At 39.2% G+C, this 57,671-nt stretch carries 58 protein-coding genes and 2 pseudogenes (1 of these 60 only partly in view); 32 read left to right on the top strand and 28 right to left on the bottom strand.

What is annotated here, in order from left to right; translation table 11 throughout:
• The first annotated feature begins 153 nt into the window (after window positions 1–153).
• The 4 genes from SCALIN_RS18515 (at window position 154) to SCALIN_RS22410 (ending at window position 2,413) form a co-directional block, all read left to right on the top strand.
• On the top strand, window positions 154–804 hold the full coding sequence (locus tag SCALIN_RS18515) for a hypothetical protein (protein WP_096895935.1): 651 nt from the start codon (window positions 154–156) through the stop codon (window positions 802–804).
• Between the two features lie 273 nt (window positions 805–1,077).
• Window positions 1,078–1,704 carry a CIA30 family protein gene (locus tag SCALIN_RS18510; protein ID WP_162532407.1) on the top strand — a complete coding sequence of 209 codons (627 nt, stop codon included), beginning with the start codon at window positions 1,078–1,080 and terminating at the stop codon, window positions 1,702–1,704.
• Window positions 1,705–1,712: 8 nt separating this feature from the next.
• Window positions 1,713–2,225: a lipocalin family protein gene (locus SCALIN_RS18505; RefSeq protein WP_096895933.1), complete on the top strand. Its 513-nt coding sequence runs from the start codon at window positions 1,713–1,715 to the stop codon at window positions 2,223–2,225.
• Window positions 2,226–2,251: 26 nt separating this feature from the next.
• On the top strand, window positions 2,252–2,413 hold the full coding sequence (locus SCALIN_RS22410) for a hypothetical protein (protein ID WP_162532133.1): 162 nt from the start codon (window positions 2,252–2,254) through the stop codon (window positions 2,411–2,413).
• A 110-nt stretch (window positions 2,414–2,523) separates the two neighbouring features.
• On the opposite strand, the gene SCALIN_RS18500 is transcribed toward SCALIN_RS22410, so the two are convergent.
• The 3 genes from SCALIN_RS18500 to SCALIN_RS18490 all read right to left on the bottom strand — a co-directional run bounded on the left by SCALIN_RS18500 (window position 2,524) and on the right by SCALIN_RS18490 (window position 4,545).
• On the bottom strand, window positions 2,524–3,642 hold the full coding sequence (locus SCALIN_RS18500) for an IS91 family transposase (RefSeq protein ID WP_096892569.1): 1,119 nt from the start codon (window positions 3,640–3,642) through the stop codon (window positions 2,524–2,526).
• Entirely contained in the window at window positions 3,639–3,806 is a 168-nt protein-coding gene (locus SCALIN_RS24165; RefSeq protein WP_420885447.1) for a hypothetical protein, read from the bottom strand. The genes SCALIN_RS18500 and SCALIN_RS24165 overlap by 4 nt, the downstream gene beginning before the upstream one ends.
• Window positions 3,807–3,873: 67 nt before the next feature.
• Window positions 3,874–4,545 carry a tyrosine-type recombinase/integrase gene (locus SCALIN_RS18490; protein WP_096895932.1) on the bottom strand — a complete coding sequence of 224 codons (672 nt, stop codon included), beginning with the start codon at window positions 4,543–4,545 and terminating at the stop codon, window positions 3,874–3,876.
• 275 nt (window positions 4,546–4,820) lie between these two features.
• Between SCALIN_RS18490 and SCALIN_RS18485 the strand changes: the two genes are divergently transcribed.
• The 11 genes from SCALIN_RS18485 to SCALIN_RS18440 all read left to right on the top strand — a co-directional run bounded on the left by SCALIN_RS18485 (window position 4,821) and on the right by SCALIN_RS18440 (window position 17,195).
• A complete protein-coding gene (locus SCALIN_RS18485) occupies window positions 4,821–5,315 on the top strand; it encodes a DNA adenine methylase (RefSeq protein ID WP_203415564.1) in 495 nt (164 codons plus the stop codon).
• Entirely contained in the window at window positions 5,312–5,485 is a 174-nt protein-coding gene (locus SCALIN_RS22880; RefSeq protein WP_203415563.1) for a hypothetical protein, read from the top strand. Before SCALIN_RS18485 ends, SCALIN_RS22880 begins: the two co-directional genes overlap by 4 nt.
• Window positions 5,486–5,610: 125 nt before the next feature.
• On the top strand, window positions 5,611–6,924 hold the full coding sequence (locus SCALIN_RS18480; protein WP_096894570.1) for an ISKra4 family transposase: 1,314 nt from the start codon (window positions 5,611–5,613) through the stop codon (window positions 6,922–6,924).
• A gap of 440 nt (window positions 6,925–7,364) precedes the next feature.
• Window positions 7,365–9,545: an MGH1-like glycoside hydrolase domain-containing protein gene (locus SCALIN_RS18475; protein ID WP_096895931.1), complete on the top strand. Its 2,181-nt coding sequence runs from the start codon at window positions 7,365–7,367 to the stop codon at window positions 9,543–9,545.
• A gap of 218 nt (window positions 9,546–9,763) precedes the next feature.
• On the top strand, window positions 9,764–10,231 hold the full coding sequence (locus SCALIN_RS18470; RefSeq protein ID WP_203415562.1) for a superoxide dismutase, Ni: 468 nt from the start codon (window positions 9,764–9,766) through the stop codon (window positions 10,229–10,231).
• Window positions 10,232–10,481: 250 nt separating this feature from the next.
• A complete protein-coding gene (gene katG, locus SCALIN_RS18465; RefSeq protein ID WP_096895949.1) occupies window positions 10,482–12,677 on the top strand; it encodes a catalase/peroxidase HPI in 2,196 nt (731 codons plus the stop codon).
• A 146-nt stretch (window positions 12,678–12,823) separates the two neighbouring features.
• The gene (locus SCALIN_RS18460; RefSeq protein ID WP_096895929.1) at window positions 12,824–13,162 is read left to right on the top strand and encodes a P-II family nitrogen regulator; all 339 of its coding nucleotides are present in this window, start codon (window positions 12,824–12,826) and stop codon (window positions 13,160–13,162) included.
• A 209-nt stretch (window positions 13,163–13,371) separates the two neighbouring features.
• Window positions 13,372–14,952 carry an FMN-binding glutamate synthase family protein gene (locus SCALIN_RS18455; RefSeq protein ID WP_096895928.1) on the top strand — a complete coding sequence of 527 codons (1,581 nt, stop codon included), beginning with the start codon at window positions 13,372–13,374 and terminating at the stop codon, window positions 14,950–14,952.
• Between the two features lie 240 nt (window positions 14,953–15,192).
• Window positions 15,193–15,783, top strand: coding sequence for a peroxiredoxin-like family protein (locus tag SCALIN_RS18450; protein WP_162532406.1), 591 nt, complete (start codon window positions 15,193–15,195; stop codon window positions 15,781–15,783).
• 3 nt (window positions 15,784–15,786) lie between these two features.
• Window positions 15,787–16,392 (top strand): Crp/Fnr family transcriptional regulator, encoded by a 606-nt coding sequence (locus tag SCALIN_RS18445; protein ID WP_096895926.1) that lies wholly within the window; start codon window positions 15,787–15,789, stop codon window positions 16,390–16,392.
• A 53-nt stretch (window positions 16,393–16,445) separates the two neighbouring features.
• Window positions 16,446–17,195: a hypothetical protein gene (locus tag SCALIN_RS18440; RefSeq protein ID WP_096895925.1), complete on the top strand. Its 750-nt coding sequence runs from the start codon at window positions 16,446–16,448 to the stop codon at window positions 17,193–17,195.
• A 37-nt stretch (window positions 17,196–17,232) separates the two neighbouring features.
• On the opposite strand, the gene SCALIN_RS18435 is transcribed toward SCALIN_RS18440, so the two are convergent.
• A complete protein-coding gene (locus SCALIN_RS18435) occupies window positions 17,233–17,973 on the bottom strand; it encodes a formylglycine-generating enzyme family protein (protein WP_096895924.1) in 741 nt (246 codons plus the stop codon).
• 441 nt (window positions 17,974–18,414) lie between these two features.
• On the opposite strand from SCALIN_RS18435, the gene SCALIN_RS18430 reads away from it, so the two are divergent.
• From SCALIN_RS18430 to SCALIN_RS18410, 5 genes are all read left to right on the top strand, one after another.
• Entirely contained in the window at window positions 18,415–18,855 is a 441-nt protein-coding gene (locus tag SCALIN_RS18430) for a cupin domain-containing protein (RefSeq protein ID WP_162532405.1), read from the top strand.
• A gap of 659 nt (window positions 18,856–19,514) precedes the next feature.
• Window positions 19,515–20,732, top strand: a complete 1,218-nt coding sequence (locus SCALIN_RS18425; protein WP_096895922.1) for an efflux RND transporter periplasmic adaptor subunit — start codon at window positions 19,515–19,517, stop codon at window positions 20,730–20,732.
• Window positions 20,733–21,422, top strand: coding sequence for an ABC transporter ATP-binding protein (locus tag SCALIN_RS18420; protein WP_096895921.1), 690 nt, complete (start codon window positions 20,733–20,735; stop codon window positions 21,420–21,422). It abuts the gene before it with no gap.
• On the top strand, window positions 21,412–22,566 hold the full coding sequence (locus tag SCALIN_RS18415; protein ID WP_096895920.1) for an ABC transporter permease: 1,155 nt from the start codon (window positions 21,412–21,414) through the stop codon (window positions 22,564–22,566). The genes SCALIN_RS18420 and SCALIN_RS18415 overlap by 11 nt, the downstream gene beginning before the upstream one ends.
• Window positions 22,567–23,733: an ABC transporter permease gene (locus tag SCALIN_RS18410; RefSeq protein WP_096895919.1), complete on the top strand. Its 1,167-nt coding sequence runs from the start codon at window positions 22,567–22,569 to the stop codon at window positions 23,731–23,733.
• A gap of 107 nt (window positions 23,734–23,840) precedes the next feature.
• On the opposite strand, the gene SCALIN_RS18405 is transcribed toward SCALIN_RS18410, so the two are convergent.
• Complete coding sequence (locus SCALIN_RS18405; protein ID WP_162532404.1) at window positions 23,841–24,368, bottom strand: pentapeptide repeat-containing protein; 528 nt, start codon at window positions 24,366–24,368, stop codon at window positions 23,841–23,843.
• A gap of 315 nt (window positions 24,369–24,683) precedes the next feature.
• Here SCALIN_RS18405 and SCALIN_RS18400 point away from each other — a divergent pair, with 315 nt between their 5' ends.
• A complete protein-coding gene (locus SCALIN_RS18400) occupies window positions 24,684–25,640 on the top strand; it encodes an NAD(P)H-binding protein (RefSeq protein ID WP_096895917.1) in 957 nt (318 codons plus the stop codon).
• 281 nt (window positions 25,641–25,921) lie between these two features.
• Here the strand turns inward: SCALIN_RS18400 and SCALIN_RS18395 are convergent, their stop codons facing one another.
• The gene (locus SCALIN_RS18395) at window positions 25,922–27,316 is read right to left on the bottom strand and encodes an IS1380 family transposase (RefSeq protein WP_096894900.1); all 1,395 of its coding nucleotides are present in this window, start codon (window positions 27,314–27,316) and stop codon (window positions 25,922–25,924) included.
• 159 nt (window positions 27,317–27,475) lie between these two features.
• Here SCALIN_RS18395 and SCALIN_RS18390 point away from each other — a divergent pair, with 159 nt between their 5' ends.
• Both SCALIN_RS18390 and SCALIN_RS18385 read left to right on the top strand, forming a co-directional pair.
• On the top strand, window positions 27,476–27,979 hold the full coding sequence (locus tag SCALIN_RS18390) for a hypothetical protein (RefSeq protein WP_096895916.1): 504 nt from the start codon (window positions 27,476–27,478) through the stop codon (window positions 27,977–27,979).
• Window positions 27,980–28,144: 165 nt separating this feature from the next.
• Window positions 28,145–30,493, top strand: coding sequence for a pentapeptide repeat-containing protein (locus SCALIN_RS18385; protein ID WP_096895915.1), 2,349 nt, complete (start codon window positions 28,145–28,147; stop codon window positions 30,491–30,493).
• A 17-nt stretch (window positions 30,494–30,510) separates the two neighbouring features.
• Here SCALIN_RS18385 and SCALIN_RS18380 read toward each other — a convergent pair whose 3' ends face one another.
• Window positions 30,511–31,740 carry an NAD(P)/FAD-dependent oxidoreductase gene (locus SCALIN_RS18380; RefSeq protein ID WP_096895914.1) on the bottom strand — a complete coding sequence of 410 codons (1,230 nt, stop codon included), beginning with the start codon at window positions 31,738–31,740 and terminating at the stop codon, window positions 30,511–30,513.
• 35 nt (window positions 31,741–31,775) lie between these two features.
• Window positions 31,776–31,991, bottom strand: coding sequence for a hypothetical protein (locus tag SCALIN_RS18375; RefSeq protein WP_096895913.1), 216 nt, complete (start codon window positions 31,989–31,991; stop codon window positions 31,776–31,778).
• A 170-nt stretch (window positions 31,992–32,161) separates the two neighbouring features.
• Here SCALIN_RS18375 and SCALIN_RS18370 point away from each other — a divergent pair, with 170 nt between their 5' ends.
• The 3 genes from SCALIN_RS18370 to SCALIN_RS18360 all read left to right on the top strand — a co-directional run bounded on the left by SCALIN_RS18370 (window position 32,162) and on the right by SCALIN_RS18360 (window position 35,772).
• On the top strand, window positions 32,162–33,442 hold the full coding sequence (locus SCALIN_RS18370; protein ID WP_096895912.1) for a ChaN family lipoprotein: 1,281 nt from the start codon (window positions 32,162–32,164) through the stop codon (window positions 33,440–33,442).
• Between the two features lie 48 nt (window positions 33,443–33,490).
• On the top strand, window positions 33,491–34,681 hold the full coding sequence (gene hmpA, locus SCALIN_RS18365; RefSeq protein ID WP_096895911.1) for an NO-inducible flavohemoprotein: 1,191 nt from the start codon (window positions 33,491–33,493) through the stop codon (window positions 34,679–34,681).
• Between the two features lie 203 nt (window positions 34,682–34,884).
• The gene (locus tag SCALIN_RS18360; protein WP_096895910.1) at window positions 34,885–35,772 is read left to right on the top strand and encodes a TIGR01777 family oxidoreductase; all 888 of its coding nucleotides are present in this window, start codon (window positions 34,885–34,887) and stop codon (window positions 35,770–35,772) included.
• Between the two features lie 182 nt (window positions 35,773–35,954).
• On the opposite strand, the gene SCALIN_RS18350 is transcribed toward SCALIN_RS18360, so the two are convergent.
• Window positions 35,955–37,013 (bottom strand): glycosyltransferase family 32 protein, encoded by a 1,059-nt coding sequence (locus SCALIN_RS18350; RefSeq protein ID WP_096895908.1) that lies wholly within the window; start codon window positions 37,011–37,013, stop codon window positions 35,955–35,957.
• Between the two features lie 236 nt (window positions 37,014–37,249).
• On the opposite strand from SCALIN_RS18350, the gene SCALIN_RS18345 reads away from it, so the two are divergent.
• Window positions 37,250–37,444 carry a hypothetical protein gene (locus SCALIN_RS18345; protein ID WP_096895907.1) on the top strand — a complete coding sequence of 65 codons (195 nt, stop codon included), beginning with the start codon at window positions 37,250–37,252 and terminating at the stop codon, window positions 37,442–37,444.
• Between the two features lie 452 nt (window positions 37,445–37,896).
• A pseudogene (locus SCALIN_RS24160) lies at window positions 37,897–38,052 on the top strand (type II toxin-antitoxin system HicB family antitoxin); the annotation flags it as partial.
• Between the two features lie 250 nt (window positions 38,053–38,302).
• Here SCALIN_RS24160 and SCALIN_RS18340 read toward each other — a convergent pair.
• The 16 genes and pseudogenes from SCALIN_RS18340 to SCALIN_RS18270 all read right to left on the bottom strand — a co-directional run bounded on the left by SCALIN_RS18340 (window position 38,303) and on the right by SCALIN_RS18270 (window position 50,823).
• Window positions 38,303–38,944 carry a hypothetical protein gene (locus tag SCALIN_RS18340; protein ID WP_133112035.1) on the bottom strand — a complete coding sequence of 214 codons (642 nt, stop codon included), beginning with the start codon at window positions 38,942–38,944 and terminating at the stop codon, window positions 38,303–38,305.
• An 86-nt stretch (window positions 38,945–39,030) separates the two neighbouring features.
• Window positions 39,031–39,294, bottom strand: coding sequence for a ZIP family metal transporter (locus SCALIN_RS24155; RefSeq protein WP_096895905.1), 264 nt, complete (start codon window positions 39,292–39,294; stop codon window positions 39,031–39,033).
• A gap of 956 nt (window positions 39,295–40,250) precedes the next feature.
• Window positions 40,251–40,562: a diguanylate cyclase gene (locus tag SCALIN_RS18330; protein ID WP_162532402.1), complete on the bottom strand. Its 312-nt coding sequence runs from the start codon at window positions 40,560–40,562 to the stop codon at window positions 40,251–40,253.
• A 234-nt stretch (window positions 40,563–40,796) separates the two neighbouring features.
• Window positions 40,797–40,940, bottom strand: coding sequence for a hypothetical protein (locus SCALIN_RS22405; RefSeq protein ID WP_162532401.1), 144 nt, complete (start codon window positions 40,938–40,940; stop codon window positions 40,797–40,799).
• Window positions 40,941–41,152: 212 nt separating this feature from the next.
• Entirely contained in the window at window positions 41,153–41,719 is a 567-nt protein-coding gene (hflC, locus tag SCALIN_RS18325) for a protease modulator HflC (RefSeq protein ID WP_230406656.1), read from the bottom strand.
• Between the two features lie 25 nt (window positions 41,720–41,744).
• Window positions 41,745–42,107: an SPFH domain-containing protein gene (locus tag SCALIN_RS18320; RefSeq protein ID WP_096895902.1), complete on the bottom strand. Its 363-nt coding sequence runs from the start codon at window positions 42,105–42,107 to the stop codon at window positions 41,745–41,747.
• Window positions 42,104–43,099, bottom strand: coding sequence for an FtsH protease activity modulator HflK (gene hflK / locus SCALIN_RS18315; RefSeq protein ID WP_096893338.1), 996 nt, complete (start codon window positions 43,097–43,099; stop codon window positions 42,104–42,106). The genes SCALIN_RS18320 and hflK overlap by 4 nt, the downstream gene beginning before the upstream one ends.
• A 108-nt stretch (window positions 43,100–43,207) precedes the next feature.
• A complete protein-coding gene (locus SCALIN_RS18310) occupies window positions 43,208–43,540 on the bottom strand; it encodes a hypothetical protein (protein WP_096895901.1) in 333 nt (110 codons plus the stop codon).
• Between the two features lie 269 nt (window positions 43,541–43,809).
• Window positions 43,810–45,825 carry a glycoside hydrolase family 15 protein gene (locus SCALIN_RS18305; protein WP_096895900.1) on the bottom strand — a complete coding sequence of 672 codons (2,016 nt, stop codon included), beginning with the start codon at window positions 45,823–45,825 and terminating at the stop codon, window positions 43,810–43,812.
• 4 nt (window positions 45,826–45,829) lie between these two features.
• Window positions 45,830–47,092, bottom strand: coding sequence for a glycosyltransferase (locus tag SCALIN_RS18300; protein ID WP_096895899.1), 1,263 nt, complete (start codon window positions 47,090–47,092; stop codon window positions 45,830–45,832).
• Between the two features lie 261 nt (window positions 47,093–47,353).
• Window positions 47,354–47,542: a hypothetical protein gene (locus tag SCALIN_RS18295; RefSeq protein ID WP_096895898.1), complete on the bottom strand. Its 189-nt coding sequence runs from the start codon at window positions 47,540–47,542 to the stop codon at window positions 47,354–47,356.
• A gap of 23 nt (window positions 47,543–47,565) precedes the next feature.
• Window positions 47,566–47,811, bottom strand: a complete 246-nt coding sequence (acpP, locus tag SCALIN_RS18290) for an acyl carrier protein (RefSeq protein ID WP_096895897.1) — start codon at window positions 47,809–47,811, stop codon at window positions 47,566–47,568.
• A gap of 1 nt (window position 47,812) precedes the next feature.
• On the bottom strand, window positions 47,813–48,571 hold the full coding sequence (locus SCALIN_RS18285; RefSeq protein ID WP_096895896.1) for a formylglycine-generating enzyme family protein: 759 nt from the start codon (window positions 48,569–48,571) through the stop codon (window positions 47,813–47,815).
• An 87-nt stretch (window positions 48,572–48,658) separates the two neighbouring features.
• Window positions 48,659–48,859 carry a cold-shock protein gene (locus SCALIN_RS18280; RefSeq protein ID WP_096895948.1) on the bottom strand — a complete coding sequence of 67 codons (201 nt, stop codon included), beginning with the start codon at window positions 48,857–48,859 and terminating at the stop codon, window positions 48,659–48,661.
• Between the two features lie 1,041 nt (window positions 48,860–49,900).
• Window positions 49,901–50,146 (bottom strand): annotated as a pseudogene (locus tag SCALIN_RS24150) (hypothetical protein); the annotation flags it as partial.
• A gap of 332 nt (window positions 50,147–50,478) precedes the next feature.
• Window positions 50,479–50,823, bottom strand: a complete 345-nt coding sequence (locus SCALIN_RS18270; protein ID WP_162532400.1) for an RNA-directed DNA polymerase — start codon at window positions 50,821–50,823, stop codon at window positions 50,479–50,481.
• Between SCALIN_RS18270 and SCALIN_RS18265 the strand changes: the two genes are divergently transcribed.
• The 4 genes from SCALIN_RS18265 to SCALIN_RS18245 all read left to right on the top strand — a co-directional run bounded on the left by SCALIN_RS18265 (window position 50,803) and on the right by SCALIN_RS18245 (window position 54,469).
• Window positions 50,803–51,609, top strand: coding sequence for a hypothetical protein (locus SCALIN_RS18265; RefSeq protein ID WP_096895893.1), 807 nt, complete (start codon window positions 50,803–50,805; stop codon window positions 51,607–51,609). The two genes, SCALIN_RS18270 and SCALIN_RS18265, sit on opposite strands and share 21 nt — an antisense overlap.
• A gap of 23 nt (window positions 51,610–51,632) precedes the next feature.
• Window positions 51,633–51,968: a hypothetical protein gene (locus SCALIN_RS18260; RefSeq protein ID WP_096895892.1), complete on the top strand. Its 336-nt coding sequence runs from the start codon at window positions 51,633–51,635 to the stop codon at window positions 51,966–51,968.
• 393 nt (window positions 51,969–52,361) lie between these two features.
• The gene (locus tag SCALIN_RS18250) at window positions 52,362–53,561 is read left to right on the top strand and encodes a type II secretion system protein GspD (RefSeq protein ID WP_096895890.1); all 1,200 of its coding nucleotides are present in this window, start codon (window positions 52,362–52,364) and stop codon (window positions 53,559–53,561) included.
• Between the two features lie 26 nt (window positions 53,562–53,587).
• Window positions 53,588–54,469 (top strand): zonular occludens toxin domain-containing protein, encoded by an 882-nt coding sequence (locus tag SCALIN_RS18245; protein WP_096895889.1) that lies wholly within the window; start codon window positions 53,588–53,590, stop codon window positions 54,467–54,469.
• A gap of 62 nt (window positions 54,470–54,531) precedes the next feature.
• Here SCALIN_RS18245 and SCALIN_RS18240 read toward each other — a convergent pair whose 3' ends face one another.
• The 3 genes from SCALIN_RS18240 to SCALIN_RS18230 all read right to left on the bottom strand — a co-directional run.
• Window positions 54,532–55,635, bottom strand: a complete 1,104-nt coding sequence (locus SCALIN_RS18240) for a tetratricopeptide repeat protein (RefSeq protein ID WP_133112031.1) — start codon at window positions 55,633–55,635, stop codon at window positions 54,532–54,534.
• Between the two features lie 4 nt (window positions 55,636–55,639).
• On the bottom strand, window positions 55,640–57,199 hold the full coding sequence (gene tnpC, locus SCALIN_RS18235) for an IS66 family transposase (RefSeq protein ID WP_096893127.1): 1,560 nt from the start codon (window positions 57,197–57,199) through the stop codon (window positions 55,640–55,642).
• A 74-nt stretch (window positions 57,200–57,273) separates the two neighbouring features.
• Window positions 57,274–57,671 carry the 3' portion of a hypothetical protein gene (locus SCALIN_RS18230; RefSeq protein ID WP_096895887.1) on the bottom strand. Its footprint extends 7 nt past the window's final position, so 398 of the gene's 405 nt are visible here — the last part of the coding sequence; the start codon falls outside the window, past its right edge; its stop codon occupies window positions 57,274–57,276.

The raw sequence follows: 57,671 nt of genomic DNA, 5'->3' as shown, positions 1-57,671 counted from the left end.
TCATTTTAGAATTTGGAAACTATTGAAAACTGAACTCATTATATCAATTACACAAACTTAGTTCCGTTTTGTTTACGTCTTAGAGAATGAATCTCATTCCTGAATAATCAAATAGCATATTAACCTTTTATATAAATCATGGAGGCTGAAATTATGAATTTTTCTCATAAAAATAAACGTCCCGTCATAGCGTCTTTTAAAAAAATACTGATTCTTTCAGCTCTGGCAACTTTTCTGTTTGGCTGCAGCACAACAGCATTAAACATTAAGCAATCCTCTGACTTAAATGGAAAGAAGATACTCACAGGACGTTTTGTGTTCCTTCATAACGACATACCTTTAGGAAATAGTGAAGGGTTTACCATCTTTTTTAAAGAAAGGTCAGATAAAAAACTCAGAGCTTTTAAACTTGATGAAAATGGATTTGTATACATACCACTAGATCAAGGTCAATATTACATTTCATCGATTGAATTTCGCCATTCCCTAGGAAATTTTGGTTTTCCTGTACATCAGAGTTCCGGAATTAATATTGATGCTTCTGATACAGTAGTAAATTTTGGGACAATGAAGATAAACCTTAAGCAAAACGAGGCTTCCAAAGTTGCATATTTAACAACCTATGCCTATCCTTATGCAGGCAAATTCATTCCCTTATCACAAAAACCTGAGTTGAGGATAACACAAATTCCTGAATGGAATGTTATTCAAAAATATATTTTATCTAAACTGGACATATCACCTGAATCAATCAGAGACGAAGTTATAAATTTTAGCGAAGAGACAGAAACTTCTTTCAAATAAGGAGCGATATCACCTATATTTGCTGGCTAGGGAGAAATTTAAAAAAGACTGGTTTACATACCATGAATCCAAAATTATTGTCAATTTACTTGTCAAGACACAGGGAGTATAATCAGAGTGCAGCTTTTCAAGCAAAAAAGAAACTGAAAACGATTGACCCTCACAAATATTCATCTTATGGTTATAACATCTTTACGGGAATCATTTCATTATTCTATTCGTGCCATTGACACGCTTTATATAATTATTATCAGAATAATAGAGTATTCAACTATGAAAAGAGTTATGTTTTATTTTTCACTAATTGTAATAATACTCTTATCTTTTAAACCAGAAACCTTGGCAAAAGAAGCATACAAAAGCATGGATAATCAGGAATGTCTCATATTTGACTTCAATAATTCAGATGAAACTGAAGATTGGCGGATTCTAAACGATGGAGTTATGGGTGGGCTCTCACAAAGCCAAATCGATTATAGCGACAGCAACACAGCCATTTTTAAAGGAACCGTTTCTCTTGAGAATAACGGTGGCTTTGCATCAACGCGAACAATACCTCGTCCATATGATTTGGATGGCTACAATGGGATTCTGCTTCGAGTAAAAGGAGATGGGAGAATATACCAATTACGGTTACGAACAAGTGACCGCCTCGATGGAGTATCTTATCGATATCCGTTCGCAACAGAAGCTGATACCTGGATGAAAGTATCCATTCCATTTCATGAGTGTGTACCGGTTTTCAGAGGGCGTATTCTTGAAGACGTAGAACCTATTCGTCCTGAAGAAATTCAACAGATTGGTTTCCTGATATCCAATAAACAAGCAGGTGAATTTCAACTTGAGATTGATTGGATTAAAGCATATACACAGAAGCAAGATAATTTCAACTTTCCTTGAGAACAGTGATGAAAAAAATATCAATGGCATTGGTTTTATTCTTGATGGGGTGTGTTGGGATACCTGAAAATGTGCAGCCCGTTGATAATTTCAAGTTAGAAAAATATCTGGGTAAATGGTACGAAATTGCAAGACTGGACCATTCATTTGAACGAGGCCTGGTCAGAATAACAGCAGATTACAGTTTGCGGGATGACGGTGGTGTCAGAGTATTAAACCGCGGTTATTCTGCTGAAGAAAACAGATGGAAGGAAGCTGAAGGGAAGGCCTATTTTGTAAAAGGGTCTGATCAGGGTTATCTGAAGGTTTCTTTCTTTGGCCCCTTTTATGGTTCTTATATCGTGTTTGAACTTGACCATGAGAATTATCAATATTCACTTGTATCCGGTCCCAACAAATCCTATTTCTGGCTTCTGGCGAGAAGCCCAAAAATCAAAGAAGAGACAAAAGATCGCCTTTTAACAAAAGCTGCAGCATTGGGTTTTGATACGAATAAACTAATATATGTAGAACATGAGTAGTTGTCTAACGAATAAGGTTAGATTGTGTGAGGGACGAACCACAATCTGAACCGTTTGTTGGACAAGCCCGTTGTTTGGGTGCTAAACATTGTATAAGAAAATATCTTATGAAGATTGCTTCTCTTTTTTACCGCAGAAGCTATGAAGCCAAAGAAGTGGATTTTTCAATTGCTGTCGTCATGCTTTAGGAGCTACAGAACATGGTTTTTCGGCCATTTTACCTCAAATTTGGGCAAACGGGGGCCATCTCGACCCGATAATGCCGTTTTTGCAAATCTTAGATGCATAGCGGATTCGATTACATAACCAGAACAGCCTCCTCTTTTGTTAACTTGTAGGGGAAAGACCTGGATTTGTGTGATGGAGGTATCATCGTTTTTATGATCTTCATTATTCCTCCACAGCATTTGCACGTAAGCTTTGGACGCTCTCTGAACCAGGCTGACGACTTATTCGGGTTGATACCGGTAAGGTACTGAAGCAATGCAATCAAGCGTTTGCTATTAGGGTGGAGGAAACCAAAGTTCCGTGTTCGCCTGAAACCTTTGGGTAGAACATGCTGGAGAATCAACCTGAGAAACTGCGGGCCGGGAAGTGTTCTTGTGAGCATTTTTTTGCTCTTACTATCCTGGTAACGAAAGGTCACCTGACCATCTTTGCACGTAATAATATCTTTCTCTTGAATGACCCCTTTGTAGAGATAACGACCAAGATAGACCAGTGCCTTTTCACCGTTGCCGACAAATTTGCAATCGACGACCCATGTTTTGGGATAATTAACTGGAAGCGTAAGAGCCGCTTTGTTCACGGCATCGAGCATTTTTGCTCGAAACACTTTAGCCAGCGCTTTGTGATTGAAAAGGTACCGCGTCTTTCCTTCGCTTTTTTTGAAGCTCCAAAGCTTTTTCTTCTGATTGATGGCCCCGGCTGGCATTACCAGATGGATATGCGGGTGGTAATCGAGAGAGCGAGAGTGGGTGTGCAAAACAGTGATGGCTCCAGCGTTTCCTTGTAATACGCTGTCATTTTGGACAAAGGTTTTTACGGTTTCCCAACAACACTGTATCATTATCGAGTAAAGCAAGCGTTGATGCTGCCATGCTAATGATCGAAGCTCTTTGGGTATAGTAAAGGTGAGCATAAAATAGTCAGCAGGCACTTCTTTTTTCAGTTGACGCTCCAACCACTGCTGACACTCATGACTCTGACAATGAGGACAATTGCGGTTACCGCAGGAGTGCGGTACAAAAACCTGTTTTTCACAGTCATTACATTGGACCAGCATGACGCGGCTTTGCGTAGTGCGACAATCCTTCATGGCTGCCAGGGCTTTGAATTGACTTGGCAGGATCGAACCATGATAAAGAGTGATAAAGTCAGCAATGAAGGTCTCAATTATAGAGGAGAGAGATATCATATAACATTCCCCCATTCTATGGAAAAACCATTCATCAAATCATTAATTAATTGCAAGGCATTACGATTTGTATGAGAGGTCAGGTGGGTATATTTGGCAGTGGTTAAAATACTGTGGTGGCCGAGGATTTTTTGTACTTCAAGCAGATCAACACCCGCCTCAATCAGATGGGTTGCGTATCTGTGTCGCAGACTGTGTGGTGTAATTTTTTTTTAATTCCACACTCCCGGGCTACCTTACGCAGAGTGGCCTGAACGCCATTTCTATTCGAGGTGTTTTTGCCAGGTGGGCTGATTTCAAGCCCCCATGACGGCCTGGAAATATAAAGAGTGGAGTGCGATGAACAAGCCCAAAACGGCGTATGACATTCAGGGTTACCTTTGCCAGGGGTACGAAACGGTCTTTATTGCCTTTGCTATCGCGGATATGCACCCGCATTCGCTGAGAATCTACCTCGCTAACCTCAAGACGTAGTCCTTCACCCAGGCGGAAACCAAGACTGTGAAGAACCTCGTAGAAGGCCCGGTAACTGAGTTTTCTCGTCACCTGGAAAAGTTGGTGGGCTTCATTAATGGTGACAATATCGGGCAAACGTTGCGTTTTGGGTGGTTTAATAAGATTTACTTGCTCCCAACGCTTATGAAGCACATGAGTGTAGAAAAACTTTAGTCCGTAGAGGTCTAATTTGACTGCGCTCCATGAATGGGTATTGAGGAGATTGGAAAAATAGTCAAGTAGTTGCTGTTCAGATAGATCGTGTATCTGATTGTCAAAATAATCACCGATCCGTCGGATGGCACGTGAATAAGCCTCGATTGTTTTTGGCCGGAGTCCTTTCAAGCGTAGGTGCTTTAGATGCGTTTGGTAATTTTTGTTGAAATCGGATTGAGATAATGTTTTCATAGACCTGTAACCTCCTATTTGTTAATAGATTCACCCTCCCGTTGAGGGTGTGAGGTTACATTATATAATAAATTTCCGATTTTGTTCTCCGCGATAGCGGCTTCGTCCAACAATTTGCTCCACTTGTTAGCAGAACCTTTTTATTTAAAACAACATATTAATCTTAGGAATTATTTATGAAAGCGTTATTACTTGTAGCTGGGAGTATTCTCATTATTTTGTAAAATATAAAAAAACATCTTGACATCCTCTTTCTTTTCAGCGATACTGCTTTTATGAATTATCCAGGAGGCAAAGGAGGAGTATTCCAAAAGTTAATCAATCTTATGCCACCCCATGATGTCTACATAGAGACACATTTGGGCGGTGGCGCAGTTATGCGGAACAAACGTCCTGCCAGAAGTAATATTGGGATAGAATTAGACCAGGATGTTGTTGAAATGTGGACGAATGTTAAACCACCAGGTTTTGAATTGGTCCATGATGACGCAATTAATTATCTGAATGATTATCCTTTCACTGGCAACGAGCTGATATATTGTGACCCACCGTACATTCGTGAGACAAGAAGGAAGAGTGGTCGGCTCTATAAATATGAATATAGCCATAAAGTCCACACGGTACTTTTGGAATTATTGAAATCACTTCCTTGCATGGTGATGATATCCGGTTATGAGTCGCTTTTATACAGAGAGTCTCGAAGGGATGGCATACACATAGTTATCAGGCGGCCTGTCACCATGGTGTGGCGACAGAGTGGCTATGGATGAACTATAATATTCCGGTGGAAGTACATGAATATCGTTATCTTGGCAATAACTTTCGTGAACGAGAACGGATAAAGAGAAAAACACAAAGGTGGACGGCGAGACTTCAATCAATGCCAATATTAGAGCGCCAGGCGTTACTCTCTGCGATGGATATAGTCAGGGAACAATAGAAATATTTTAAGAGGAGATATTTTTGGGTTTTGCGGCGAGAAAAGCAGAGTCATCAGAGAACTGGAGAACTTTATTTTATGACTTTTTGGACAAGCGACTTGACAAGATTGAGCGAGAGTACCCAATGGAAGATTTAGGAGAAATCTCAAAAGCTGTTTTTCAGGAAAGATCCGAAATATTGGGTCAGATGATCCTTGGATTGATAAAGAGGAAGTTCGGTCATTTATTGAATCAGCAAAATTGTGACTGCCCCGATTGCGGCAAAAGCATGCAAAGGCACGACAAATTATCCAGGACAATCCAGACCCTTGCGGGTCAATTTGAATTGGAGAGACCTTATTTTTATTGCAGAGCGTGCAGTTTTGGAAATTATCCATTAGATGAAGCCCTTGGGTTGTCTCGATCCTCGAAACAGTATGATATACAGGATGTTGAAGCCTGGTTGTCTAGCGAAACCGCTTATGAGACGGCCAGCGAGACCTACGAGAGGATAACTGGTGTAAAGCTAAGCGAACATCATATGCATGAGGCCACGAATACCATAGGTCAGGAAGTGGGGATTTTAGATATCTGTCCGTCTAAAGAAGAGATTCACAAAAAGATAGAAAACATCTCAAAGAATAAGTTTCGTCGTCCCATTATGATGCTCGCCCTGGATGGAGCCCACGGCCCGATGCGTCCAGAGCCCAGCCCTCACCGCCGCAAAGAGAAAAGAGGAAAAGGAGAATGGAAAGAGATTAAAGGTTTTAGGCTTTATCTCATCGATGGTACAAGCATTAATCATTTAATCAGCTGGCATCAGGTCTGCGAAGATCACGAATTAGCTCAAGATCTAGTGAAGATCAAGGAGGCAGGTCTTATCCCCGAAGCGGAGATACGCTTGGGAATCATAGGAGACGGAGCTCACTGGATTTGGAACCGTTGCAAAGAGATATTTCCCTCAGCAAAAGAAATCCTCGACTACTACCATTGCTCAGAGTATGTACATGGTGTGGGTAACGCACATTATGGAAAAGAGACAAGAGAGTCTCGCCAGTGGTGCGAGGCGACTTTGACAAGAATACATTTTGGCGACCACGAAGATGTGCTTGGCGGTCTTGGAAAGATGAAAGCGCAAACTCAAGAGGTTCAGGATAAAATTGATAAGTTTTATACCTACCTTACAAATCATTGCGAAAAGATGCATTACGATACCACCAAGCGAGGAGGGTATCACATTGGTAGCGGTGCGATTGAAAGCGCTAATAAATTCATTAGCCATACAAGGCTTAAACGATCAGGAGCTTGGTGGTATGCCCAAAATGCTAATAACATGCTCAAGATCAGATGTGCGAAATATAACGGTACGTACGATAAAATTATCGAAAAATACAAAAAAGACGACCAAGAAAGAATTAAAAACAAAAAATCTAGGAAAAGTCTCCGACTCGTTAAATAAATTTACAAAAAAATGGGAATACTCCCCTTGTAGCTCATCGCATCACTTAACACATTCAAACAATCATTATATGTAAATCATCAATTTTTAATTTTCATGGTTTGAGGAACCAAATTAATTAAAACATTGTTATATATTATGTCAGGTGCGCAAGACCTGCAAGCGACCTTTTAACGGTTTATGTTATGAGAGGGAAGTTTGTACGGTGTAAATGAGCCTTTCGGACCTGTTTTTATAAAGCGGGTGCGTACGGTCTGCATCTACCTTAAGCCTCCTCATGAAGGTGGGTGTTGCAAAAAACTTTGCGTACCTGCTTTTTATTATTAGTTTGGAAAAAAATTAAAATCTGGAATGATTGTGAAAAGCAAATCAGTGAAGGTTTTAGTCTATCTACAAACTAATAACAAAAGGGTAAAGAAAAAAAACCAGGGGCTGACCATATGTCACGCATATTTTTTGATTATATTGAGAAGGCTAAAAAAATTCTCGATGATAACTGGTTGGGTTCATCAACAAAGCCCTCACCTTTCCTTTACCCGCACCAGTGGAACTGGGATTCCGCCTTTATTGCCATCGGCAGGTCACACTATGATACTGAACGGGCTATTCAGGAAGTAGAAACACTATTCAAGGCGCAATGGTCCAATGGCATGGTTCCTCAGATCGTTTTCAATCGAGAGGCCCTCGGTCATTACTTTCCTGAACCCGATTTCTGGTTAACAGAATTATCTCCCCATGCTCCTGAGACACATCTCACCTCTGGAATTACCATGCCGCCTGTGCATGCTATTGCCGCTGAAAAAATATACATGAACGCGAGGAAACTCCAGCTGGTCCTTCCATTCCTGAAACGCATCTACCCCAGGCTATTGAAGCTTCATGAGTATCTGTATCGGGAGAGAGATCCGAAAAATGAAGGGCTTGTTTATATCCGGCATCCATGGGAATCAGGGATCGACAATTCACCGACGTGGGACGTACCTCTCAAGCGAATAACAGTAGACAAAACACTGCTCCCCTCTTATGAACGAAAAGACCTAAAACACGGTGTCGATCCAAAGATGCGTCCCAGTGATGATGACTATGACCGCTACGTATATCTGGTTGATCTTTTTCGTAAAAACGAATACGACGAAGCCCGCATCAGCACAGACTGTCCCTTTCTTATTCAGGACCCATTATTTAACTCAATCCTCTGTCGTGCGAATGAATCGCTTGTTCATATTGCTGAATTGATCGGTGAGGATACGGAAACACCAAAGAAGTGGACTGAAAAAACAGCTGGAGCTATCAGGGATAAGTTATGGCAGAAAGAACACGATGTATTTGATGCATATGATCTTGTTGTCGATGGATTTATTGAAGTGGATACGTCTGCGGGCTTTTTACCTATTTTTGCCGGCGCGGCAACACGCGAACAGGCTCAAAAGATTTACAACAGAATGAATTCAACGTCATTCTGTGCACTCAATCAGGATAATTGTTTCACGATTCCCAATTACGATACTCAAAAAGAAGGTTTTGACCGGTCTAATTACTGGAGAGGTCCAGTCTGGATAAATATAAACTGGATGTTAGCCCACGGCTTAAGAAGATACGGATATACCTTGAAGGCCGATTCTCTTCAAAAAGATCTGATCCAACTTCCGATAAGACATGGGTTTCATGAGTATTTTGATTCATTTGATGGTACCGGATACGGCACAGACAACTTTAGCTGGACAGCAGCTCTGTTCATTGATATCGTAGAAGAATTCTATGCCTCTCAGAAAAAGGAGGGTGTTGGGCTGGCAAAAAAATTGAAAGCAGAAATATCCAGAGGTACAGTCCTCAACGATGGCAAGTATATGTCTGATGTACCTGATAAAAATCTTAGTTCTGAACTCATGCAAAGTATCAGGAGACTCAGGGATATGTTTTACGATACAACGCGAGGCCGTGTCGATTACCATAAGCTTGCTGATTCAGATGCATATCGTACCTATCGTCTTCTTTCGAATGGTCTTCAAAAATTCGATCCTTCCAGTTTATTGGGTCACCGTGAAAAAATAGCTTTCTGGGTAAACCTTTACAATACGATTGTTGTAGATGGTATCACAAAACTTGGCATCCGGCAGTCTGTAAAAGAGGTTCCTGGTTTCTTCAGCTCTGTGAAGTACGATATTGGAGGATACCTGTTTTCCCCGGATGATATAGAACACGGTATTCTAAGGGGAAACAAGCGCCCCTGGTTCCGTCCCTTTAAGCAGTTCGGTCACAGGGATAAACGAAGAAAATGGGTCATTCTTCCAGAGGATCCCCGTATTCACTTTGCAATGGTATGTGGCTCGCGATCTTGTCCTCCCATTGACTATTATGATTCGAAAAAAATCTATGATCAACTGAGTGAAGCTGCGATGAGTTTTGTCAATTCCTCGGAAGTAGTTGTCTTACCTGAGCAAGACAAAATTATGCTTTCTGAAATATTCCGCTGGTATGAATCAGATTTTGGCGGTAGATCAGGTGTTATTGATTTCATTTTTGATTATCTTGCTGAGGAGAAGACACGAGAGTTTCTCAGGCAGAAGTCTAAAGATCTTGCCTTTGAATATATTTACTATGATTGGAAATTAAATCGATGAGATTTTCATGATTAAAAAAGAGTTTGTTACTCGCAAATATTAACTTGATTATGCTATTTTGATATAAAGCTTGAAACAATTCAGATATGCTATAAAATCTTTCAATATACAGAAGCAACAGAAGAACATTTTATATTTATGTGAATATAGATGAGAATCAGGTCTATACATCCTGGTTGTTTATATTCTAAAAGTAATGTCAATAAAAGGAGGAACCAATGATGAAAAGGTTTAGAAATGTAATGTTATTAATTGCCTTAACTATTGTAGTATCCAGTATGGTTTTAACTCAACGTGCTCATTCTCATTGCCAGATCCCATGTGGAATCTATGATGACAATGCACGAGTTCAATCAATGTTTGAAGATGCCGCTACCATAGAAAAGTCAGCAAAGTTGATTGCTGAGTTGGCACGTAAGTCAGATGCGCAATCTCAAAACCAAATAGTTCGCTGGGTGGTGAATAAAGAAAAACATGCACAAAATATCATTTCTACAATAAGTAACTACTTTTTGACACAACGGGTCAAACCGAATCAAAAAGACTATGCTGAACGTTTAATAAAGCACCATGCAGTAATTATTGCAGCAATGAAAGCCAAGCAAAATGCTGATGTGGAATATGCGACAAAACTAAATGATAGCATTGAGGCCCTGTCATCTTACTATCCTGAGCATAAGCATTAGAGAAAACCACATAACAATGCAAGTTTACCTGGAACCTGAAAGGAGAATATTAACCATGAAAAAACGTAACTTATTAATTACTACAGCTATGGCAGGTTTAATGGTTTTTTCGCTTTCAACTACAGCAATGGCAAAGGAAGAGGTTAAGGTTAAAGCGGTAGCAGAGACCGAAGAGAAGGAAAAGACAGTAGCTCAAGCAAGAGTCGAGGCAGAAAAAGAAGCGACAGCTAAGGTGGAGGCCGAAGCAAAGATGAAGGAAGTAGCAGAAGCAATGGTAAACTCTGATTTGAGTAAAGGCGAAGCAAAGCCAAACCAATTCTGGTGGCCTGAGCAGCTGAATCTCAGCCCTCTCCGCCAGCATGATACAAAGTCAAATCCTTATGGTGAATCGTTTAACTACGCAGAAGAATTTAAAAAGCTCGATCTTAATTCCTTGAAGAAGGATATTGATACCTTGTTGACCAAATCACAGGCCTGGTGGCCGGCAGACTACGGAAACTATGGCCCCTTATTTATTCGTATGGCATGGCACAGCGCAGGTACCTACCGCACACTTGATGGGCGTGGCGGAGCTGGAGGGGGCCAACAGCGTTTTGATCCTCTCAATAGTTGGCCTGACAATGCAAACCTTGATAAAGCAAGGCGGTTGCTTTGGCCGGTCAAGCAGAAATATGGAAAAAAGATTTCATGGGCAGACCTGATGATTTTAGCAGGCAATGTTGCGATGGAAAATATGGGCTTTAAGACCCTTGGCTTTGCGGGTGGTCGTGAGGATGACTGGGAACCTGACATGGTCTATTGGGGCCCTGAAACGAAGTGGCTTGATGCTAAACGCCGCGACAAAGACGGGAAATTAAAAGGACCTCTTGCTGCGGTTCAGATGGGTCTTATCTACGTAAATCCGGAGGGGCCGGGAGGAAACCATGATCCGCTTGCAGCCGCAAAGGCTATTCGTGAGTCTTTTGGCCGCATGGCGATGAATGACGAAGAAACTGTGGCACTCATCGCAGGAGGGCACACTTTCGGTAAAGCGCATGGAGCTTATGATCCGTCTGAATGCGTAGGAGTCGAGCCTGCCGGTGCGCCTATTGAAGAACAGGGATTCGGCTGGAAAAACAAATGTGGTAAGGGCAATGCCGAAGATACAGTCACCAGTGGGTTAGAAGGCGCATGGTCATCTGCACCAGATAGGTGGACTATGATGTATCTGGCGAATTTATTCCACTTCGAATGGAAGCAGGCAAAGAGCCCTGCCGGTGCGATTCAGTGGATTCCGACAAATGAAACTGCTCCTGAAATGGTGCCTGATGCGCACATTGATGGTAAGTTTCATCATCCGATTATGTTTACCACGGATCTTGCTCTGAAACGTGATCCTGAATATAGTAAGATTGCGAAGCGCTTCCTGAAGAATAGGGAAGATTTTGAACATGCATTTGCCAGAGCCTGGTTTAAACTGACGCACCGTGATATGGGGCCACGTGCACGCTATCTCGGCACGGATGTTCCGGGCATAAAACTGATTTGGCAAGATCCCATTCCAGAAGTCAATCATAAGTTGATTAGTGAACAAGACGTTAATAATCTGAAATCTAAAATTCTTGAATCGGGTCTGACTGTGCGGGAGCTGGTGAGAACCGCCTGGGCATCAGCTGCCAGCTTTCGCGGCAGCGATATGCGTGGCGGTGCAAACGGAGCACGTCTGCGACTTGAGCCACAAAAAAATTGGGAAGTTAACAACCCGGAAGAACTGGCGAAGGTACTGAAGCGCCTGGAAGAAATCCGGAAAGAATTCAATAACGCACGCTCTGATAATACAAAAGTTTCTGTTGCTGATCTGATTGTCCTGGGTGGAATTGCCGCCATAGAGAAAGCGGCAAAGGATGCAGGCTCTGACGTCTTAGTCCCCTTCAAACCGGGCCGTGCAGATGCAACACAGGAACAGACCGATGTAAAATCTTTTGCCGTTCTTGAGCCTGCAGCAGATGGATTCCGGAATTACTTCGGTAAGGATAACTATCGTTCCCCGGCAGATATGCTGATTGAAAAGGCAAGCCTGTTAAATCTGAGCGTTCCTGAGATGACGGTTCTGGTGGGCGGTATGCGTGCGCTGAATGCCAATTCCGGTCACTCTAAGCATGGCGTGTTTACCGACCGGCCTGGAGTTTTGAGCAATGATTTTTTCGTGAACCTGTTTGATATGTCCACGAAGTGGAAAAAGGCAGACAAATCTGAGGGTATTTATGAAGGGATTGATCGCCAAACAGGTAAGCTTAAATGGACAGCAACTGTTGTTGATCTGATCTTCGGTGCAAACTCCGAGTTGCGTGCGGTTGCAGAAGTCTACGCATTTGATGATTCGAAAGAAAAGTTTGTGCACGACTTCGTTCATGCCTGGACCAAGGTGATGAACCTTGACCGCTTTGATAGTGGGGAAAAGATCTGATAATAGCCACTATAACTAATGAACTGATTCAATATCAGGAATTAGATTAATTTAACCAAGTAAAGCTAGAGCTTATGTTCAAACAGACAGTTAGATCGTAACAATCATTATTACATGGAAAGTTTTTAAAGAAGGAGGAAAACCTTGTGAAAAAAGTTGAGGCATTCGTTCGCCACGAGAAATTTGACGCAACCAAAGATGCCCTTGAGGAAGAGGGATATACAGGGATTTCAGTCATAGAGGTAAAAGGACACGGTAGTCAGAAAGGCGTACGGGAAGTATATAAGACAGAGAGATACAGGATGGATTTACTGCCAAAGATAAAGATTGAACTTTTCGTTGCGGATGAAACCTTAGATAAAGTTGTACAGACCATTATCTCATCATCTCAAACCGGAAGCCTTGGAGATGGAAAGATATATGTCTCCGACGTATCAAACGCATACCGAATCCGCACAGGTGAGCAGGGCAATACTGCAATTTAATATACCCACACTATATTTATCGTTCTATTTAAGATATTTAAACTGTCAGGTAAATTTAGCATATGGCTATTAATAGAAAGATGCTTCCTACAAATACATTCTTGTGGTTGCCACTGATTGTTGGTATCGTAGCATTTGAAGCTCTTTCCGTATTTTCTTTTTCATAATTCAATGTGAGTGGTTAGTAATATTGGTATTTTATTAATAAAATGCGAAAACAATTTATCATTCATAGTATTGCCATTATTCTTGTTTTTGGTGGCATAGGGTGGTTCTGGCCGCCGATGCTCTGGGCATTTATCATCTTCGGCCCCTTGATTCTGATGGGGGTATATGATATGTTTCAGACCCGACATGCTATAAAGCGTAATTTTCCCTTGCTCGGGAGAGGACGTTATATACTTGAAAGTATGGGGCCGAAAGTAAACCAGTACTTCATTGAGTCCGATTCCGAAGGCCGGCCTTTCCACCGGAAATTCAGATCTATTATTTATCAGCGTGCAAAAAAAGAGCTGGACACACAAGCCTTTGGTACCCCACAGGACGTTTATAAAACGGGATACGAGTGGATGGAGCATTCCATTTACCCTTTAGACGGTGAAAAGCTTGATCAATCACCCAGAGTGATGATAGGTGGCCGGGATTGTAAACAACCATATTCCGCAAGTATTCTTAACATCTCTGCCATGAGTTATGGTTCACTCAGCAAGAGTGCTATTTTGGCGCTAAATGGAGGGGCAAAAATCGGAGGGTTTGCTCAGAACACCGGAGAAGGAGGCATCAGCGAATACCATCTCAGGCCGGGTGGTGATCTGATCTGGCAGATCGGTACAGGATATTTTGGATGCCGTGACAGAGAAGGTAATTTTTCTCCCGAGAATTTTGCTGAAAATGCCTGCGGCAAAACGGTAAAAATGATAGATATTAAAATTTCACAAGGTGCAAAACCAGGTCATGGCGGTATCTTGCCCGCGGAAAAAAATACTCCTGAAATTGCTGAAATGAGGCAAATAGAACCGTATAAAAGAGTGAACTCACCACCATTCCATACTGCCTTTACTAATCCGGTGGAATTGATGGAATTTATCCAGAAGCTTCGTGAACTTTCTGGTGGAAAACCTGTTGGTTTTAAACTGTGCGTAGGGAAAAAGAGTGAGTTCATTGCCTTATGCAAGGCAATGCTGAGTACCGGTATTAAACCAGACTATATTACCGTAGATGGAGGGGAAGGGGGTACAGGAGCCGCTCCTATGGAGTTTACTGATGCCGTAGGTATGCCCTTGAGAGACGGACTTGCTTTCGTAGTAGATACTTTAAGAGGTTTCGATCTGAAAAGAGAGATAAAAGTAATTGCTTCCGGAAAGATAGTTTTTGGTTTTCATATGTTTCGGGCTATGGCTTTGGGTGCCGACACATGTAACTGTGCCCGTGCCATGATGTTGGCGCTTGGATGCATACAAGCCCTGGAATGCAATAAAAACACCTGTCCCACTGGTATTACGACACAAAAGCCCGAGTTGGTAAAGGGATTAAATGTGAAGAACAAAACGAACCGGGTAGCGAGTTACCATGGTGGAACCGTGAAAACTCTTGTGGAAATGGTGGCTGCTGCAGGATTGGATTCCGTGGAAAAAATAGAAAGGCGCCATGTCAATCGGAGAGTCGACTTAAACCGCATAGTACGATACGATCAGATATTCCCACCTGTAGAAATAGGCTGCTTGCTTAAGCCTGATTCCATCCCGGATTCATTTAAACTTATCATGGAAGAACTTGAAGCCAGAGAATAATCTTTGCACCTGTGTACATTGTAACTTTTCATAAGTTTTGAATACATTATCTTTATAATTTTATACTACTACTTAAGATTATCTGCTTTTCGGTCTTTCTTTTTGGTATAATCCTTTAAGCGAAGCAGAATGACACTATACTTATTGCAATTATTGATGGGTGTTGTGGAACTTTACCCAATCTACATGAATTCAAAAACAGTGCAATAGAAAAAGCTACCAAAGGTCTACATGAGAAGAATGAAGATTGACAAAAAACTTCCAAGTAATTTTCTTGAGTTAATAGTTCTAGACCAGAATGGCAAGTCCATTAGAATGAGTTCCGTGTTGTGCAGAGAGAGAGCTACGCTCATTATATTCCTGAGACATTTCGGCTGTATTGGTTGTAGTGTACAGATGGCGGAGTTAACAAACCGATTGGCAGAACTCGAATCACTTGGTCTGAAAATTGTACTTATTGGAAATGGAAAATTTCAGTATATTCAGGGTTTTATAGAACGCTATAAACTTGAAGATAGTCAAGTTGTTATTGTAACAGACCCTTCACTACAGTCATACCGTGCGGTTGAAATGAGGCGTTCAATATGGGCGACGTTTGGATGGAACGCAGTTCGCGGTATTATTCGCGCAGTAATTCACGGACATTTTCAAAACTCTCTTGAAGGAGATCTACTTCAACAAGGTGGCACTATTTTATTAGATCAAGATCAACGAATAGTTTTCTGTCATCGGAATAAAAGTCTAACTGAATATGCAGAAATGACTGACCTCGTTGATTCTATTTATCTGCTTCTGATGAAAGATACCGCACCGTATTGCGGTAAGTGGTGAAAAATGGACTATCTCATTCATATTGCAAACATCCTCTATTTTTTTTCTTACTCGGTTAAAGATATCTTTGCATTACGACTTCTTACAATGCTTGCAATGTGTTTTCTCATACCATATTTTTATTTTCAACCTCAACCATTGTGGGCACCAATTTGTTGGAATATTCTTTTTTCTTTAATCAATATTTACCGCATTTATCTTCTCCATCAGGAGAGAAGACCCGTACATTTTACAGAAAAAGAACAATCATTGTACAACCTTATTTTTCGCTCTATAAGTCCCTGGAAGTTTTCTAAATTGCTGAATATAGGGGAATGGAAGGTCGCGGTAAAAGGCCAGTGTGTCTTTCCGGAAAAAGTAGTTTTAGATAGAATTTTATTAATCACTTCTGGAATACTGGTTGTCGAAAAAAATGGAAATTGCCTCGCCAGGCTGGGAGAAGGACAGTTCGTTGGTGAACTAAGTTTTTTGACATCAGAGCCAATAAATGCAAGCGTTGTAGCTGAACAGCCAACCGAGTATTTTTCAATGCAAGCGGACAAACTAAAAAAGTTATTTTTCAGAAGACCCTCTGCTCCGCGGTGCATTTCAAACAATTATCAGTCATGACCTGGTAAGAAAATTAAAGATGGTTTAAATAAATCCTGAATTAAACTAAATAAGTGCAAATTTCACGGGGCATAAAAATAAATTATAATGTAAAAAAACCTCTATTTAAAGAATCCGTAGTTTTAATTCCCTGGTACGGAGCTAAGATTGCATCGTTAAAAGCTCACGTTTATTTTGTAAATTCACTAGGCTTTAATGCCAGTGTCATTCCCCTCACATGGGTAAACAAAAATTTGCTTTATGATATAACTAGTTTAAAAAATTTAAAAACCGGAATGATTGGGTATTGGGAAAAGCAAATCAATGATGGTTTAGATAAAATAGACGGTGACAAAATAGTATTTTGTTTTTCGATGCCAATTTTTTCTGTTTTTCAGGCATTGTACCAGAAAAAACGAAAAGACATTGCTGGTATAGTATGTGATGGTGGCCCCTTTTCGGGACTGGGTTGGAAAATTTCATGGGGGTACTTTACCCAAGAGTCACATGTTTCAAATAAGCTATTACGATTAGCAGTTTCCATGATTAGTTTTTATAGTTTTGGAAGAAATTTTGAAAAGCATATTTTTACTCATATAGAATCGTTACCCGAAAAATTTCCAGTTTTATCTGTTCGCGGCGGGAAAGATCCTCTGGTACCGCCCTCATTTATTGATAATGTCTTTATACAACAAAAACATCTTGATTTATACACTCTGGCCTTACCAGACGGAGTTCATTTAAATGATCTGCATAATTTCTCTGATATCTACAAACCAAAAATAGAAGAGTTCGTTAACCAAATTGCCACACCAGCAAAATAGCGATGTGGTCTGGAATAATTATAGTACTAGTACATAACTACTGGACGGAAAGTGCCAGACGAAACCCAAGCATGGGGCCCTTGACATATGGCTTATTCCTGGCACGGTTGGTTGTACGTAGCATCCATGGGTCACTTAACGAGGAACCACCACGGTAAACACGTACAATGTTAGGTTCATATGGGACTCCTTTTGGATTATCATCAGGACTTGTTTGATAATAATTCGCATCGTATGCATCATAAACCCACTCTTGTACATTCCCACTCATATCGTATATACCGAGTTCATTTGGTCTTTTCATACCTACTGGGTGTGTTTGTTTATGTGAATTATCTCTAAACCATGCATAAGCTCTTAAATTAACCGTATTGCTGGTTCCTGCCCAGAGTTCCTTCTTACCGCCACTTCTCGCTGCATATTCCCATTCCGCTTCTGTTGGTAATCGGTACTTCTTGCCAGTCTTTTTCTTTAGTTTAACTAAATACTTTCTAATGTCTTTCCAACTCACATTCTCTACCGGGCAGTCATCACGATATTGAGAATTAGATGGATTTTTACCCATTATTTCTACCCATTCCCTTTGTGTCACCTCATATTTTCCAATATAAAAATTGTCTACACATACCTCATGTACGGGCTTTTCATGTCTGTCCCCTTCTCCGAAAATATCTCCCATCTTGAAACATCCACCTTTGACAAACACCATTTCTGGTTCCGCAATAACTCTATGGGAACACAAAAGTAACAATAAAGCAGTAAAAAGCAACATTTTCATGGCATTTTCCTTTCAAATATAAATTATATGGAAGCAAACATTTCAATCTTTGTTGTAAAATAAAAAAGACATTTTGAAATTTATTATAACATTTTCTATTTAAGGAAACAAACCTGTATTGTTTAAATCACATCCCGTTATCTGGATAAGCCGTACTTTCTCTGTTTATTTTGTACCTGTAAAGAATATCCATTTGCAACAAATATCCATATCGTATTTGCATTCAGTTTATGTGTGTGATATCATTTTATAATGTCTATTCATGTTGTATATTCCTTTCTTTAAGCACACCTAATGAAGGTAAATTAAAATAGACAATACTTTTAAGGCAGAATTTTTGTACTGCTAAACAGACAAACCTGGTGTTTCTGCTATTTTTAGACAAAGTCAAAGCGTATGTGGTTTAAGTCATTAACAACTTTAATTAAAAGGAGATACTCTATGTTTACGTCAAAAGATTTTCCAAAGGTCCCGAAAAACCTTACACCTCAGCTTCCTGAAGATATGAATTCGTTGATCCATAGACAGGTAAGAAAAACAGGTGTGGACAAAGATTTTTCTGCTGAGAGACGACATCCTATTGCAATGGCTGATTTGCCATCAACAAGGTATAGTGTTACTTTCTCCGGAATAACACCCAAATCTCAAGGAAGAAAGCACAGACATACTTATCACGCGATATCAATTATTACCAAGGGAAAAGGTTATGTGGAAATAGAGGGGCATAAAATAGATTATGAAGAAGGTGATATCTTTGAAGTACCTGTCTGGGCATGGCACCAGCTTCATAATCCTCACGATGAACCTGTTGAATACCTCACGTTTGAAAATGCCCCTGAACTGCTTAATATCGGTACCGCCCTTCGTGAAGAGGAAGCGTAGTTTTTAATAAGTTCCCTATCTGATTTTGAATCATTATTGAATAGTCTGGAATGTATTGCCAACATGTACGAACCGGGAGTTTTAGCCAACCGAATTTTCCGGTTCGCGCACAGGCAGGCCACCCAAATGATATGAACAGAAAAGATAATCATCCTGCAGCTACTCTTCACTCTTTTCCGCATAAAATTCTGCCGTTCCGGTACACTTTTCAACCTCAGCTCTCGCATCCGTAACTGGCTTCCCCCATCTCCTGAGTTATCAACTGGGCATATGCTTTACAATAAAGGACTTAAAAGTGTTCGTTATGACATTAAATTTACTCTTGCAGTACATACATGAGTATGGTTAGATTAAATAAGCAGAACGGAAATGAATTAACCCCTGAAAATCCGATTCCTCTTCGCTGATAAAGAGGTCAGGGGAGGATTTAAGTTGAGAAAATTGTTGTATATCCATTACGAAGTTGTTTTAGGAATTTCAGGGCAGGAGTTTGCCTGAAATTTTGATTTGTCGATTGAACAAAACCAGAGGCTTAGCAATGCTAAGTCGAGGATTTTGTGATTGAGAAAAATCTATAAGTTCTGGTGAAATCTGGTAATGAAAACCGAAAACCAATTCGTGATGGGTATAACTATCTCTTTTGAGAACAAAATAGATTTATGAGCACTGATGATCTTTCACGGCTTCGGATTGACAGGACAAAATACCAGACACATCATAAAAAACGAAAAAAGTATTTTTTATTGCTTATTATACTTTCACTCTCTGCCGGTTCCGGGATTTTGTATGCGACAGGTGTCTTGAGGCCTTCTACCAAGGTAGAGGTTACCAACGTCACTACAATATACCCTTCTCAAACGTTTACTCTGCTCAATGCAAGTGGTTACGTAGTAGCTCAGCGTAGATCTGCCGTTTCCTCGAAAATTACCAGCTGGCTTGAATCCCTTCTCGTGGAGGAAGGAAGTATAGTAAAAAAAGGAGATATCATTGCAACATTGGAAAACAAGGATGTTGTGGCAGCACTTGATAAAGCAAAAGCAAACAGGGAAGTTGCCCGTTTTGAACTTGACCAGGCAGAAGCCGAACTCACAGAAACGGTTCTTGCCTTTAACCGAATTAAAGAGTTATTGGAAGAAGAGGTTGCTTCTGCATCTGAATACGATATTTCGGAAGCGCGACACAAAAGCGCCAATGCGGCTGTTGCTGCCAGAAAGTCAGCACTGGAAGCATCCGGGTCAGCATTAAAAGAAGCTGAAGTCAATCTTGAATATAGCCTTTTACGGGCACCATTTGATGCAGTTGTTCTTACAAAAAATGCAGATATAGGCGATATCGTAACACCTGTGGGTGCTGCAGCCAACGCACGTGCATCTGTAGTAACAATTGCTGACATGGACTCACTGCAAGTTGAGGTAGATGTTTCCGAATCTAACATAGAACAGGTTAAGGCCGATCAACCGTGTGAAATTCAACTGGATGCATTACCGGACAAACGATTTCGAGGGAAAGTACACATGATCGTGCCTACAGCCGACAGGAGTAAGGCATCAGTGTTGGTCAAGGTCGCATTTTTAGATAAAGAATCCAGCATCCTTCCGGAAATGAGTGCCAAGGTAGCATTTCTCAAGCGAAAAATTGCTGAAAACGAACATACACCAGTTAGAGCCGTACCTGCTTCTGCTCTCGTTACAAACGACGGATATGATGCAGTATATCTTCTTATGGGTAACCGTGTGAAGAAAAAAAAGGTTACTACAGGCAGAAGACTCGATAAAATGGTCGAAATCATATCGGGACTTGAAACAGGAGACAGAATAGCACTTTCTCCCATGGACAGATTAAAAAATGGGAAAAAAGTAAAAATCATTGAGGAGTAAATGCAGAGCAAGGAACTCATTGTATCAATTAATAACGTATACAAGTCTTATCAAAGGAATACTCAGATAATACGGGTACTGGAAAATATTTCACTTGAAATCAGGAATGGAGGGTATCTTGCACTTATGGGCCCTTCAGGTTCCGGTAAAAGCACACTCCTGAACCTCATCGCAGGAATAGACCACGTGGATAATGGTACAATTGAAGTTGACGGTATTAATATTACAACACTTTCCGAAACCGATCTAGCCCACTGGCGTTCGTTTAATGTAGGTTTTATTTTTCAATTCTACAATCTTATTCCAGTACTCACTGCCTTTGAGAATGTAGAATTACCACTGCTCCTGACCCCACTATCAAAGCTTGAACGGCAGGAGCATGTTTCTGCCGCCTTGAGTGTAGTTAATATGGAAGACCGGATTGATCACTATCCAAACCAGCTCTCCGGCGGCCAACAACAACGTGTCGCTATTGCCAGAGCAATTGTGACTGATCCGGCTATTTTAGTAGCAGATGAACCTACAGGTGATCTTGATAGAACATCTGCAGAAAATGTGCTCGATCTTATGGATCGCCTGAATAGTGACCTGGGCAAAACCATCATCATGGTAACGCATGACCCATGGGCGGGAAAACGAGCACATTCTATGGAACATCTTGATAAAGGCGTACTCAACCATGATCTTTAAGATCCTTTTTCGAAACGCTTTTCGCCATAAGCTGCGCACCTTTCTAACCGTGTGTGGTATGGCAGTAGCGATCCTCTCCTTTGGATTACTTCGTACGGTAATCGACGCATGGTACATTGGGGTAGAAGCCTCTTCTGAAACCCGTCTGGTAACAAGAAACTCAATATCACTGATCTTTCGACTGCCCCTTTCTTATAGAGACACAATTCGTCAAATTGATGGCGTTGAAACTGTCTCTTATGGAAACTGGTTTGGTGGATATTATATTGATCAGAAAGATTTTTTTGCCAACTTTGCCGTTGAACCACATAGCTACCTTGAACTTTATCCTGAATATGTAATCCCCGACGGCCAGAAAGTAAAGTTCACAAGTGATAGAAAAGGTTGCCTGGTGGGAAAAAAACTCGCAGATCGGTTCGGATGGAATTTAGGAGATACTATCACGCTTACCGGAACTATTTTTCCCGGTAAATGGGATTTTATCTTACGCGGTATTTATGAAGGCAGGAACAAGAACATAGATGAAACACTGTTTTTCTTCCACTGGAACTATCTTAATGAATCAATAAAAAAACTTCAGTCCACTTTGAAAGACCATGTTGGTTTTTATATTATTGGAATAGAAAACCCCTATATTGCGGCCGAAACATCAGAAGCGGTAGACGAATCCTTCAAAAATTCTCTTGCAGAAACACTCACTGAAACAGAAAAAGCATTTCAGCTCGGATTCGTAGCCATGAGTGAGGCCATTATCAAGGCCATTCAGCTTATATCGCTTGTCGTCATCTTCATTATCCTTATTGTAGTGGCGAATACCATGGGCATGTCCGTACGTGAAAGAATTGGAGAATATGCTGTATTTAAAACCCTGGGTTTTCGTACCAGGCAGATAAGTTTACTCATTATAGGTGAATCAATGGTAATTACCGTTTTTGGCGGGATCACCGGTATTATCATGACGTTCCCTGCTGCCATGGGATTTTCAATGGCAGTCGGAAGGTTCTTTCCGGTATTCAATATAACATGGGAAACTATGTGTCTGGACCTGGCAGTCACCGTTACCGTTGGACTTTTAGCAGGAATATTTCCTGCTTACAGGGCTGTTACCGTTCGTATTGCCGAAGGGCTCAGGAGGATAGGGTAGATGAGTCTCCTGTTTTTCTATAGTCTGCGTAATCTCCTCACAAGGCGATTAACAACAATACTTACCGCATCGGGTATGGCCCTTGTGGTCTTTGTCTTTGCCTCTATCATTATGCTTGCAGAAGGACTGAAAAAAACCCTTGTCGAAACAGGATCGAGTAACAACGTAGTTACTCTTAGAAAGTCTGCAGAAACTGAGGTACAGAGCAGGATAGATAGATACCAGGCATCCATTCTGGAAACCCTTCCGGAGATTGCCCTTGGCGAAGATGGGCAGAGAATTTTTGCCAAAGAACTTCTGGTTCTCATCACTATGCAGAAAAAACACAGTGACGGTATTGCTAATGTTATTATAAGAGGAACAGGCAAACATTCACTTTCTTTACGGCCTCAAGTAAAATTAATTAAGGGGCGGATACCAAGACGAGGTACATCTGAAATCATTGTCGGTCAGAGTGTTGCAAAACGCTTCAAAAATACGGGATTACAGCAGACTCTTTCCTTTGCCATGCGATCCTGGAACATTGTCGGTATCTTCGATGCCGGAGATACGGGGTTCAGTTCAGAAATCTGGGGTGATGCGGATCAGCTCATGCAGTCATTCCGACGCCAGACATACTCTTCTATCATCTTCCGGTTACGAAATCCTGATCTGCTTAAAGAGTTAAAAACCTTTATTTCAAAAGATCCACGATTAACCCTGAGTATCCTGCGGGAGAAAGATTATTACCTGAAACAGTCGGAAACAATGTCCACATTCCTTCGCATACTGGGAATTTCATTAACACTCATTTTCTCTATTGGTGCAGTGGTTGGAGCCATGATAACAATGTTTGCAGCTGTGGCTAATCGTACGGCTGAAATTGGTACCCTGCGAGCCCTTGGTTTTCAACGCAAGAGTATCCTTTTTGCATTCTTACTGGAATCTCTTATTCTCGGTTTTTTTGGAGGATGTGCCGGTCTGCTTTTTGCGTCACTACTGCAACTGGTAACTGTTTCCACCATGAACTTTCAGACATTTTCAGAGCTTGCTTTCAGTTTTTCTATCACACCGGGAATTATCATCAAGTCGATGACATTCTCTCTTTTCATGGGTTTTGCGGGAGGGCTCCTTCCTGCTTTCAGAGCATCACGAATGAATATTGTAGATTCACTCCGGGAAGTTTGAAAAAGTTTTATTTACTGTGATGTTAGACCCTGTTGAATAAGCTGGTTCCCGTTTATCATTCGCAATGATCTTCCTCCAGATAGTTGGCAACTTTTCACAACACGTAGCTACATTGTCAATCCGGAAACATTGAGAGCACCATTTTTTTTGAGATAATATTTCTGTTCGTTATTAAGATACTTTGCCCACATAAAGTCTGCGCTTTTTACGTTAGTATTGTTAAAATTGGCTCCTCTCAAACTTGCATCTCTCAAATCAGCACCTGCCAGGTTTGCCCCACTCAGATCAGCTCCTCCAAGTTTTGCATGCATAAGGTTCGCACCTTCAAAGTTCACATACTTAAGATTTGTTCCATTCAGGTTTGCACCAATCAGATTGGCAGTAGAGATGTCTGCTCCCTCAAGGTCGGCATTCATAAGTTTAGCACTTATGAGGCAAGCGCCAATCAGGTTTACACCTCTAAGGTCAGCACTTTGAAGATTACAATTCTTGCAATTATTTGTCTGCAATAGTTCTATTAATTCAACATCATCATATCCATATACCGGTTGTGATAGTGAAAAAAACACAATCTGAATATATACTGCAGTAAATACAAATGTAACTATATTAAATACTCTTCCGGGACTATTCACAATCAACCTCCCACTTTTGACCTGATAAAAACGTTTAAATTATCTCATATAAACTTAAGAAGATAATAACTTGCCAAATTACTTTATATTATACAACATGATTATGAGTGGGTATGGTTCCTGGTTCAGAAATTAACAACCTGAATTTTTAAAAACAGGAAGCAGTTCTATAAAAAATAAGGTTTAAATTAATTCTTAAGAAATGTTACTTTTTTTATAATCGGGTTAAATTAACCGGCAACAAGTGATGGAAATAAAATAAACACAGAATATTAAATTCTTAACTTCTATTTTTATATTTGATATAATATGAAAATGAAAAATTTAACTTTTAATACCGACGATAGAGTATTAATTCTTGGGGGAACCGGATTTATAGGAAAAAGACTGGTTTCTGAACTTACCGCTAAACAAATCAAAATCAGACTACTCGTACGAAACCCGTCGAAAGTTCCTGAAGATTTTCTAAAGAACAAAGATATTGAGATTGTAAAAGGTGACATTGTAAAAGGAGAAGGACTTAAGGAAGCTGTACGTGGAATCCATACGGCGTTTTACCTTGTACACTCAATGGGCGGAAAAAGTATGTTTAAAACTACTGAATTTGCCAGAATGGATAAAGATGCCGCAAAAAACTTTATTTCGTCAGCAGATGAATCCGACGTAAAAAGAGTAATTTACCTCGGCGGACTTGGGGAGACAGGAAAAGGTCTGTCAGAACATCTCAGAAGCAGAGAAGAGGTTGCCGAAATACTCTCTTCAGGTAAGCTGCAAGCAACAGTACTTCGTGCGGCCATTATTATAGGTGCAGGAGGAGCATCCTTTGTAATGCTGAAATATCTTGTGGAACGGCTGCCTGTTATGATATGCCCGAAATGGATAGACACAAGGATTCAACCAATTGCTGTAAAGGATGTCCTGGCATATCTTACCGGATGTCTGCTTAACCCGGACACAGCAGGAAAAAAATTTGATATTGGAGGACCTGATGTCCTGACCTACAGGGAAATGATGCAGCAGTATACAGAGGCTGTAGGAATTCGCAGAAGGATTATTTTCCGTGCGCCGGTTTTATCACCACACCTTGCATCTTACTGGGTAGACTTTGTAACACCAGTACCATCAGGCATAGCACATCCCCTTATAGAAGGATTAAAAAATGAGGTTATATGTCTGGATGACAGTATTACCAGATATGTTCCCATTAACAGAACACCATTCAAGGATGCGGTTAAGATTGCGGTTTCTAAAGCCAAGGAAATGATACAATAGACTCTTAGAAGCATGTTGAATGAGGATCTGATTGAGTCTACGGTAAAACAATTGCTTTCATAATCATGTCACAGTATTTCTTATAATAAGTAATTTTTTTAAGAAAGGCGGGAATTTATGAATGAAATATATTCAATTTTTTCTAGCCAAAATTGTTTCGGTTTGGCAATAAACCTTCGCTTACTAAAAAAATTCTTTTAGAAATGCATTTTTAGTACAATTTTCCGGAACATGGACATACCTCTCCCACAGATAACCTTGTTTTCAACTTCTTGTCACGCTTATATGATTATTGGTATGGGTTTTTGACTTCGTTGCCATAATATATCAAAGTGCAAATTGTCCATTACTGCCTGTGTTACTTTAAGGATTAACTGCCTGCCAGTGCCTATTATCTTTGCTGCAAAGTCTAATGCCTTTCTCCTTACAGTTGTTGCATAGCTGCCGATTGGCATTACTCCGTCTAATACATCTTCCTTATATGTTTCAAACAAAAAATATGATATGAGCATGCAATAATATACTACACTATTTGGTACAAATCTCTTAAACGGTAATTCTTCAAATCCAAAATCCTTTAACCCTCTATGCGGTAATTCATCTGCTCCTCTCATATGATGGCTCTCTATAATTGTTTCTGTATGCAACAATCTTCTCTCTTCCTCCTGAGTACTACAGTTGGCTAACACCTTTGGATTAACTCCTATATTCGTGAGAATTACATTATCTGGCCGCGCAAAGTCCAATAACCTTTGTTCTCCATCATGACTCAATCTGGTGTATATTGCACGATAAAACCTCTCCCACGAATCACATCTATAACCAAACTCCAAATACTTCCACTCTTGATTCCTATTGCTGTAGACATCCCATTGGTCCTCTAACTGGACACCTACATACTCCTTTACTCCCTTATACATCTTGCCAGTACAGATAAATCCTACTCCAAGATTGTCACATGCTTGTAATATTTTCTCATCAAAAAATCCACTATCAAGTCTGACTATTATCGTGACTGTCTCACTATATTCCTCACGGATTAACCGCACAAGGTCTCTCATCATATTCACCACGGTATTACCACAGTTGCTGTGTTTCTTTCCACCTCGGAAGACCGCATCCACTATCTTACCATTCCAAATTGCTTGTAAAGGCTGGAAACCTTTTACTTTCTTATAGGTGGGCTGTACTCCATAGCGCTTCTGTGCTTCATCGTTGTCCATTACCATTGTATCTAATGTTAAGTCTATGACCTCAGGGTTTTCTCGCCTTAACCTCCAAATAAACATCTTTCGTAATATCTTCCGAAATGGGCCTCCACATACCCATGAAAACGATTTATAAAACCGTTTTATCTGATGTGACGACACCATCTCTGTCTGAGAATTCTCTATTACTGATGCATAGCCCTCATCTGCTCTTAATTGATCAAATGAATTTAGGTGGCGACTCGTCCCATCATAAAACCAACAAAATATCTGTTTGAATATATTCCACACCGGAAGACCTTTGCCGCTTTTTCTGATATCTCCAAAAAACTCTTCTAATAACGGGTATATTTCTACACTACTTAAATATTTAACAAATAAAGACATGCCTCCTCTGCCGGTTAATGTGTCATTTGTTACTCCGATTTTGTTAATCTTGCACTTGCTTTTAAATACATTTTTCTTCATAATACTCTCCTCACTTAATGGGTGATGGATTTTGTTTTCTTGAAAATGTATTATAACAAATTACTATTGCCTTTTAAGTGGGTTTTAAGTCTTTTTAGCAAATACAAATCGCTCAACTTAGGTTATAATAAGTAATTTTTTTAAGAAAGGCGGGAATTTATGTATAAAATATTAGTTACCCTGATAGTCTTTTCAGTTATCTGTTTTAGCGTTCAAGTCAAAGCTGAAGATGCTGATACTGCTCCTCCTGAACAGAAAAAGGAAAAAAGTGAACTTGCAAAACTATTAGAGAAAGTAGATCAGGATTATAAAGCACTTCAGGCATTGTCAGGATATACCAGTTACAAAAAAAAGCACTGGAAGCTTATCAAAAAGTCTGGAGAAAATATTTTAGATGTAGCAAAAATTTTAAGAAGGGACTATGCAAGACCTGAAGACCGAAAATATGAACAGTTGATGAAAAAGATGCAGGATTCTGCAAAGTCACTCGTTAAGGTGGCAAAAAATAACAAAAAAGAGGGAGCTGTTGAAGACGCCCAATGGTACGTAAGAAAATTACAACAGACATGCTCTTTATGCCATAAACATCTGGACATACATATCTATCCTCAATTATTCGAAGGAAAAAAATCAGAAATGAAAGAAAAGAGATTGAAGAAGTAGCCTTTAACACTATCGTTTAATTCAGTTTTTTTATCATTTTTTGTGTAATATTAATTATTACTTTTTTCCTGATTTAACCCCTGCGGTAGTATAAGAAGGATCAAGATATCATGTACAATTCTCTACCTACCTGACAGAATTTACTTTTCAAGATCGGAATCATAAATGAAGTATTTTTCTTGTATCTTTTTTCTGGTAGTTTCCGGAATCTTACTGTTTCACGCTATACCTTCTAACGGACAGGAAGAGCAGAGGAACAAGATTTGGACAGGTGTGCTTGCCGATGGAACAATAATTTCAAAGGAAGAGCTTTCAGAAATTGTAGATGAACACAAAAGGTGGTTATATACATCAGGCAAAAAAGGTAAACGAGCAGACTTTAAAGGAGCAAAACTGATTGAGGTTGATTTGAGCGGAGTCAACCTGAGACAGGCCATGCTGAAAGAAGCAGATTTAACCGGTGCAAACCTGACCGGAACAAAACTGAGAAAGGCTCACATGATTAAGGCCAATCTAAGCGGGGCTGATCTGAGTAATGCAGACTTGAGTGAAGCTGACATGAGAGTAGTCAAACTGAATGAGGCAAAATTATGGAAAACCAATCTGAGCCAGGCGAACCTTTTTGTTGCAGACTTGAGCGATGCGGATTTGAAAGAGGCCAACCTGTGCAGAGCAAAGCTCTTAGAAGCTGACTTAAGCAGAGCAGACCTGAAAGACGCTGATTTAAGTGATGCCAAACTCTTTGAGGCCATCCTTAGTGAAGCTGACCTGAGAGGCGCTAAGTTAGAAAGGGTGAGGCTAATAGAAGCTGACCTGAGTAATGCCAACTTGCAAGGGACAATCCTGAGAGGAGCCAAACTTAGCGAGGCGGATCTCAGTGAAGCTGACCTGAGTGATGTTGATCTGGCCGAAGCAGACCTCAGTGAAGCCATTATGAGCAGAACAAACCTGAGAAATACAAAGATTGATAACACTACAACGATTTCAGATAAATGCAGACTGGTCTGGAGGATTGTTAATAAGGGTGTGAAAGGCAAAGACTTGAGAAACAGTGATCTGAGTGAAGCGAACCTCAGAAATATTGACTTGAGTAAGGTTGATCTGACCGGAGTGAATTTAAGTGGTGCCGACCTGACAGAAGCTGACATGAATGAAGTAAATCTACACAAAGCTGATCTGAGCGAGGCAATCTTCCATTATACTAACCTGAGTAAGGCCAATCTGAGCGGAGCCATCCTCATCGAGGCAGATATGAAAGAAGCAGATCTGAGAAATACCAATCTGAGAGAAGCTGACCTGCGTGGGGCTGATTTGAGTGATGCTTATCTGATGAAAGCTGATCTAATTAGGGTTAATCTGAGTGAAGCAAACCTGAGTAATGCAAACCTGAAAAGAAGCGCCATGAACAGAGCCATTCTTATTGATGCTAACCTGTCTGATGCTAATCTAAGTAGAGTTGACTTGAATAAGGCTGATCTGAGAAATGCCAACTTGAGCGGGGCCAATATGAAGAAAACAGGTCTTAATCATGCAAACCTCAGGAATGCAGAGATTGATGAAACAACAAAGGTCTCAGATAAATGGAGGTTGGTTTGGAAAATTCTCAATAACGGTAAGGAAGGGATGGAACTAAGTAATACAGACCTGAGTGATGCAGACCTGAGATTCATAGACCTGAGCAAGATCGATATGAGTGGGGTAGATCTGAGCGAATCAGACCTGACAGAAGCAAATCTGAGTGCAGCCGACCTGAGAAATGGCAATCTGAGTAAGACGAAATTGACCGACGCAGATATGAAGGATGCAATTATTTCCGGAGTTAATCTGGAGCACTCCCAGTATGAACCAACCTCTTCTCCGCACAGGGATTTTCTCGGGGGAATTAAAGGATTGAGTACTGTATGGTTTGAGGAGGGCAAAATGAGTGGTCTGTTGATGTTAAAGACTGCTCTGAAAGATGCGGGTTTGCGTCATTTAGAGCGAGAAACCATTTACGCTATAGAGTATCTAAAGACGAAAAATCTATCATGGCACAAAAAATGGGCAAAACGTTTTCTCTTTGAATGGACATCAGGATACGGATTGCATTACCTTCGCCCTCTATTAATCCTGTTGGCATTGATTATTTTTTTTTCCGGTGTCTATATATATCCAATGTTTGTATATGGAAAAAGTGGCATTTACAGAATCTGGAAGCACAACAGCATTAAAGATGAAAAAGAAAAAGATACGCCCGAAAGACTTATTTTCGATATTCTACCGGAACATCAAATCCAAAAAGACTTGAAGTTTTTTATAATGACAGCAGGATACGCACTCTACTTCAGTTTTTTGTCAACCTTTCACATTGGTTATCTTAATCTGAACTTTACAAACTGGATAACAAGGATTCAACCCCATGAGTATACATTAACTGCAACCGGCAATATAAGGATCTTTGCCGGACTCCAATCACTTATTGGTACTTACCTTCTGGTCCTCTGGATTTTAACCCATTTTTTCCGACCGTTTTAAAATAGAATTTCAGAATGTTAATGTATCTTGCTGAACAAAGAGAATAACATCCTGCGCATAATCCGGTTTCTGGTTATGATTTTTGCAAGAGAGGGCAATCTTTTGAGTGTATCTTCTGCAGCATGTAAGCTCCCTGACCCTTCCAGCTGCCTGATTATCATTTGATAAACCATTTCTTTAGCAATACTCAATGAAGGGCCACTGATCACTTTTTCATTAAAGATCATAAAGGTATCTATGTCACCAAAAGTAAGCAGAAAAGGTTTTATCGTCGGGTTAAATGGATGCATTATCAGGTCGTTTGTCACTCTTATAATGTTTTCAGCGGCCAGTTTTCCCATATCCAATGCATGGTAAGCCTGTTTGTCAACAGGCTCAGGTAGCATTGCCGCATCTCCAACGACAAAAACATTTTCGAACTCTCTACTTTCCAGGTTTTCATTAACTCTGATCCAGCTCTTTTCATCTTCAGCCAGACCAGATTCGTAGAGCAAGGGAGGTGCGATCCCTCCGCCTGTCCAGATTATTATATCCAGGTCTAAAATTTTCTTATTATCCAACACAACTTTACCAGGAGAGACTTCAGTGACATTACGTTCCAGAAGCAAATCAACACCGTATATGTTGCAGTAATGTTGAAGCCGATTTGCAACAACTTCCGGAGCAATAACCAATAAGCGATGGCTGTTAGCCACCAGGGTTAATGAGGTATTTTGACTGGTTTTATAATTACGCAGTATCTCTCCCAGTACTTCTACCCCTTCCAAACCACCACCAATGATACCGATTTTCGGGTATTCAGTGTTGTCTGCCACCTCTCTTAATCGATCTCTTATCCGGGCACAATCGTCAACAGACTTGAAAGGAAGCGTGTATTTATCTGCACCCTTCACTCCAAAAGTATTATTAACACCGCCAACAGAAACTATGAGAAAATCAAACTGGTAGGTTTTTGCCTGAGCAGTTACTACTTTTTTTCGCTCGGGATCTATAAAAGTAACTGATTCATTGCAAAAATTATGTCCCCGTTGGGACAACCTGCTTTCCAGGGAGAACTGCAGGTTTTTTTCCTGCTTTATGCCTGAGACCAATTCGTGTATATTGGGTAACCAGTCAAATTTCTTCTTGTGATCAAATAACGTGACGTGAAATTTTGATGCATTCAAGTGTAAAGCTGCTGTTAATCCCCCAAATCCTCCACCAATGATGCCAACTCGAGGATGATTATTAACGGGTTTGCTGTTCATAAATTCCCCAATGAATAGATTATGTGTTGAGCCTTTTACTCTTCAACCTGAATACCTTGTTTTCTCAAATCTTCAAGAACCATCTCAAGCTGTTCATCTGTACAATTCTCAATCTGGTAAACATCTTCTACTCCATCCCTGAACAGTAAGAGAAGATGGCCATTGTCATCCTTATAGACTCTCCGGAGATACTCTCCCGATAGCCATGGAGAAATTATTACCCTAAAATCTGTTAAACTACAGGTCTTCATTTTAAGCAACTCCTTACTTTCGCTAATCTTATAAAAACGGGATAAGAATTTTTTTCATGCTTATAGTATTTTATACTTTATTAGCTTCCTATCAATAATTAAATTATGTAAAATAAAAATAGGTAAATTTTCCTAATTATTCCAAAATTAAAAATATTTATTAAAATCTAATGTTAAACGACAAGTTAATATTTTTAGCCGTAATTATTGTGCTAAGTATGGGTTGCCATTCAGTTGCAAATACGGTTACTGTAAAAACTGACAGGTTAAGGAATTTTCCTGCTGAAGTCAATGCTGGAGATATTGTCCATGTAGCAACAGGAGAGAAGGTAACTTTTTCACAACTTGCCGAATCTTTTGACGGCGCAAGAATAATCTATGTAGGTGAGGTTCACTCGAACAGGGAATCACATGAATTGGAACTTCAGGTACTGAAGGAATTTTATAAGAGAAACGGTGGCAATCTGGCTGTTGGAATGGAGATGTTTAAGAGGCCGCATCAGGAAATTCTTGATAAATGGACACATGGGAAAATCAGTGAGAAAGATCTATTATATTTAACAGACTGGGATTACGAGTGGGGATATGACTATAATCACTATAAAGAGATTATGAACTTTATTCGTAACAATAAGATCCCGGTTATCGCTCTGAATATTACAAAAGATTTAGGTAAAACAATAAGAAAAAAGGGAATTGAAGGTCTGAGTGAGGAAGAGAGAGAAAACCTGCCTGAAATAGATACTAGTGACTTCTATCACAGAAAATACCTTGAAAGGATTTTATCAAGCCATGGCCATGGTGACACCGACATGAGTGGCCTTTTCGAGAAATTTTATCAGGTTCAGTGTACCTGGGAGGATGTTATGGCAGACAGTATAACCAGGTACTTGTCTTCGCCAGAGGCAAAAGGGAAAAAGCTCCTGGTATTCGTAGGAGGAGGTCATATCATTTACCATTTTGGTATTCCAAAAAGGGTGTACCGAAACAACCACCTCCCTTACCTGACTATTACAACATACGAGAAGAGAACACTTGAACCGGATAGTGATCATCCATTGTTCGCAGGGGACATACCCCTTCAACCTGCAGATTATGTGAAGGTTGTTCAGTTACCTGAGCCGAAAGAAACAAAAGTGATGCTGGGGGTAATGATTCGAAATATGCCGGAAAACGAATCAGAGGGGAAAAAGAAAGAAGAGAATATAAAAGACCGGAAGTATCAGGTCGTTATGGATAGTGTTGGCGAGGATAGTCCTGCCGGAAAAGCTAATCTACAGGCAGGTGATATTATTCTTTCAATGGACGGTGAGGTGATCAACAGGGTATTTGATGTGATCTATCATGTCCGCCAGAAAAAGGCCGGAGACACCTGCAATATTGAAATATTACGTGGAGAAGAAAAAATTACAGTAGACGTAACCTTCTTTGAATCAAAGAAGAATGGATAACAATTTCTTAATGCCCATAAACAGGCACTGGTTTTAGAAGGTTATAATATGAGTCTTACCGACAAGACAAAAAAAATCATTAAAGCGACGGTACCGATAATTAAGAAGAATGAAGCAGAGTTGGCAAAGAGGATTTATCCGTTACTGTTTACTCGTAATCCTATGATAAAAATCTTTTTCAACCGCGAGCATCTCCGTAACGGTACACAACCGCGAGCATTTATTGCTTCAATTATAGAGTATGCAAATAACATCGATAATCTTGACGCAATTAAACCGCTTGTAAACGATATAGCGGAAAAACACGCTTCATTGAACATAAAGCCTGTACAGTACTCTGTTGTTAATACCTGTCTTGTGGAAGCATTTGGGTACGTACTTGGAACAAAAGGAACTTATGCGGTAAAGAGAGCCTGGGAAGAGGCCATTGAGTATTTTGCAAATATAATCATTGAAACTGAAACCAGAAAATATGAAGAGACATTGGCAAAAGAAGGTGGCTGGAAAGGTTTCAAGAAATTTACTCTTGCCAATAAAGAAAATGAAAGTAGTCTGATAACCTCATTTTATCTTGAACCAACAGATGGAAAAACTATTGTAATCGGAAAGGCTGGACAATATATCAATATGATGTTGGAAGTACCTGAAAGAGGAACTGTTTTTCGAAACTATTCCCTCTCAAACAGCCCGAATAGTAACTACTATCGAATTTCAGTCAAACGGGAAGACAACGGTCTCGTATCAAATTACCTTCATGATACGCTTTCTCCGGGAGATAAAATAAAATTAAGTCCGCCTTACGGCACTCTCTGTCTCAAGGAAACAGATAAGCCTGCAGCACTTATCAGTGGGGGTGTCGGGATAACACCGATGTTGAGTATCTTACAGGATGCGGTAAAACAACAGCTTACCAGGCAGATATCCTTTATTCATGGAACACGTAATAAAGATGCCCATGCGTTTAAGGATGATGTTGTAACATTAACAGCAGACCATGATAACATTAACCATCATTTCTTTTACTCCAGAAATTCGGTAAAGTCTGCGGATACACAACCGGGTAGAATAACGATGAACTCGGTAAAAGAGATTGTAAGTCACCAGACGGATGCTGAGTTTTATCTCTGTGGTCCTGCACAAATGATGAAAGATTTATACCGGGCATTAATACAATGGGGAGTCGACGCTGACAATATTGCCTACGAATATTTTGGCCCGAAAGGGGATATTACCGGGTGAAAAAATCAGATCACCATCGTAACAATATAAACACTTCGATTCCGCTCTGGATGACGTCACACAGAGCGTAGTCGAAGTGTAACCAGGATTAAATGCTAAAAATTGAATCAGGGATAATTTATGCATTAAAAAAAGTTTGAGATTATCAAAAATCAGAACAATTAAATGTAAAGATCAACTAATTTTTAAAGGGAGGTATCACTGTGAAAATTGCGGTAACCGGTTCTTCAGGACTTATAGGATCCAATCTTGTATCATTTTTATCAAAGAATGGTGTAACCGTCAGTAAGATTATTCGTGAAAATCCGAAAGATAATGACATTTCCTGGAAACCAGAAAATGGTGACTGGAACTCTACTTTTGCTGACGGAATTGTTCACCTGGCAGGAGAAAATATTGCTGCCGGAAAGTGGACCAAGGCTAAAAAAGAAAGAATCAGGAACAGTCGTATCAAAGGGACTAAGAAACTATGTGAACATATCCTTAAACTGGAATCTCCACCATCTGTCTTTGTCTGTGCATCAGCAATAGGCTACTATGGTGACAGAGGAATGGAGTTTTTAAATGAAGACAGCTCAAGAGGGAGCGGATTCCTTCCGGATGTTTGCCTCGGATGGGAAGAAGCTGCTGATACCGTTTCGAAAGCGGGTATCAGAGTAGTAAATGTAAGATTTGGAATCGTTCTCAGTAAAAATGGCGGGGCTCTGGCAAAGATGCTGACTCCTTTTAAGATGGGAATGGGAGGAAAGATTGGTAACGGTAATCAATATATGAGCTGGGTAGACATAGACGATGTAGCAGGTGCGATCCATCACGCATTAACTACAGATTCTCTGAAAGGCCCGGTGAATGTAACGGCTCCAAACCCGGTAACAAATAAAGAGTTCACGAAAACACTTGGAAAGGTCTTAAACAGACCCGCTGTAATGCCAATGCCTGCCTTTATTGCCAGGCTTGCATTTGGTGAGATGGCAAATGATCTTCTACTGGCAAGTACAAAGGTTGCTCCAAAGAGACTGTCAGATTCCGGATATAAATTTCTCTATCCGGAACTTGAAAGTGCTCTTAAACATGTTTTAAGTGTTGATTAGCTGGTAATAATAGAAAATTGGACAAAGGTGGTATTTTACAACATCTTTGGATTCTTTCCGGATACAACGCTAGTCGCATTTCAGGGAATGGTGGTTGTCAAAAAAGAAAATGTATTAATCACCGAAGAAAGCAGGAAATACAGGAGAACTGATACACATTCTAAACTAAATCCAGAACAAAGCTATTTTGGAGTAATCATTTCATAAAACGACCTGCGGGTTTTATTTAGATTCTTTTTAAACAGCTTCGATTTAATAAATAACTTCCAATCTTTCAAAGTAAATGCAGTCCATACTAAATGGCGCAGACTTACTGTTGAATAAAGATCATACATCCACTCCTTGCCAGAACAGTGATTGCTAAAACTATAAGGTTTTGTATGAGAAAAAGGACCTTCTCTTTTCAAAAAGAAATCAATTAGTACAGTTAAAGGACCACGAATCAAAAAATCAAAAACAGGATAAGCGGTAACAGGGAAAAAATAGCCTGTTGGCATTGCTATGTTGATGTATTTCCGCTCGTATGCGGTTTCAACCAAAGCATCTGTTAACCATCCGAAGGTCCGCTGTAACGTTGTATATACTTCGTCGTCCCTGTAATCAAGATTATTCCAATTACTTACAAGCAGATCACTCAAAGCTGGAAAAATGTGATGTCCAGGTACACAACCTATCAATCCGTTACTGACATTTATAGCATTATCTATCGAGGCAAAAAGTGGGGGAAATATCCCTGCATAAAAATCGTAGCAGTAATGTAGAATATCGTGCGGTTTTAAACATAAACAGTCACAATCAACATAAAGACCGCCATACGTAAACAAAATGTCATACTTTAAAATGTCAACCATTTCACCGATAGTCAATTTTTGTGAGAACAATGACTTTAATTTTTTGTCTGTAAAAGAGTGCTCCAGGACTTCTTTATTTCTCCATATTTTGAACTCCCAATCCGGGTGATATTTTCTCCAACTTTTCATATAATTTTTATATGTTTGAGGTAATGGCCTATCTCCTATCCAAATATGGTGTATTATTTTTGGAATTCTGGGTACATTTCCTGGTTGAACGTTTAATAAGTTATTTTGTTTATATAAATCCTTTAACACTTCGTAAATTTTTTTGTTTCTACCAACATATTTTTCTATCTGTTTAAAGTATTTGCTTCCCTTTCCGAGTGAAAGATCAAAATCTACATAAAGTTCATGAATTGATTTATTAAAATTACTAATATCTATCATACTATCTCTTCAAATTTATTATGAATATTGTTGACAAGGGTATGATAAACACTGCGCGCGAGTGATACAACTATTTTTTGACTTTTCGCAAGAGATCATCATGTTTCCAATACGATATATTCGCAAACTGCTGGGGACACCACATTTTTAAGTACAGTCCAAATTTAGGATTTTATGATCATAGCGGTGAAAAATCTAATTGTTCATGTAGTCCAGATGGTTGCTATAATGATAGTGTGACAATTAGTGGAGCAGAACCAAATGTTGTTATTCTTAGTGATTATGGCAGTTACGGTCAGGCTATTTTTACTTTCTACTTTGATGATACTCATACAAATACTGGATGGAAATGGGAATATAATGGGGATGTAAGTACTGGAGGCCCAAATGATTTAAACTTTGGTAACATGAATCCAATCATATGTGAATAATTGAGAAAAAGTATATCAGAATGGGAAAATTTAATTTGAAATATCCTAGAGATTGTGTTTTAGCAAACCAATAGATGATAAAAAATGAGGGAACTTCCCCCTGCGCTCCACGTTTATGACTTGTATCGTATTAATAGCTTTATGAGCCAAACGGATTTAGCTTCACTCAACGTTAGTGCTGAACAACTTTTAATCTTTAGTAATTAGCATTTAAAGTATTGAAATCTGATTGGAGATATCCCAGATCTTTTACGAAAGCTGGGATATATCTTTCTTGCCAGAGACGGTTAAGTAAGAAATATCTTCTAACGCATCACTAGTGTATTCCAATTCAACTTTTAACTCAGTTAATGCTTTATTGATCCCCCTCAGTTCACTTGTGTTTCTATCAATGGCTTCTTAAAGTAGGGCAATACCGTACCCTTGAACTTTCAGAGATTTCCCTGAATTGAGGGTATGTTCCCGGGTTTCCTGGTGCCCATTCACAAGGTGAAACACTTGAAAAGATCAACAAGAATCTTTACGAAGTAATTGAAATGATTCTTGAGGGTGGAGAACCAAATTTTGAAAGTAAATTTGTTGGAACACAAAACATTTCAGTGGCATAGCAATGGGTGGGGAAGGGTGAGAGACGATTTGCCGTGATGAATCAAAAGATGGACAGTGACTATTATTGATAAACTCAATTGAGAAAAACGCAAAATACAAGTTACAAAAATCAAATAATTTTCAAATTACAATAACAGAATGACCAAAAAATAAAAACATGAAACACGAAGAATATTAAAAATCGGCAGATTTCACAGATTGCAAATAGCAAGCACGCAAGTAGTAAATATAAACTATCTCATTAAAAAGTCAGTTTGTAGATAGGTTTTCTTTTCTAAAAAAAATATCATCAAATCTGAACTCACCAATACCAACTCCGGTCAATCGAAAGCGTATATATTTAATATTATCGGGTATAACAAACGTTTTATTTTTCTTAGTCCACATTTCTGTATTATCAATCTTTTCAGAAATATAGTTCCATTTAATGGGTTCATTCTGACCATCGAATGCAGCAATACCAATAAAAGCAGATACATTTTTCTCCCCCTGTATTCTTGCAAATCCGTCAAAACTGAATATATCGCCTTCATGGACCTCAACAGATTTATTGTGAGAGTATGCCCAGCTTTTTGTGCTGGTGCTTTTGATTAAAAGACAGCGGGAATTGTTTATTCCATGTAAATCATAGTCCACAGAGACCTTGCCTTTGTCTCTCATCCATAAATTTGACCAGTTTCCTATAATGGATTTTGTATCAAAGCAGTCGTATAATATTATTCCTGGTTTAGGTATAGATACAACATCATTCCTTTGGAGGTATTTGAATGGTGTAAGTTTGCTCAGACTGGTTGATTCAAAGAAGTTTGTACCAGTTTGACATTTGGCCCAGTATCCAAATAAAATGAATATTATTAGAGCAAAAAGTGAAATGAGATATTTTTGTTTCATATAAAGTGTGTTAACAGAATTACAAATAATAAATTTACCTACACACGACGGTTTAACATAAGACATCGTCGTAGCGGGCATTTATTTCAGGGGCGGTTCAAGATATGACACCATGTTTCTCCTATGATAATAAATAAAGAAACACGTGCAGGATTCTCAACACTTTCAAAAGCCTCAGGTATGAGCTGGATTATAGCATCCCCAAAAAGCGCACCAACAGCGAGGCTTACAAGTAAGAAAACACTTTTATTTAGGATCTTTTGATTAAGCGAAAGTGTGAACACACCTATAATGGATATTAAGCTCACTACGAATACACTTGTGAGAGCATACACATTTATTATATTCATGTATAAATGATAGCATAATTGCCTTTTTTAAGAGAGGGGTATATATTACCTTTATAGTTTCCGAAAGAGTCTGTTATTAATCTGTAGAAGTTTGAATTCTGGACTCAAATCTGAAAATCATAGAAAAGTGAGAGCTGAAATGACTCATAGAAATATTACTGGTGAGATGTAGTTTGGGCTGATAAGAAAACGCCTACACCCCTCAGTATTTGAAGAACATAGACGTCTGCATAAAGAAAAAATACTGGTAATCAATTAACTCGCTTTTACTTCAACAGTTTTCTTCTTCCGTTTTCTTCCTGCTACAAGTTCGACTAAGCCTCTTATTAACCCTGAAAGTATTGGAAATAGATTCTTGATAATACACCTCCGTCTAATTCTATAAATGCTATTACCGTTAATACTAACACATACAGCACCAAGATACTATCTAATAAATTCTTTTTAATATAAGCCATAAAAAGGGTTCTAAGGAATTTTGTCAACATCAAGGAGTGTTTCTGGTGTGTATATGACTGATTCACCACCCTATTACGCTTAATATGTGACAGTTCTATAGGTAATTGGAGTGAAGATGAAGTAGGTAAAAAGGGGTATGATAACTTGCTCACCATACCCCTAAAATTTTAGTAACAACTTTCAGGATTTTACCTGTCTCTCACAATAATTCATAAGTGCCTATTTCATTAACATTTCAATCGGAGCTTATTAAGTTGGTTCCGTTATGAAATATACATTAAATTGAGATAGAGCCATCCTTTTCTCGAAATAATTCTGCAAGGAATTGATTGACAATCAAAGAGTCAATGATGAAAAATCAACGAAAAATACTGTAACCACCCATTAGAAGGTTTTTAACAATAGCAAAGCACTCCCCACTCGCAAAATATTATTAAAATTAACATGCAATGAATATTTACGAGGAACAGCGGAATGCCGTCAGCAGCAACCGGTCGTTAGGCATTTCTTCCTACCCTGTTTTTACCGCCGCACTTCACCTTGTACAACGCCTTATCAGCCTGATAGTGCAATTCGGATGCCGTTGTAACATCCGGCTTACAGATGCATGATACACCAATACTCACCGTGATGCAGAGATCACGGTCCGCGAAGTATCGGTACACTTCCACACGTAACCTTTCAGCCATTACGGCGGCTGGAGCAATCGCCGTTTCCGAGAAAATAATTGCGCTTTCTTCACCCCCGTAGCGCACAGGGAAAACGGCATCACGATTGAATTGTTTCTTGAGACTTGCCCTGTGTGTCACGATTTATTCATCTGATCCTCTTGTATTGTGCCAAACATTTAAATATAAGGCGGCTGTATATTCCAATTATGATAGCAATTTTCTGTTCCAAAAACAATACAACATAAGTTTCCCTTACCAGAGGATGATAACTTTTTTTCAAGCTTACTATCGGCGAGATAACATAACCACACCTAATATTTCGAAAGAATTTTTATATGAATTCTAATGTTATTTAAGTTATTAATGCTGTTTCTATTCTTCTAAGATTATCTTCAGACAACTCTTTCTTACTTCCTTTGCTTTTTCTGAACTGTAATTTTGCTTCTTTGCAACAATAGCCATATTAGTAATATCAATGAGCTTCTTATGTTCCTCATCAATTATCGATATACCCACACTATATTTGTCACTCCATTGTATCGTTGTAAATCCTTAAGCATTTATAATTAATTGAAAAATTAAGTAGTTACTAACATACGTAACATCAACACCTGATTACTCAGGGTCTGCCTTTGTCATAAATATTTATTATGTAATAACGAAACGTTATTATGCACTAACAGCATTTAATGAAAGTTTTATTAGAAACCAAGAAATCAGAAGGATACTTACTTTTCCGTAAAACTATCTATATACTTATAGTAATCACTATCTGTGCTTAAATACAAACGGGTGTTATCGTCAACGGTTTTCTCATACGTTTCAAGAGTCTTTGTAAAAGAGTAAAAATCAGGATCTTTTCCGTAAGCATCTGCATATATTTTTACTGCTTCGGCATCTGCTTCACCTCTCGTCTCAGTTGCTATCTTGTAGCCTTCAGATTCTATCTTCTCCAGTTCCTTCTTCATATACCCCATTATTTCCGCCTCTTCTCTCCTGCCCTCAGACTCATATTTATTTGCAATCCTTATTCTTTCTGAACGCATCCTGTCAAATATCTTAGGTATGACCGCCTGTACATAATTAACATGCTTTATCCTTACATCAACCAGTTCCATACCGTATCTATCACGTAATCCTTCATTTGCCATTTTATTTATTTCTCCAACAAGGCTTGCCCTGCCATGAGAAACTTTTACCTTCTTGTCAATTTCCGCCTTTTCCAACTCTACTGTAGTATATTCAAGCTTCCGGTTAGTGTTCCTTAATACCTCATTTAAAGGATAGTCTTCAATATTTTTCAGGCTGACCTATTCCTCATCAAGAATCCCTGGCCTCTTCTTCCGTTCCTATTGATGTATAAAATTTTAAAGGGTCTACAATCTTCCAACGAGCCCAGGTATTAATGCCAATATTTTCTTTATCTCTTGTCAAGATATCACTCGGCTCACCATCCCATTCTATGATTCGTTTTTCAAAATATTTTGTTTTTTGTATAAAAGGTGTTTTTACCTTTAGCCCGGGTTCTGTTACAACTTTCTTTGGTTTACCAAATTCAGTAATCACACACTGTGATTTAATGTCGACTACGTAAAAAGAACTACTGGCTATGATAATTATTGCAACTACCGCGATTATGGCTACTGTTATATATACTTGCGCCTTTTGTTTCATTTCATTCATTTAATCACCTTACTTTCTCCCAGATTGAGTATCGGCAAAATCCCTTTCTGATCTTTGTCAATTATGTATATTTCTTCACATTTTGGTATCACCTTTTCCATTGTTTCCAGGTAAAGCCTCCTTCTGGTAACACCCTTTGCCTTCTCATACTCTTTCCATACGGCAAGAAACGCCTTTGTATCTCCAGTCGCCTCGTTGATTCTCTTTATCTTATACCCTTCCGCCTCTCTAATCGCCTGCTGCTGCTTACCCATTGCAGCCGGTATGACTTTGTTCTTCTTTCCTTCTGCTTCATTCGTAATCTGATCTCTCATCTGCACCGCCTTGTTAACAGAATCAAAGGCATCCTTAACTTCACCCGGAGGGTTAACACCCTTCAGGTTTACTACCTGTATATCAATCCCGCAGCCATAAGTATCCAGTACTGTTTCTATCTCCGTCTCCGCAATTTCCTCTATCTTCCTTCTGCCAATAGTCAGCACTTCATCAATAGACATGTCACCAACAATCCTTCTCATTACCGCTTCACTAACATCTCTGATGACACTCTTGACATCCCTTACACGAAAGAGGAACTCTTTCAGGTTCTTAATCTTGTATCTTACTACCCAATGTACCTCGGCACAATTCCTGTCTCCGGTCAGCATGAGAGAGACATCGCTTGCACCCCTGAAGTTGTAATCAATCATACTTTCTCTACCGGAACTAACGGTTCTATAGCCAAACTCTTCGTTATATATACGTTTCACCTCTCCAACATATACCTTGTCAATACCAAAAGGCAACTTAAAATGCAATCCCGGCCCGACAGTTTCCGTATACTTACCGAACCTTAACATTGCGGCTTCCTGATTGGCCTTTACCGTAAATACTGAAGAATACCCAAGTATGATAATACCTATAACGAACGCTATTGGTAACATATACTTCTTAAAAGGATCAAACTGTGTTTTATCAAACTTGAAATCCGGTTTATCACCGTAACCATTCATATTTTACCTCTCTTTCTTATTATCTAACTGAAATTACCCAGTTGGAGTTATGACTGGATTTACTTTTAATTGTATGGTTTATTGCGATTAAGGAAAAAGCAAAACAACCTATTTTACATAGCAAGATCCACAGCAGTTAAGAATTTTATTTTCTATATTTCCCCAAAGAACTTCTCCAGACTCTCCCTGCTGAACCATATCGTTAAGATGTTTTGTGAGGGCTGAACTCCTTTCATCGGTAAATGTTCCTTGGAATGGTATTCTATAAAGTTCTTTTTCATTAACATAAACTAAAAGTTTACCATTATCTATAAGGTTTCTATTACCAAGCCTGTCTTTTCCCAGGCAAAGATAAGCTAGAGTTACAATATTATTCTGCCTATCATTGTATTGTACAATGGTCAACCTTATGTCTTTATCATTTGTTATTATTCTTTTCATTATTGTGTTCTTCATCTTTTTTTAAGTTTTATAATTACTGTTTTGTTTATTTTTACTGCACTTCTCGATTTCACAGATTTGATTCTGGTAATAACAGCGTTATAACTGCTTCCATTAGTTTTTTTACATTTTTGTAGGTATTTCAATTATTTTAACCCATCAATAAATGGTTGATCACCAGGGTCATCAGGTGTAAATGAGTGAAGACTGTCATCTTTTCATTATGCTAGTATCTCACTGATTCTCTGTATCTGTTATCAGCCCACACACTAACCCATAATGCCTTCAGTTTTATAATCTTCCAGGTTGCAAGATGACGTCTTGTTAACCACAAATGAGTTGAATTTATCGGTGTATAGCTGAACTGTCCACACAAAAGAGGAATGGCTCCACGTAAGCGGTGAAACAGAGAGTGGAGCACCGTTTACCGGGTGCACCTGCTCTGCAAGCACACCGGAAGGAAGAGCGTTTTTTGTACACCATTCAAGGTAAGGAATGGCCTCTCGAAGTTCATGAAGGCTTTCGGCACGCGCTATATAATACTCTGCCAACCAGAGTGTTGAGATAAACCAGGGATTGCCGGGAATATCCTCCGGGCTGTCATTCGGCCGATGGTAAACATCATCCTGATATCTGGCACAACCTTCAACAGGAGTCTTCAGCCATAATTGCTGATGTATTGCCTCCATTGTTTGGATCATCCGAGAGTCTCTGGGAGGCAATACTCCCAGGAAAGCGAGTGCAGATAAACTGACATCAATTACTTCGTCGAGTTCGTAGCCTTTACCTTTTCGGTAACCTGAGCGGGCGTACCTCTTTAGACCCGTGTGGTAGAGGTGTTTAGTAAGGCCTCCTTTTATTTCTTCGGCTGTTTTGTCATATTTCTCTGCCAATGAGGTATCCAGAAAGAGTCTTGCAAAATTCGCCGCCGCCCTTAGACCGGCAATCACTGACGCTACGGTATAAGTGTGCACTCCAAAACGTTCTTCCCAGAGGTCATAGCAGGGGATGGGCAGTTTAGTATCAGGATCGCGGTGATTTACCATAAAGTCAGCAGACTTTTTAATAAGCGTATCATAGAACGGTCTGATGAATTCTATGTCCTTAGAACTCTCATAGTGTATCCAGAGTGCCCAGAGAATTAAAGCGGTAGAGTCTTCCTGTATCGGGAGGACTTCCTTCCCCTCCACCAACCAGGGATGCCAGTTGCTTGCCAGTGATCCATCAGGATTGTAATGCTGGTAAAGGTATCCTTCCTCTGATAGAACACGAGCACAAAAGTTAAAAAATTTCATACATACATGGGTGTAACCGGCCTTTGCCAATGCGGCGGCTACAAAAGCTCCATCACGTCCCCACATGTACGAATATGTGTCTCCTCCAAAATGGACTATATCTGAATCATTTGCCGCGATGATTGCTCCCCTGTTGTCTATCTGTGTTCTTATAATCAGGAGACTGCGATTGTATATGTTAATGACAGATCCTGGTAAGTCTCCAAAGGACCTGGATTCTTTCGTGACCCACGCTCTCCAGTAATCTGATGTGCGTTTCATCAACTCATCCGGAGTCTTCTCTAACACCTTTCGGTTAAGTTGAGACACCTCGCTGTAGTTCGTGCCTGCTGCAATCCAGTAATGAGCAGCAGCTTTCCCTTTTGGAGGCACATCCAGCCATATCCCAATAGCAGAGTCAGCAGCTCCCCATGAAATTTGATTCCCATTAAGTAGTCCGCGCTCAGCACTATGCCATATTCCTTCCCTTCCTGAAGATTCCTTGCGGCAACATGCATAGTGATTTACACCTTCTTCTTCAGAATTGCAACAATTAATGAGAAAGTAACGATTGGCCTTATAGTGGATTATGGAGTGGGTACGTGGATCAAAATAGGCTGTGTCTCCGATATCATAGCCACAAAGATAAAAATCCTGACAGAAAAACAGCCTTACCTGGCGTTCATTCCCTTGTAGATTTATCACCTCGATTTCTTTAATATATACATTCAACTCCATATCTACCACGTCATGGCAGCGCAGCTCCAGGCCCAGGGACTCGTTTCTCAGAAACACATCAGTAACAAGGGTGTTATTGTAATATTTTAGGCTTTTATCCCATTCCGGCCCTGTCCAGGAGCAACGTCCATCCACCCACACTCCGAACCGGAAAGGATCACCTTTTGAGTGATGCTCCTGTCCTATATAGGGGAAATACACGTCCCTGATCTGATAATCTGAGTCAAAATTAAGAAGAAGATTGCCGTTGCCTACCGGAATGTTTTTGGGCATAAGTTTATAAGGTGGCTATCGCACCATGGAGTAGAGGTTCAGTAAAATAGTCGTCTGTCAAACTGCTGCAGTTTTCTGATATTTTGTGGCTGTCGATTAACTGATGATATAATTCTGAATATTTATAGGCCATACTTGTTATGGAGAAATTATCATGTACATGATTCCTGCAGTCACCTGGATCAATAGTATTTACTCGACTGATTGCTTCAATCATTGCATCAATTGAGTCTACCACAATACCGGTTTTTCCGTCTACTACTATTTCAGGAACAGCTCCTCTCTTTAAGGCTATAACTGGTGTGCCGCATGCCATCGACTCGACAAGAACGAGCCCGAATGGTTCTCCCCATTGTATAGGGAATAAAGTTGCCCTTGCATGCCGGTACCAATGTTTTTTATGCTCGCTGCTGATCTCTCCAATATAGATAATCTGTTTATCACAATCCAATAACGGTTTTATTACCCTGGCATAATAGTCATTATCAACCGGATGCTTTCCTACTTCAGTGGAAAGGTCGATAGAATTATTCAGGCCTGCAAAAAACTCCCTGTCGGCGGGTTTATTCTGAACACAGCCGGCAATGATAAGCTTGGAACCTGTTTTTTTCGCAATTTCGATGGCCTTGTCCTGCCCCTTGTCATGGGTTATCCTTCCAATAGTAAATAAATAACTTCCTTTATCCGACTCATCCTTTACCGGGTATTCTTCAACGTCAATCCCGTGGTAAACAACATTGTCCGCGTTCACCAGTTCACTATACTGCTTTTTTTGATATTCGCTTATCGCAGCACAATACACCAATGGGGATGCAAGAAGATGATTTGCCCAACGCTGGTAAGCGCCTCCAAGAGAGCTGTCTTCTGCGGATACGTGAAGGGTCATTACAATCGGTACATTCATTTTGAATACACTATCATACATGAACTCAACCGCCTTTGGATCATGGGCGTGTATAATGTCAATGTCACCCCTCCTTGCCCTGTACAGTGCCTTTGAAAGGTGTATATTCATGGCCTTATGCTTTTCAGTGGTGTTGTCGCTCCAATAATCACCAGCGCTCCTATCAACAGTCACGTGATGTTCCCCAAAAACCCTTGAGTCTCCTGAACAGGCAACGATCGACCTGTGACCTGAAGCATCGAGCCCTTTGTCTATGTTATAAATCACCGTTTCTATGGGACCATAACCAAGGTTCGGTCTGATCGGCTGGTTAAGTGTTGCCACATGAAGCACTGTCAAATTTTCTTGCTTTAAACTTATCATAATTATACATCCCTTCTCGTTACTGCATGTTATGTTTTAAAAGTTCTCGGATTACCTGGATATGTTTTTTTCAGATCGTTCCAGCAGCATCATACTCAATTTTTTGAAAATAATATTTGCGTTCAATATGAGTATCGCCTTGTCTCAGACTGGGTAAAAAATTACTCTTGTCTACACGCATTCAGAGGTAGGACGACCGTCTAATATATTTATAATCTATGGTAAAGATTTTAAAGAAACAGCGTGGTGCTGTTGTGTTCCCTAGATAAGTTGGCTGCCACAATCTACACAATACTTGTTTCTATCTTTTCTTCTTTTAGCATGTTCATCTTCGCTACAATTTTTTATGGATATGTCTCCATTTACTACCTTGCCACACATTGGACAGGCATGCACAGGAGCATTAATACGGCCGTGATTAAAGTTTGGACATCTATTATTCTGTATCATTACCTTTTGATCCTCTTTATTCTCTACTTGCCATTTTTATTTGTATATTCATTAATATACTTTACGGCATCACCAACGGTTTTTATTCTCTCTGCATCTTCGTCCGGAATATTTACCCCAAATGCGTCCTCTAATTCCATAACAAGTTCTACTATATCAAGTGAGTCTGCTTCTAAGTCATTTACAAAAGATGTTTCAAGTGTAACCGGTTTCCCGTCTTTACTTAATTGCTTAATAACCATCTCTTTTAATCTTTCCTCTGTTGACATATCACTCCTTTTTAAGTTTTGTCTTGTGTGAAAGGACTAAACGAAAACCTTCATGCTGAAACCAATCCATTGGTATGCGTCTACCCCGGACTGCAGTACGCACATCCATCGGCGTGTTGATCCAGGAACCACCACGGAGAACACGATAAAACCCCGTTAAAGGTCCATTTGGATTATCCTTATGGCCACTTTCATAATATTGCTCATCATAATTATCAAATACCCACTCCCATACATTCCCACACATATCGTGTATGCCGAGCCCGTTAGGGTTTTTCTGTCCGACCGGGTGTGCCATTCTCTCTGAGTTATCTTCATACCATGCATAATCCTTAAGTTCAGCCTCATCACTCGTCCCTGCCCAACGTTCCTTATTGCCTCCGCTTCTAGCCGCATATTCCCACTCTGCCTCTGTTGGTAATCGATAATTTTTACCAGTCATTTTATTTAGCTTTATTATATAATTATGTACGTCTTCCCAGCTTACATTTTCTACCGGATAATTTCCACTGCCGTTTACATCAGATTTACTTGTTTTCATCATTTCCGCCCATTCCGTTTCTGTCACCTCGTACTTGCCTATATAAAAATCATTTACACAAATCTCATGTACCGGATTTTCATCATCTTCTCCCTCATCAAAGGTGTCTCCCATCTCAAAACATCCTCCCTTGACAAACACCATCTCAGGTTCCGCAATGACTATTTGTGAAAACAAAAACAATAATAGAGTGGTTACAAGACTTACAACTATCTTCATAAAATCCTCCTTTTATTTATTTATAACTCTCGTTCACTGAGGTAGTGCAACACATAGAGATAGAAAGGCCCTCTGTGCATAACACATTTATACTTTGAAAACGTTTGCAGCTCTGGTGCCCTTTAGTCCCTCTTCAATTTCAAACGTTACCTTGTCGCCCGCAAAAAGAGTCTTAAAGCCATTACACCGGATTGAAGAATGATGTACAAAGACATCATCTCCACTTTGCTGAGAAATAAAGCCGACTCCTTTTACATCGCTAAACCACTTTACGATCCCGTTTATCATGATGATTAACACCCCCTTCCCTCTCATTTAGAAAAACTATTGTTAAAGTGCTCTCATCACTTGTAATAAAGAATAAATAAGAGCAATCTTTCATTTCATATTGCAAGACATAAAATATAGTACGCTGGTGAGAAAGGTGTCCTATTCGAACACGATATTTAAACAGATCACGAACAGAGAGATGGGCAAAATATTCGTTTCTTTATCTGCAAAAATCATTATAGACGAATATTGAGACAATGCATCCAACAGTAAACCTTTAGAGAGATTCCCTGGATACTATCTCGATGTTACTAGCCTTATTATTAGAAAGGTTGAGCAAAAACAAATAGAAGTGTGCATGTGAAGCAATATACACAGAGCATAATCATTTGGACTTACTCCATTGATGTGTCAATACGTCTGCAAACAAATAACGGATAGCATTGAAACCTTTTTAGACCTGTAAAACATCTTATAAGAAATTAGACTCCATTGAGTACGGAGTAGATAAACAGTAGATTTGACTTCTGGTATGATCTTGTTTACTTCCACTTGCTTAGTGTATACTAGAAATGAGCATTTACAAGGGTTAAAATAAATAAACTTTACCGGTTGACATGCCGTGATTTGTAACTTCAAACTAACACACAGTTTCGGAGATACAAGCGAAACAAAACTGTGATTTTTTCAGAAAGGACTCAGAACAAGTTATAAATGTTACTGTGGCTTTTGTGAATTCACTAATAATGAATTGGTATTGCCATCATATGAATCATGGAAAGAATGATGAAGAAAAGGGATCTTGAAATAGTTGAAAAATTTAGAGATCTTGTATCACAGAAAGCGAAAAGTACGTGAACTTTGAGTATTCGGATCTCGTGCAAGGGGAGATTCTGTCTCTTGAAAAAGAAAAGACTCTAAGCATTTTGAACCTATATGTAGATCTTCATTGTCCCAGGTTAATTTGTCTAAAGAATTTTCTATTAAATCTGATAATGTAAAGAGAAACGTATCTAACAGAAAATGGAATCAGTATCAATAACATACGAATAGGTTTTATCAGCATGTCTCTATCCATTCATACCGGTACATTGGCACCCTCTCTTTTATCCCGGTCAGATATCTTTCCTTCTCGAAGATCAGTGTTATAGACATCTTCATTTTAAGCAATTTTTGAAGATAGTTGTTCATAAGATGTACCGGAAAACAATATCTGGCTCGCCTTTTATTTTTACGTAACACTGAGAGACCGAGGGTATAAGCTATTTCATTATCACGGATATGATAAAATTCAAAAAACTCCCCACCTGAAAAAAAAGTATATCACCTATAAACCTACTCCTGTAATACAAATACTGCTGATATGTCTTTCTAAACTCTTTAGGGTACTTGTATTTTCGAACAAGCTTCTTTCCTTTCGGATCAAAATATTGGTCTAAGAAATTGTGCTTTGCCCATATAGACTTGCAGAGGTTGTACGTGTTTGCCATCTTGAAATGGCCAAGATAGGATGACAAAATAGCATGTAACCGGTCTAACATCTCTTCATCAAAAAGATACCTTCGGTAGTATCGTCCTTCTTAGACTAAAAGTGTCTTGTATTCACGTAACCTTACCTGCAAATTATTTACTACACGTCATCTTACCAACAGATAATCCGGCCGTACTATATAACCCAGAAAATCAATCCCGTTACTAACCGGTTGGAGTTTAAACGATTTCCGCAGTTCCAGTTGGGGCTTGTCATCAAGAAATATCTCAATTTTGTCTTTCCACATTATGAGCTCCTCCCTGTCTCTTGAGAGAAGCAGAAGATCATCACAGTAACGCACATAATATCGGCACTTCAACTGATGCTTTACAAATTGGTCAAGCAGATTTAAATAGATATTGGCAAAGAATTGACTGTTTAAATTTCCGATTGGAAGCCCCTTGTTTTTTGTTACTTTAAACAGGCTCTTATGAGGAGGAATTTTGTTCAAAATCAATGTAATCAATATGGTACAAGTGTCAGGTGGCGTGGTGTCTTAGATCAAAACTACGATTATTTAGCTGATTTAAATTCAGACCCGTTTACAAATGAGCCAGTAAGCGGCGGTATGGGTAATAAATTTGTTGGTAATATTGGTCTTGATGGTAACGGTGTGATCTCAGATTTTCCAATTGAATTTTATGAATTCCAAGAAGATATACCTCTGATGCCTGATTGTTTTGATGGTATACAGAATCAAGACGAAACGGGTATTGATTGTGGTGGCGTTTGTGAGTTAAATTTTGGCTTTGTGTGTCCTCCTACTGAAACCTGCTTTGATGGCATAATGAACCAGGATGAAACAGGAATTGATTTTGGTGGTGTATGCGGTACAGGTAATCCGGTTGCTCAACCTTCGGGAAATTTTACAGATGATAATGTGGACGGCATTGACGATATATCAGGTTTAGATTCTGGTGGAAATGTTCCTGTAGCTGTTCCGGGTACTGCTGACGGTACAACCTATGACGCAAGTCTTCCGGGTGATGTCTCTGAGATAGGTGAAACAGACTGGTCTGGATTAATTACCGGATATCTTGCCTCTAATCCTCTGGTACTTCTGGCCACTGGCAGTCAGATCAATGTTACTGGTGCTACGTGTTCACTTCCCATGACACTGTTTGGAAAATCCATGACTATTGATTTCTGTTCACTTGATTGGATGGTTGATCTGTTTGGAAGCTTTGTATTGGGTTTAATGGCCATAAGGGCTGTTTTTATAGCAATGGGAATATAATTTAATTCAGGGGAGTTTAACAAATGCCTGCATTATTGAGTTGGTTACTTTCTGCCTTTGGCAGTTGGGTAGGATATAGCGTTGTCCGGTTTACTGCTATGAAGTTATTCATCTGGACATTGGTTATTACTATTGTTCCGGTACTTTTCAGCCGTCTTATCTATATGCTCATAGAAGGAGTAATGAGCACGTTAAACACGATTGACGGCACTTATGGCGTCAACAGCTATCTAATCAATTTTACAGGCATTACGGCATGGTTTGCAATACATCTCAAGATCGTTGAAGGGTTCTCGCTTATTATGTCTGCTGTAGCTTTTAGAATGGCAATCAGGATGATTCCCTTTGTCCGGTTGTAAACAACTTCTGAAATCGTACATCCATGATCTTTTAGTAAAAGAACGGAAAGGAAAATCACCTCCCCCCTTTTCTTTTACGTTCTTTTATCAATACTTTTAAACTAAAGGTTTCTGGAAGTATATAAAAGCATGACAAAAATGCCTTATCTTTGGCGTGATTTTTTTTACTTACAGAAATTTCGATATAAAAAAGAAAGTCCTATAAATGCTCAGAAAACTGTGTGTCTTAGTATTTGTAATATGTTTTTTTACTCCGGGATGCGCTCTTTTAGATAAGACACATGAAAAAAACTTTTTACAAATACGGCTAAAACTAAAAATGTCGAAAGCTGGCAATGGAAAGTTAAAGAAGGCAAGGCAAAGGAATTTGAAAAAGGTGCAATTGATGTTGATATGCAGTTTGAGAAAGTTGAACTGACAGACGTTGTCAGTCTCTTGATGGGGATCATTAAAGAGAATTACATAATTGTTGATGATTTTATCGGTTCTGTAAATATCGAAATAAAAGGTAAATTTAAAAGAGATGAAATACTGAAAATGGTTCGTACTGTCTTAAATAGTAAAAACTATCAGCTTATAAAAAATGGTGCATTATATGGGATTCATAACAGTGAAAGCCTGAACGATCTTAATATACAGATTTCACCGGATGACACAAAAAATGTTTATCTTTATCGCCTGCAATATGAACGCTCTGAGAATCTTAAATCATTGTTAAATGATGTGTTTCCTGAAATTGTGATAACTGAAAACAGAAGTATCAATGTGTTAATCATTAAGGCCAGTATAGACGATTATCAAAAAGTTAAAGATGTCATCAAACCATTTGACAAACGGCCAAAACAAGTACTGGTTGAATTTACTATTATGGAAGTCACTTTAAATAACGCTCTTCAATATGGTGTCGAGTATTTTTTTAATACAAACAATAATAGAGGTGGTCAAGCGTCATTATTAACAGAGGGAATAACATCCTTAACCTCTGGTCTTCCCGGTAAAGGTCTCAAGGCTTTCACTTTCCATCGAGATGTAAACTCTTTCATCACTATTTTAAATTCTGAAAGCAGAGTAGAGATACTTTCAAAACCTCATGTGTTAGTCCAGGACGGACAGACCTCAGTTATTAAAATTGGTCGGTCAGAACCTATAAGAAAAGGAACTTCAGTAAGTGAAAATGGTTTAAGGTCTGAAAATATCGAATATCGAGACGTTGGTGTAATACTTAACGTCAAGGTTGATGTTGAAGAAAACAATGTTGTTAAATTATATCTTAGCCAGGAAATTAGCGACATTATTCAAACTGTCCAAAACCCTTTGATTGACTCACCATCGTTTACAAAAAATTCACTTGAAATGACTACATTGATTAATGACGGACAGAAAATTTATGTAGGTGGTTTAATGGAAAACTCAATAAATAAGAAAATCAGAAAAATACCGCTTCTTGGTGATATCCCTTATCTTGGGAAGATGTTCAGGTCTGAGGATATCAATAAAACTAAAACGGAGTTGATCTTGCTTCTCTCTGTTGAAATTCTCTTTAATGAAAAGGACTTTGAAAACCAGAAACTCAAATTTGAGAGGAAAATATAATGGCTATACGATTGATACAGTGAAAAATTGGTTCCGGTAAAACGTACTATGCAGTTAATCATGTTTTAAAATCATATTATACATGGTCTAATGAATTAGACTCTTGGATTCCGAAAGAAAGAGACGTTGATGTTAGGGTTTATACAAACATTAAGAACATGAAACTTGGTGAAGACTTGGATAAGTTTATTTCAGATGCTGGTGGACTTTCTACTTTTTTTAATAATAAATATCAAGAGACTTTCTGTATGAATTCAAATGTTATTTATATAATTGATGAAGCACAGGCAGGAAATTATTTTCATCGTAAGTTTTATGATGTTAATGTGTTTCTTTTCTTCCAGATGCATCGTCATTTGGGCTGTGATATCTATTTGATAACCCAGGACGTCCGTTGTCTGGCGAGAGAATTGCAACAGTTGGCTGAGTACGTAATAAAGGCAGTGCGACGTTCTAATTCTATTGGCAAGAGTTTTACCTATAAATTTTACTCTGGTGATGAATGCTTTAAGACAAAAAGAATAAAACAAGATCAAAAAGTCTTTGGAATGTACCGATCAATGATAATTAGTGAAGGTGAAAAGATTAAAAGTATCCCATTTAAACATATATTAATTTTTGTCGGTTTGGTTGTATGTGCTGGTTTGATATTTAGATTTGGTTTTATGAAAATCTTTCACAATATGAATAAAAATCACGTTTATCGCAAATCTGAAACAGTTGAAGAATACAGAGAATCTCAACTTAAACCGGAAAGATTAGAGAGAGAGGGTAGTAACACGTATAGAATCGTTGGTATTATTGACGGTCATTACGTTGTAAAAACCCCTAAAGGATTGAAAAAAGTAAAGATCATTGAAGCGAATAAAAAAAATATACGTGATGAAATAAAAATCGAAAAATTATAGTTATTGAAAATATTCTTTGACTTAATAAAAAAGACGAGATGTTGCTACTTGACCTTTAAAAATTAGAATTTATTTAAAATTTCTACGAGATTAAGTTCTTTTGAAAGTGCTTCTGACTCATTTAATATTTTTTCTCCTCGTGTCTTGTCACAATGAATCTCTGCCTTTCCCCAGTAATACAAAGCAATTGCAATCCTGCCTCGGTCATTATTTTTTTTAAAGAACTCAACAGAATCTGAATATAATTGAAATCCTTTCTCCGCCTCGCCAATATTGTAGCAAATTAATCCATTAGTCGCTGTAATTATATACTTGTCTAAAGGTGTAACCTTCGTTATATCAATATTTCCTATGACTTCAGAAGCTTCACTGATCTGGCCATCTAAACAAAGTGCATGTGCCAAGTTATTAATAAGAGTTGGATCTCCTGGGGAAGTAATTAAAGCTTTTTTTGAAATATCAATTGCAGTACCATATTCTTCTAAACAAACTGAGGCGATATAAGAACCAAACGAGCTTGCTCCTGTACAAAACGGTTGGAATTTAATCCAATCAAGAGCACTAGATAGTGATTCTTTAAATTTGCTCTCTAGAAAATACTTTCTTGTATTTGCTTCTGACAAAAACTTCAAATTAGGCCTGTTTGTTATTGGTATATTAATATTAGGTAATAACCATTCCGCCTGAGTGAGAACATTCTCATTTGGGTCAATTAGTGAGTCAACAATGTATTTCTTAGCTTTTCTATTTGATCCACTGTTATACTGTAATGTCCCAATCGTACAGTTCAGTTCCGAAAGGCAGAAATTGGAATAATTTCTAGAAGTAAGTAACTGAATACCCTTCTTATAGTATTTAGATTTTAGTCCAAACCTTTGTGTGAGAGCAATTTCTACAGAGGTTATCCAAGGGTCTATTGATACAAGATAAGATTTTTTGATTATATATAGTGCTTTATCCACCTCGCCAATATGAAGATAAAATCTAACTGCAGAGCGCAGTACAAAACGATTATTTGGTGAAAGGCTAACTGCAACATCAACACTCCTTTTTGCTTTTCTAATTTGGCCAATGATGGCGTAATAGAAAGCAATATCCATCCAATTAATAGAGTTATATGGAAATTGTATTATCCTTTTTTTAAGAGTAGATATCTTTGTAAGCACCCAGTTAATCACGTCTAGCGAGTTGCTCCAGTTCCTTGGAATCGACATTCCAAGGCAGTAAATCATTTACTGGTTTTCGATCTCGTAAATACATTGGCATCTCTTCGAAAACCTTTCGAAGATACCAGTAAGGCTCTAATCCATTAGCCCTTGCAGTTTCAACCAGCGAATACCAAGTTGCAGTTGCCCTTGCACCGGCCTCGCTTTGTGCAAACAACCACACCTTTCTACCCGTCGCAATAGGCCGGATATGACGTTCCGCATTGTTGTTGTCCAGTTGCAGGCGTCCGTCTTCCACGAAAACTGTTAGTTTTGACCATTGGTTGTTAATGTAGGTAAATGCATTCGACAGCAAACCTCCATAGCTAAACGCCTGCACCTGATTTCTATTAATCCAGGAACGGATCTTATCCAAGCAAGACTTAACTACCTCTTGTCTATATCTCTTTCGTTGATCCGGTGGTTTCTCTTTTTCTTGATTGTCAAGGTAGTAGAGTTCTCTGATCAACTCCATGCCTTGCCGGGCAATATTGGCAGCGCCTGGCGAACTGGCTTTTCTTGCAACATCAAACTTACGACGAACATGTGCCCAGCATCCCAACTGGATAACATTAGGACGCGAGGCTGATGCCCCATAACCAGCGTAACCATCGGTTTGCAAAAAACCACTGAACCCTTCCAACAGTTTGCTGGCTACAGCTCCTGCACGGCTGGGACTGTAGTGCATAAGTACAATCGGGGTATCGTTACCGCCAGTAACACGACACCAGATATAGGACTTCTGTTTAGCAGTTCGTCCTTCTTCGCTCAGAACCTGAAGGGTGGTTTCATCAATGTGAAGATAGTCATGTCCATCAAGCGCATTTTCCATGGTAGCTACCAGAGGAGAAATAATTTGCTCTGCACCTTTGATCATCCAGTCTGCCAATGTGGTACTGGTGAACGGTACGCCAAAACGTTTTCCAGCAATAGAAGCTATACGGTTTAGCGGAAGACCATCAGCAAATTTGCTCGAACCAACCCAGGCAAGAACACCTGGTGATGCTTGGGTTCGAGGCAAAGGAGCCGGTGGACTTTGTTGTGCAGTTATTGGCGGTTGCTTGCACTTGGAGTTAGAGCAACTGTACTTGAACTTAATGTTCTCTATTACTTGAAACCTGGCGGGAATCACGTCGTACTGAAATGAAACCTCTTCTCCTATTCGATTCAGGCAAGAACCACAGGAACACTGTTTCTCTTCTTCCAGCAGATCATGCTCCACGCGAACACGCGGAAGATGCTGGGGAGGGACACGTCGACCACCAGTCTTTCTGGTGTGCTCAGGTACCTTAGTTTCGGTTGCAGGTTCAACCTCACAAGCAGCATCCTCGTTACCGAACAGCAATTGCTGGCGCTTATCAAAACGCTCAGACTTTGAACTGAAACGATGATAAAGGAGGTAGTTGATCTTTTCTTCGAGTAGCATGATCTGGTGGTCTCTAGATTCGAGTTTACAACGCAACTCATCGTTCTGCGCAAGCACATTTTCAATACTAAAATCTGTTATTTCAACCACCGCTTCCATGACCTAAATCATACCATATTTCCTATTCATTCGATAGCTTATACTGCAATTATTACTGGTTTTTTTACCAAACTTTAAAGGGTGTTAACTTGGTGCTTACATATCTTTTGATAAATTTCAAGTTTTTGTATGTTTATAGCACTGTTATCACATTGTATCCCATTCAATATTGTATTAGCCAAATCTATTGCATACTTTGAGTACGACTTTTTTTCTTTTATAATATGTTTAGCAGCGTTAATGACATTAGTGTTATTTGTATCACCAAAAATGTAGGCAGTTGCGGCGTAGTCTATAGCAGAAAAGTTATCTTTTTTATTTATCCAATTTAATTCTTTTTTTAAATAAGAATAGTCAAAATCCCGACTATCAAGTATTGTTTTGTTTAATGGATTAATTTCACCCAATGATTGAGTAATCTCAAATGGAAGCCACCTTGGGATAACTTGACGATTATTTATGTCAACTGTTA

The sequence above is a fragment of the Candidatus Scalindua japonica genome, from assembly GCF_002443295.1.
In the GTDB taxonomy this organism is placed as follows: Bacteria; Planctomycetota; Brocadiia; order Brocadiales; family Scalinduaceae; genus Scalindua; species Scalindua japonica.
The sequence above is the reverse complement of the archived record's forward strand: the minus strand, read 5'-3'. Positions and strand labels throughout refer to the sequence as shown.

What these genes read in the sequence shown, in the direction of transcription:
- SCALIN_RS18515 (WP_096895935.1), top strand. Translation starts at nt 154, where the DNA reads ATGAATTTTTCTCATAAAAATAAACGTCCCGTCATAGCGTCTTTTAAA.
- SCALIN_RS18510 (WP_162532407.1), top strand. Translation starts at nt 1,078, where the DNA reads ATGAAAAGAGTTATGTTTTATTTTTCACTAATTGTAATAATACTCTTA.
- SCALIN_RS18505 (WP_096895933.1), top strand. Translation starts at nt 1,713, where the DNA reads ATGAAAAAAATATCAATGGCATTGGTTTTATTCTTGATGGGGTGTGTT.
- SCALIN_RS18500 (WP_096892569.1), bottom strand. Translation starts at nt 3,642, where the DNA reads ATGATATCTCTCTCCTCTATAATTGAGACCTTCATTGCTGACTTTATC.
- SCALIN_RS18490 (WP_096895932.1), bottom strand. Translation starts at nt 4,545, where the DNA reads ATGAAAACATTATCTCAATCCGATTTCAACAAAAATTACCAAACGCAT.
- SCALIN_RS18485 (WP_203415564.1), top strand. Translation starts at nt 4,821, where the DNA reads ATGAATTATCCAGGAGGCAAAGGAGGAGTATTCCAAAAGTTAATCAAT.
- SCALIN_RS22880 (WP_203415563.1), top strand. Translation starts at nt 5,312, where the DNA reads ATGAACTATAATATTCCGGTGGAAGTACATGAATATCGTTATCTTGGC.
- SCALIN_RS18480 (WP_096894570.1), top strand. Translation starts at nt 5,611, where the DNA reads ATGGAAGATTTAGGAGAAATCTCAAAAGCTGTTTTTCAGGAAAGATCC.
- SCALIN_RS18475 (WP_096895931.1), top strand. Translation starts at nt 7,365, where the DNA reads ATGTCACGCATATTTTTTGATTATATTGAGAAGGCTAAAAAAATTCTC.
- SCALIN_RS18470 (WP_203415562.1), top strand. Translation starts at nt 9,764, where the DNA reads ATGATGAAAAGGTTTAGAAATGTAATGTTATTAATTGCCTTAACTATT.
- katG (WP_096895949.1), top strand. Translation starts at nt 10,482, where the DNA reads ATGAAGGAAGTAGCAGAAGCAATGGTAAACTCTGATTTGAGTAAAGGC.
- SCALIN_RS18455 (WP_096895928.1), top strand. Translation starts at nt 13,372, where the DNA reads ATGCGAAAACAATTTATCATTCATAGTATTGCCATTATTCTTGTTTTT.
- SCALIN_RS18450 (WP_162532406.1), top strand. Translation starts at nt 15,193, where the DNA reads ATGAAGATTGACAAAAAACTTCCAAGTAATTTTCTTGAGTTAATAGTT.
- SCALIN_RS18445 (WP_096895926.1), top strand. Translation starts at nt 15,787, where the DNA reads ATGGACTATCTCATTCATATTGCAAACATCCTCTATTTTTTTTCTTAC.
- SCALIN_RS18435 (WP_096895924.1), bottom strand. Translation starts at nt 17,973, where the DNA reads ATGAAAATGTTGCTTTTTACTGCTTTATTGTTACTTTTGTGTTCCCAT.
- SCALIN_RS18430 (WP_162532405.1), top strand. Translation starts at nt 18,415, where the DNA reads ATGTTTACGTCAAAAGATTTTCCAAAGGTCCCGAAAAACCTTACACCT.
- SCALIN_RS18425 (WP_096895922.1), top strand. Translation starts at nt 19,515, where the DNA reads ATGAGCACTGATGATCTTTCACGGCTTCGGATTGACAGGACAAAATAC.
- SCALIN_RS18420 (WP_096895921.1), top strand. Translation starts at nt 20,733, where the DNA reads ATGCAGAGCAAGGAACTCATTGTATCAATTAATAACGTATACAAGTCT.
- SCALIN_RS18415 (WP_096895920.1), top strand. Translation starts at nt 21,412, where the DNA reads ATGATCTTTAAGATCCTTTTTCGAAACGCTTTTCGCCATAAGCTGCGC.
- SCALIN_RS18410 (WP_096895919.1), top strand. Translation starts at nt 22,567, where the DNA reads ATGAGTCTCCTGTTTTTCTATAGTCTGCGTAATCTCCTCACAAGGCGA.
- SCALIN_RS18400 (WP_096895917.1), top strand. Translation starts at nt 24,684, where the DNA reads ATGAAAAATTTAACTTTTAATACCGACGATAGAGTATTAATTCTTGGG.
- SCALIN_RS18395 (WP_096894900.1), bottom strand. Translation starts at nt 27,316, where the DNA reads ATGAAGAAAAATGTATTTAAAAGCAAGTGCAAGATTAACAAAATCGGA.
- SCALIN_RS18390 (WP_096895916.1), top strand. Translation starts at nt 27,476, where the DNA reads ATGTATAAAATATTAGTTACCCTGATAGTCTTTTCAGTTATCTGTTTT.
- SCALIN_RS18385 (WP_096895915.1), top strand. Translation starts at nt 28,145, where the DNA reads ATGAAGTATTTTTCTTGTATCTTTTTTCTGGTAGTTTCCGGAATCTTA.
- SCALIN_RS18380 (WP_096895914.1), bottom strand. Translation starts at nt 31,740, where the DNA reads ATGAACAGCAAACCCGTTAATAATCATCCTCGAGTTGGCATCATTGGT.
- SCALIN_RS18375 (WP_096895913.1), bottom strand. Translation starts at nt 31,991, where the DNA reads ATGAAGACCTGTAGTTTAACAGATTTTAGGGTAATAATTTCTCCATGG.
- SCALIN_RS18370 (WP_096895912.1), top strand. Translation starts at nt 32,162, where the DNA reads ATGTTAAACGACAAGTTAATATTTTTAGCCGTAATTATTGTGCTAAGT.
- hmpA (WP_096895911.1), top strand. Translation starts at nt 33,491, where the DNA reads ATGAGTCTTACCGACAAGACAAAAAAAATCATTAAAGCGACGGTACCG.
- SCALIN_RS18350 (WP_096895908.1), bottom strand. Translation starts at nt 37,013, where the DNA reads ATGATAGATATTAGTAATTTTAATAAATCAATTCATGAACTTTATGTA.
- SCALIN_RS18340 (WP_133112035.1), bottom strand. Translation starts at nt 38,944, where the DNA reads ATGAAACAAAAATATCTCATTTCACTTTTTGCTCTAATAATATTCATT.
- SCALIN_RS24155 (WP_096895905.1), bottom strand. Translation starts at nt 39,294, where the DNA reads ATGAATATAATAAATGTGTATGCTCTCACAAGTGTATTCGTAGTGAGC.
- SCALIN_RS18320 (WP_096895902.1), bottom strand. Translation starts at nt 42,107, where the DNA reads ATGAATGAAATGAAACAAAAGGCGCAAGTATATATAACAGTAGCCATA.
- hflK (WP_096893338.1), bottom strand. Translation starts at nt 43,099, where the DNA reads ATGAATGGTTACGGTGATAAACCGGATTTCAAGTTTGATAAAACACAG.
- SCALIN_RS18310 (WP_096895901.1), bottom strand. Translation starts at nt 43,540, where the DNA reads ATGAAAAGAATAATAACAAATGATAAAGACATAAGGTTGACCATTGTA.
- SCALIN_RS18305 (WP_096895900.1), bottom strand. Translation starts at nt 45,825, where the DNA reads ATGCCCAAAAACATTCCGGTAGGCAACGGCAATCTTCTTCTTAATTTT.
- SCALIN_RS18300 (WP_096895899.1), bottom strand. Translation starts at nt 47,092, where the DNA reads ATGATAAGTTTAAAGCAAGAAAATTTGACAGTGCTTCATGTGGCAACA.
- SCALIN_RS18295 (WP_096895898.1), bottom strand. Translation starts at nt 47,542, where the DNA reads ATGATACAGAATAATAGATGTCCAAACTTTAATCACGGCCGTATTAAT.
- acpP (WP_096895897.1), bottom strand. Translation starts at nt 47,811, where the DNA reads ATGTCAACAGAGGAAAGATTAAAAGAGATGGTTATTAAGCAATTAAGT.
- SCALIN_RS18285 (WP_096895896.1), bottom strand. Translation starts at nt 48,571, where the DNA reads ATGAAGATAGTTGTAAGTCTTGTAACCACTCTATTATTGTTTTTGTTT.
- SCALIN_RS18280 (WP_096895948.1), bottom strand. Translation starts at nt 48,859, where the DNA reads ATGATAAACGGGATCGTAAAGTGGTTTAGCGATGTAAAAGGAGTCGGC.
- SCALIN_RS18265 (WP_096895893.1), top strand. Translation starts at nt 50,803, where the DNA reads ATGAGGAGGAATTTTGTTCAAAATCAATGTAATCAATATGGTACAAGT.
- SCALIN_RS18260 (WP_096895892.1), top strand. Translation starts at nt 51,633, where the DNA reads ATGCCTGCATTATTGAGTTGGTTACTTTCTGCCTTTGGCAGTTGGGTA.
- SCALIN_RS18250 (WP_096895890.1), top strand. Translation starts at nt 52,362, where the DNA reads ATGCAGTTTGAGAAAGTTGAACTGACAGACGTTGTCAGTCTCTTGATG.
- tnpC (WP_096893127.1), bottom strand. Translation starts at nt 57,199, where the DNA reads ATGGAAGCGGTGGTTGAAATAACAGATTTTAGTATTGAAAATGTGCTT.